Here is a 55328-nt window from a genome sequence, read left to right as displayed (position 1 = left end):
GTTGCAGATGCCAGACTTGCTCCCGGATGAACGCTACAACCTGCCCTATACCGGCCTGCTCGGCTACATCTTCGACCGTGACGGCAACCTGGTCTGGCGCTCGCGTGCCACCAGCGACCGCCATATCAACTACCGCCCGCGCTACGACGGGCGCGGCAACGAGTTTGCCCGCATCCGCCAGGACGATGGCGAAGAGTTCTTCGTCTATGACGTCGAGATCAAGCTGCTCGGTGGCCAGAGCGCGGCCTACAGTATCGTGGCGCTGCAACCGGTGAGTGAATACCGGGCCACGCTCGATGGCCTGCGCGAAAAACTCTACCTGGGCTTTGGCGCGGCCTTGCTGGTCTTGCTGGCGCTGCTCTGGGCCGGCCTGACCTGGGGGTTGCGTTCGTTGCGCCGGTTGAGTATCGAGCTGGATGAAGTGGAGTCTGGCGCACGTGATGGCCTCAGTGGTGAGCACCCACGGGAACTGCTGCGCCTGACCCGTTCGCTGAACCGCCTGCTGAGCAGCGAACGCGAGCAGCGCACCCGTTACCGCGATTCATTGGGCGATCTGGCCCACAGCCTGAAGACCCCGCTGGCGGTGTTGCAGGGGGTGGGGGAGAGCATGCAGCAGCGTGCCGGCGAGCGCGAACAGGCGCGGGTGCTGCAGAGCCAGATCGAGCGCATGAGCCAGCAGATCGATTACCAGCTGCAGCGCGCCAGCCTGCGCAAGAGCGGCCTGGTGCGCCACAACGTGCTGTTGCGGCCGGTGCTGGAGAGCTTGTGCAGCACCTTGGCCAAGGTCTATCGCGACAAGCGCGTCGAGGTCGAGCTGGATATACCGGCACAGTCGCACGTGCCGATGGAGCAGGGGGCCTTGCTGGAGCTGCTGGGCAATCTGCTGGAGAACGCCTACCGGCTCAGCCTGGGGCGCGTGCGGGTGAGCCTGCAGGAGGCACCTGGCACGCTGAGGGTGTGCATCGAGGACGATGGCCCCGGGGTGCCGGCCGACCAGCGTGAGAGGATTCTCGAGCGCGGTGAACGGCTGGACCGGCAGCACCCGGGGCAGGGTATTGGTCTGGCGGTGGTCAAGGACATCGTCGACAGCTATGGCGCCGGGCTGACCCTTGATGAGTCCGCGTTGGGCGGGGCCGTCTTCTGCATCACCTTCCACCTGGATTGATGCCACTCCGGGCGGGCGGATTCCCGCCATATCCCTTGTACATTTCCCGCCATCGGGCGGAAATCCGCCACCATTGCTCGGAAGAATCGCCCCGTCGTTGGGCATTTACAGCCCGTAAACAGTAGCGCTGCACCCAAGATGGGCATTTTGGCATCGCCCTTGCTATCTCACTTGGCAGAGGCCTGCCCAGGCAGCTCGAACACAACGACAAATCCCTCCAGGTGCAGGAGGGTTAGCGATTCAGGTGCCCGAACACCCTGGGAAGGGTGACGCCGGCACACTTGAGGAAAATGAGCCATGACGACACGTCAGCCGCTGTACAAATCCCTGTATGTCCAGGTGTTGGTCGCCATCACCATCGGCATCCTGCTCGGCCACTTCTACCCTGAAACCGGCGTCGCCCTGAAGCCTTTGGGCGATGGTTTCGTCAAACTGATCAAGATGGTCATCGCGCCCATCATCTTCTGTACCGTGGTCAGCGGCATCGCCGGCATGCAGAGCATGAAGTCGGTCGGCAAGACCGGCGGCTACGCGCTGTTGTACTTCGAGATCGTCTCCACCATCGCCCTGATCATCGGCCTCGTGGTCGTCAACGTGGTCCAGCCGGGCGCTGGCATGCACATCGACGTCAGCACCCTGAACGCCAGCAGTGTGGCCGCCTACGCCGCCGCCGGCGCGCAGCAGACCACCGTCGGCTTCCTGCTCAACATCATCCCCAGCACCGTGGTGGGCGCCTTCGCCAACGGCGACATCCTGCAGGTGTTGATGTTCTCGGTGATCTTCGGCTTCGCCCTGCACCGCCTGGGCAGCTACGGCAAGCCGGTGCTGGACCTGATCGACCGCTTCGCCCACGTGATGTTCAACATCATCAACATGATCATGAAGCTGGCCCCGGTCGGTGCCTTCGGCGCCATGGCCTTCACCATCGGCCAGTACGGCGTGGGCTCGCTGGTGCAGCTGGGCTATCTGATGGCGTGCTTCTACATCACCTGCCTGCTGTTCGTGCTGCTGGTGCTGGGCGCTATCTGCCGCGCCCACGGCTTCAGCGTCCTCAAGCTGATCCGCTACATCCGTGAAGAGCTGATGATCGTGCTGGGTACTTCCTCCTCGGAGTCGGCCCTGCCACGCATGCTGGCCAAGATGGAGCGCCTGGGTGCCAAGAAGTCGGTCGTCGGCCTGGTGATCCCGACCGGCTACTCGTTCAACCTCGACGGTACCTCGATCTACCTGACCATGGCTGCGGTGTTCATCGCCCAGGCCACCGACACCCACATGGACATCACTCACCAGATCACCCTGCTGCTGGTGCTGCTGGTGGCTTCCAAGGGGGCTGCCGGCGTGACCGGCTCGGGCTTCATCGTGCTGGCTGCCACCCTGTCGGCCGTTGGCCACCTGCCGGTTGCCGGCCTGGCGCTGATCCTTGGCATCGACCGCTTCATGTCCGAAGCCCGCGCACTGACCAACCTGATCGGCAACGCCGTGGCCACCGTGGTGGTGGCCAAGTGGGTGAAGGAGATGGACGACGACAAGCTGGCCTCCGAGCTGGCTTCCGGTGGCGCACCGCTGGAGTTGTCGGTGCCTACCGATGATTTGGGCGTGGCGGAAACCCCGGTACGCTGATCCTCAGGCGGTAAAAAAGAAGGCGACCCTCGGGTCGCCTTTCTTGTGTCTGGCTATTCGAGGCGGGTTTCACCGCTGTACACCAGAATCGCGCGGCAGCGCCGGCACAGGTAGCGGCGCCCCTGGCGCACCAGCTTGTGCCGCTGCGCGGTAAACGGGAAATCACTCTCCGGGCACGGGCAGCGGTAGATGTAGCGGGTCACCACGCGCCGCTGCACTGCATAATTGTGGCAACGGTTCGGCGGCAGTTCATACACCCCACGCATGATCAGCTGCCACTCCTCGCCATGGGCCTGGATGCGGTCACCGAACAGCTGATGGGCCACCAGGTGCGCCACTTCATGGGCCACGGTCTGGCGCAGGAAGTCGTCCTGGTTCTCGCGATACAGTTGCAGGTTGAAGCGCAGCAGGTTCTCGTGCAGGTGGGCGACGCCGGCTTTCTGGCCGCGTAGCTTGAAGCTGACTTCCGGGCGCGGGAAGGGGCGTTTGAAGAAGGCTTCGGCTTGCTGGTAACAGGTTTCGACGCGTTGTTTGAGCAGCTCGGGCATGGCGGGGTGGTTCTCCTGACCGGGCATTATGCCGCATGCCAGTCGCGCTTGCCGAGCCACCGGTCAGCAAGCAGCCATCGGTACAAACACAAAGGCCGCCTTTGCGGCGGCCTCTGCTTGATGCCCTATGTTGGCTGGATCTGATCTAGTTGGTGTACACCGGCCCCACGCCCAAGCCCCAGATGATCACGGTTGCGGCCATGATCGCCACCAGCACTACGAGGCCTACGGCCAGTACTGAGCTTGAGAACAGGAAGCCTTCATCCGACGGTATGTTCATGAACGTCGGCAAGCCGACATACAGCAGGTACACGGTGTAGCAAATGGCAGCGGTCCCCACCAGCATGCCCAACCACAAGTGCGGATAGAGCGCCGCCAGGCCGCCGAGGAACAGCGGAGTGGCGGTGTACGTGGCAAAGGCGATGCAGTGCGCCATGGACGGGTTGGCGTCGTAGGTGCGGGCCATCCAGTGAATGAACGCACCCATCACCGCAACCCCGGCGAGCATCGCCACGTAGGACATGATGCTCATCCAGATCGCGCTATCCATGGTCAGCATCACCGCCGGCCGGCCACCGATCACCCAGCCCACCTGGGTTGTGCCGATAAACGCCGAAATGGCGGGAATCGCCGCCAAAATGAGGGTATGGGTCAGGTACATGTGGCTGATGCTTTCTTCTTCGCCACGAATCTCCCGCCATTCCTGGTCGGGATGGGTAAACAGCCCCACAACGTGATGAATCATGCCGGTCACTCCTCTCAATGTTGCCAATCGCCCCCCACGTGGAGCGCAAGCGGCCCGAGGCCAAGGCACCGAAGCAGAACGGTAATGTGGCCTTATGTCGCAGTATAGGAAGTCAATCCCTGCACAAACCCCGCTTTTTAGAGCAAATTGCGCTGTCGCGGCCGCTGTTGATTACCTTGAAGTCTTTATCGGAATCCCTACAGGTGCGCGTGGTTTGTGCGTAAAATAGCCGGCTTTTGTCACACCTCGCGGATCCAAGCGCTATGGGCACCCTCTCGGTCAACCAGAACAAACTGCAAAAACGCCTGCGTCGTCTCGCTGGCGAAGCCATCACCGACTACAACATGATCGAAGATGGCGACAAGGTCATGGTCTGCCTGTCTGGCGGCAAGGACAGCTACACCATGCTCGACGTTCTGTTGCACCTGCAGAAGGTGGCACCGATCAAGTTCGAGATCGTCGCGGTGAACATGGACCAGAAGCAGCCAGGCTTCCCCGAGCATGTGCTGCCGGCGTACCTCAAGGAGTTGGGCGTCGAGTACCACATCGTCGAGAAGGACACCTACTCGGTGGTCAAGGAACTGGTCCCCGAGGGCAAGACCACCTGCTCGCTGTGCTCGCGCCTGCGCCGTGGCACGCTGTATACCTTCGCCGATGAGATCGGCGCGACCAAGATGGCCTTGGGGCACCACCGCGACGACATCGTCGAAACTTTCTTCCTCAATATGTTCTTCAACGGCGCGCTCAAGGGCATGCCGCCAAAGCTGCGTGCCGACGACGGCCGTAACGTGGTGATCCGCCCGCTGGCCTACTGCAGCGAGAAGGACATCCAGGCCTACTCCGACATGAAGCAATTCCCGATCATCCCGTGCAACCTCTGCGGCTCGCAAGAGAACCTGCAGCGCCAGGTGGTCAAGGACATGCTGGTGGAGTGGGAGCGCAAGCACCCGGGCCGGACCGAGAGCATCTTCCGCGCCCTGCAGAACGTGGCGCCGTCGCAGCTGGCCGACCGCAACCTGTTCGACTTCACCAGCCTGAAGATCGACGAAAACGCCACCCCGCGTTTCCTCGACGTGGTGAACCTCTGAAGCCATGCGCGATTACCAGTGGCTGCACGAGTATTGCCTGAACCGCTTCGGCTCGGCCAAGGCGCTGGAGGCCTTTCTGCCGCAGCCGCGCACGCCTGCGCAGTTGCGCGACATCGCTGACGACCGCTACCTGTCGACCCTGGCCCTGCGTGTATTTCGCGCCGGGCTCAAGCACAGCCTGGTGGATGCCAAGTGGCCAGCGTTCGAACAGGTGTTCTTCGGCTTCGACCCGGAGAAAGTCGTGCTGATGGGAGCCGAGCACCTGGAGCGCTTGATGCACGACGAACGCATCATCCGCCACCTGGGCAAGCTCAAGAGCGTGCCACGCAATGCGCAGATGATCCTCGATGTGGCAAAGGAGAAGGGCAGCTTCGGCGCGTTCATCGCCGACTGGCCAGAGACCGACATCGTCGGGCTGTGGAAGTACCTGGCCAAGCACGGCAACCAGTTGGGCGGGTTGTCGGCGCCGCGCTTCCTGCGCATGGTCGGCAAGGACACCTTCATCCCCACCGAAGACATGGCGGCGGCGTTGATTGCACAGAAGGTGATCGACAAGCAGCCGACCAGTCAGCGTGACCTGGCCCTGGTACAGCAAGCGTTCAATCAATGGCACGCAGAGAGCGGGCGACCGCTGTGCCAGTTGTCGGTGATGCTGGCGCATACCGTCAACCACTGAGTCCTGTACTGGCTGCTGCGCGGGTAAACCCGCGAAGCAGCTAGCGCCCTTCGCCCGCCATGCGCCGCTCGTACTGAAACTTCCAGCGCACATACAACAGCCCGGCCACGAACAGCCCCAGGCTCGCCAGCACTTCCACCCAGCCAAACAGCGCACGCGCCGGATCGAACGCTGCCAGCACGCCCTTGATGAAGTAGATGTTCACCACGAAGCAGGTCCAGGCATGCGCACGGGCACTGCCCATCAGCATGCCCGGCAGCAGCAACAGCAGCGGCACCAGTTCGATCGCCAGGATCACTTCGACCCGCGCACCATGCAGGTTGGCGAACCACAGGTTGTTGACCACCAGCAGCGCGATCAGGCCAAGGAAGAAGGCCAGGCTGAGCGCCCGCGTCAGGCGCAGGCGCGGTGCCAGCCATTCGAGCGGCGGCAACACCTTGGGCTTTCTAGCCACGCGCGGCCTCCAGGGCCTTGGCGGTAGTCGCCAGGCGTTGGCCAAGGGCACGGCACAAGGCGATCTCGTGGGGGTCCAGTTCACGCTTGCCGTCGGCGCCGGCGTGGTGGCTGGCGCCATAAGGCGTGCCGCCACCACGGGTCTCCAGCAGCGCCGACTCGCTGTACGGCAGGCCCATCACCAGCATGCCGTGGTGCATCAGTGGCAGCATCATCGACAGCAAGGTGGTTTCCTGGCCGCCGTGCAGGCTGGCGGTGGAGGTGAACACGCCGGCCGGCTTGCCGACCAGCTCGCCACCCAGCCACAGGCTGCTGGTGCCGTCGAGGAAGTACTTCAGCGGTGCGGCCATGTTGCCGAAGCGGGTCGGGCTGCCCAGCACCAGGCCAGCGCAGTGGCGCAGGTCGTCGAGGGTGGCGTACAGCGCGCCGCTGGCCGGGATGTCCGGGGCTACCGCTTCGCATTCGGTGGAAATCGCCGGCACCGTGCGCAGGCGTGCTTCCATGCCGGCCAGCTCGATGCCGCGGGCGATGTGCCGGGCCATCTCACTGGTCGAGCCGTGGCGGCTGTAATACAGCACCAGAATGTACGGCGCACTCACGGCAGGATCTCCAGGACCTTCTCCGGCGGGCGGCCGATCACGGCCTTGTCACCGGCGACCAGGATCGGGCGTTCGATCAGCTTGGGGTGGTTTACCATGGCGTCGATCAGCTGCGCGTCGCTCAGCGCCGGGTTTGCCAGATCAAGGGATCTGTATTCGTCTTCACCGCTGCGCAGCAGCTGGCGGGGGGCGATGCCCAGCTTGCCGAGCAGGGCCTTGAGGGTGGCGGCATCGGGCGGGGTTTCCAGGTAGCGCACGATGGTCGGTGCCAGGCCGCGTTGTTCAAGCAGTTCCAGCGCGCCGCGGGATTTCGAGCAGCGCGGGTTATGATAGAGCGTCAAGTCAGTCATGTCGGGTCGCATCCAGCTGGGTGTGGCAGCTATTCTAACCGCAGCGACTGACCTATTTGCTTGAAACTTCGAGAAGGATTGACCCATGGCAAGGCGTCTGGCAGCAGTACTGGCCATCACCGCGAGCCTTTTGCTCGGTGGTTGCGGTGCCGATTACGGCGTGGACCAAGATGGCAAGACGGTAAAGGCGGAGCAGATCGACGGGCACTGGGTAGTGCTCAACTACTGGGCCGAATGGTGTGGCCCGTGCCGTACCGAGGTACCTGAACTGAACCAGGCGGCCAAGCAGTGGGCTGCCGATGGCATCAAGGTGGTCGGGGTGAATTTCGATGGCCTGCAAGGGCCTGAGCTGAAGCAGGCCGCCGAGGCCTTGGGCATCGGCTTCACCGTGCTGGCCCAGGACCCGGCCGAGCGTTATGACCTGCCACGCAGCGAGGCGCTGCCGGTGACCTACATCATCGATGACAAGGGCAAGGTGCGTGAACAACTGATGGGCGAGCAGACCCTGGAAGGGCTGCAGGCCAAGATCAAGGCCCTGAAGGGCGCCTGATGGAGGAGGGGCCGCCAGGCGGCCCCAACGTTTTCAGCCTTCTTCGGGCCAGAAGCGCAGGGGTTTGCCTGCTTCAGGCCAGAAGCGCAACTGCTCGATAGGCGACACATCCCAGCGCTGCACCGTTTCCAGCGCCTGCAGGAAGCGCTTTTCCTGCTCCATCAACGCCGGGGCACACAGTTTGCGGGTCTTGCCGACCTTGCCGAAGCTCAGGTGCTCACCGTCCAGCGTGTACGGCGCAAACCAGTGGTTGCAACCGGCATTGCCGTAGGCGCGGCCATCGCTGGCCAGGGTCAGGGTCAGGTGGCTGTAGTCGATCAGCGGACGTTCGCCAATCCACTCCAGCACGTAGCTGCGTTCCTGCTGCAGCTTGGAAGGTTCGGCAGCACAGCCGAGCAGGCCGGTGGCAATCAGCACGCCGGTCAGCAGATTCTTCACTCGGCGCTCTCCTGGCAACGCGGGCACAGGTGCTTGTCGCCACGGCTGGCCCAGCCCAGCTCGGCAACACGGGCGCTGGCAGCCGGCTGACGGGCCGCCTTGCCGAGTTTGGCGTCGACGGCGAACTCGAAGTCCAGCACCGCGTCGCAGCTGTCGCACTCGACCTTCCAGGTGAGGATTTCCAGCTCGTTGAACACCGGGCCGCTGGCCACGGCTACCCATTGGCCACGTGGGTTGATCAGGTGGCGCACGCTCTCGACGGTCAGGCGCATGGCCAGGTCCTTGCTGCCCTTGAGGGTCACGATCAGGACGTCGCCTTTGTGCATCGAGCCACCGTTGCCGGTCACCTGATAGCGGCCCGGAACCAGGGCGCGGCACTCGATCAGGGTGTGTTGCGGGTTGAAAAGGGTATAGCGGAAATCGTGCTCGACCATGGGTCCTCCAGAAATGCCGCGTATCCTAGCATCAACCGCTGACCAGATCCTGCGGATTACCCGCCGCCCAGCGGATGATGTTGTCCAGGGTGGTGGCGGCGATCGCGTCCAGGGCCTCGCGGGTCAGGAATGCCTGGTGCGCGGTGATGATCACGTTGGGGAAGGTCAGCAGACGTGCCAGCACATCATCCTGCAGCGGCAGGTCGGAGCGGTCCTCGAAGAACAGCTGGGCTTCTTCTTCGTAGACGTCCAGGCCCAGGTAGCCGAGCTGGCCGCTTTTCAGGGCGTCGATCAGTGCCGGTGTGTCGACCAGCGCGCCACGCCCGGTGTTGATCAGCATGGCGCCCGGCTGCAACTGGCCCAGGCTTTGTGCATTGATCAGGTGCCGGGTGTGCTCGGTCAGCGGGCAGTGCAGGCTGATGACCTGCGCCTCGCGCAGCAGGTCGGGCAATGCCATGTAGCGCGCGCCAAGGGCCAGCAGTTCCGGGTTGGGGTAGGGGTCATACGCCAGCAACTGGCAGCCGAAACCGGCCATGATACGGGCAAAGGCGCTGCCGATCTGGCCAGTGCCGACTACGCCGACGGTCTTGCCATGCAGGTCGAAGCCGGTCAGCCCGTGCAGGGTGAAGTCACCTTCGCGGGTGCGGTTGTAGGCCCGGTGCAGGCGGCGGTTGAGCGCCAGGATCAAGGCCACGGCATGCTCGGCCACGGCATGTGGCGAATAGGCCGGCACGCGCACCACGGCCAGGCCAAGGCGCTGCGCCGCTGCCAGGTCGACGTGGTTGTAGCCGGCCGAGCGCAGGGCGATCAGCCGCGTACCACCTGCGGCCAGGCGCTGCAGCACCTGGGCGTCTAGCTCGTCGTTGATGAAGGCGCAGACAACCTCGTAGCCCTGGGCCAGCGCGGCGGTGTCGAGGGTCAGGCGGGTGGGCTGGAAGTGCAGGTCAAGGGTGTTGTCACGGGCGGCCTGCATGAAGCTTTCCTGGTCGTAGTGCTGGCTGCTGAATAACAGAACGCGCATGGTGAGAGTCCTTTGCAGTGCATGCCTTGGGTGGTGTGGTGCCATGAAGATAAAGCGCCGCCCGTGCGGCGCACGATCTCACAGGCGCCGAAAATATCCGGTCAAGCGCTCAGCCGCGCCTGCGCCGCCAACCGATTGATCGCCGCGTCCAGCTCGTCCAGCGCCTGCTGGGCCTGCGGGCTGTCCTGCTTGAGCAGTGTCTCGCTGCGCTGACACGCCGCCCGCAACTGCGGCACACCGCAGTAACGCGAGGCACCATTGAGCCGGTGTACCTGCTCGATCAGCGTCGCGCTGTCAGCTGCCTCGCGAGCGGAGCGAATCGCCTGGCGGTCGGTTTCCAGCGACGCCAGCAGCATGGCCAGCATGTCCGCTGCCAGGTCTGGCTTGCCGGCAGCCAGGCGCAAGCCTTCGTCCGGGTCCAGCACAGGTAGCTCATGGCCGTCACCCAGTGGCTCGCTGGCATGCTCCGGTGGCGATGCGCCGAGGCTCAGCCCGGTCCACTTCAGCACTACCTGGGCCAACTGCCGCTCGCTGATCGGCTTGGTCAGGTAATCGTCCATGCCGCTGTGCAACAGAGCGCGTTTCTCGTTGGCCATGGCATGCGCAGTCAGGGCGACGATCGGCATCGGGTTGCCGCTCTGGGTCTTTTCCCACAGACGGATCTGCTCGGTGCAGGCGCGGCCGTCCATGCCGGGCATCTGCACGTCCATCAACACCAGGTCGAAAGGCTCAGCCTGGACCGCCTGCACGGCGGCAAGGCCGTTGTCGACCGCCAGCACTTCGGCGCCCAGGTCCTCGAGCAGCGTCTGTACCAGCAACAGATTGGCGGCATTGTCGTCGACGCACAGAATCTTCGCCCGGCGCTGGCCGCTGCCGGGCAACCCCGGTTCGGCCTGCAGCCGTCGCGGTTGTACCAGTTCCAGCAACAGGCGGCGTAACTTGCGCGTGCAGGTGGGCTTGGACAGCAGTTGGCCATGGCCGTTGGGCAGGAAGGGGTGATACAGCGCCTGCTCGGTGGTCGGGCACAGCACCACGCACTGGCAGTGCAGGCGCTCCAGTTGCTGGTTGTACTGGCCGAGCTGTTCCGGTGAAAGCGTACCGAGGTTGGCCCCGAGCACCGCGAACTCGAAGGGCATGCCGGCCTGGAAGCCGGCCTTCACGCCTTGCAGCAACTGGTCGTAGGACGCGAACAGGCTGACGCTCAGGCCGCAATCCTCGAGCTGGTGCTCCAAGGCCTGGCGCGCCAGCTCATGGCCGTCGACGATGGCCACTCGGCGACCCAGCAGCGGTTGCAGCGGCTGCTCCTCGATGTCGTCGTGTGCCTTGGGCAGGCTCAGGCTGATCCAGAACTGCGAACCTTCGCCCGGCGTGCTGTCGACACCGATTTCGCCGCCCATCTGCTCGATCAGGCGCTTGGAAATCACCAGCCCCAGGCCGGTACCGCCGGGTTGACGGGCCAGTGAATTGTCGGCCTGGCTGAAGGCCTGGAACAGCGTGCGCACGTCCTGGGGTGACAGGCCGATGCCGGTGTCCTGCACACTGATGCGCAGCTGGGCGCTGTCTTCGTGTTCGTCATCGAGCATCGCCCGGACGACAATGGTGCCTTCGCGGGTGAACTTGATCGCGTTGCTCACCAGGTTGGTGAGGATCTGTTTCAGCCGCAAGGGGTCGCCGATCAGCGAAATCGGCGTATCGCGGTAGATCAGGCTGAGCAGTTCGAGCTGCTTGGCGTGGGCGGCGGGGGCGAGGATCGTCAAGGTGTCCTGGACCAGGTCGCGCAGGTTGAACGGGATGCTGTCGAGCACCAGCTTGCCCGCTTCGATCTTGGAGAAGTCGAGGATCTCGTTGATGATCCCCAGCAGGTTGTCGGCGGACTTCTCGATGGTGTTCAGGTAGTCCAACTGCCGTGGGGTCATCTCGCTCTTCTGCAGCAGGTGGGTGAAGCCGAGGATGCCATTGAGCGGGGTGCGGATTTCGTGGCTCATGTTGGCCAGGAATTCCGATTTGATGCGGCTGGCCTCCAGGGCCTCCTTGCGCGCCATGTCCAGCTCGATGTTCTGGATCTCGATGGTTTCCAGGTTCTGGCGTACGTCCTCGGTCGCTTGGTCGATGCTGTGCTGCAGCTCTTCGTGGGCGCCGTGCAAGGTCTCGGCCATGCGGTTGATGCCGCGGGCCAGTTCATCCAGCTCATGGCTGCCCATGGCCGGCAGGCGTTCGTCGAGGTGGCCGTCCTTGAGCAGGTTGACCGTCTGCTTGATGCGTGCGATCGGGTCATTGATGGTACGGCTCATGCGCATCGCCAGCAGGCCACTGAGGGCCAGGCAGGCGAGGATCAGCAGCACACTGGTGAACAGGTTGCGATAGCCACGCAGCAGCGTGCCGTCGTGGGACAGCTCGATCTCGACCCAGCCGAGCAGGCGCTCGGCTTCGGCCGGTACGGCATCGGTGGCCAGATCGCGGTGGTGGCCGAACACCGGCATCAGGTAACGGGTGGCGTCGTTGCCGGTGCGCTGCAGCAACTGCGTGCCGGTACCGCCGCTGGGCGCCTGGTTGATCATGCTCGGCCCGGCATGGGCCAGGCGGCTGCGGTCGGGGGCTAGGAAGGCCACGGCACGCACGTCGGCCTGCTCCAGGGTCTGCGCGGCAATGCGCTCCAGCTGGGCAGGCGCCTGGCGTGCCAGGGCCGGTGCGGCCAGCGGGGCCAGTTGCTCGGCGAGCATCTTGCCGCGCTGCAGCAGCTGGGTGCGCAACTGGTCTTGCTGCAGCCAGGTGAAATAGCTGCCCAGCACCAGTGCCATCAAGCTGGCAGGCAGCAATGCCAGCAGCAGCACCCGGCTTCTGATTCCCAAACGATCGAGCACACTCGCCTCCTGTAATGTGCCTGGATGCCGACGTCGCTGCGACGGCACAAAGCGGAAAGTTACTCCGCTGGCTGCGCTATTGCACCCTTTGAATGTCATTTCGTGCCGCGCCAAGGCATGGGGCGCAGGCAGTTGCCTGAAAGGAGAGCATGCACAATAATCGCGCAATTGAGAATGTATGGCAGTTGCCAATGAATCCTGTAACTAATTGCGCCGCGCGCGTCCTGGCGATCGAGGACGATCCCGTGCTGGGGGCGTACCTGCACGAAGAGCTGCAGCGTGGCGGCTTCCACGTCACCTGGTGCCGCAATGGCCTGGATGGCCTGGAAGCAGCCGACCGCCAAGCGTTCGACGTGGTCCTGCTGGACATCCTGCTGCCCGGCCTTAATGGCCTGGACGCCCTTGTCCGGCTGCGCCAGCGCAGTGCCACGCCGGTGATCCTGATGTCGGCACTGGGCGCCGAGGCCGACCGCATCAGCGGTTTCCAGCGCGGTGCCGACGACTACTTGCCCAAGCCCTTCAGCATCGCCGAACTGCAGGTGCGGATCGAGGCGATCCTGCGCCGGGTCGCTCTTGAGCGGCGTCATCAGCCGCAGCAGGAGGTTGCCGCAAGCGAGTTGTACTTCGACGAAAGCCGATGTGATGTCAGCCTGAATGGCCAGCACGCCGGCATGACGCCGAGTGAATACCGCCTGCTCGATATCCTTCACCGCAATGTCGATGAAGTGCTGAGCAAGCCCTTCCTTTACCAGCAGGTGCTGCAGCGTGGCTACTCGCGGCATGACCGTAGCCTCGACATGCATATCAGTCAGATCCGCCGCAAACTCAAGGGTATCGATTACCACGCCTGGCAGATCCGCACGGTGTGGGGCAAGGGCTACGTGCTCAGTGCCGGCGAAGCGGAGTAAGCCATGCTTGATCGCCATTCACTGTTCTGGAAGCTGGCCATCCTGCTGGTGGGTTTCTGCCTGTTGATGATCGGCCTCAGCTACACCTGGGGCCGTCACATGGAAACCCGCAACGCCTTTCTCGATCCGCCGGCCCGCCAGGTGCTGCGCGACTATGCCAGCGACGCCGAAAGGGCCTGGCGTACCGGGGGACGCGAAGGGCTGGACCGCTGGGTGGCGGCGATGCACCAGCGTGAGCATGGCTGGATCGGTGTGCTCGATCTGAATCTGCGGCCCCTGGACAGCGCCATGCTTGGCCCCGAGATCATGCAGCGGCTGACCCGCCTGCGTGGGGTCGACTGGCCGATGAGCCGGCGCAGCGTCGACCAACCCTGGTTGCGCATTCCGTTCCCCGGTGCGCCGCAGCAGGGCATGCTGGTGATCGAGCTGCCGCAACGTTTCAACCCTGGCCAGTACCGGGTGTTCTGGCGGGTCGTCACCAACGGCATCATCCCTGGCCTGTTCACCTTGCTGCTGTGTGTCGGCCTGTACCGCATGCTGATCGTCCCGCTCAACCAGTTGCGCGAGCAGGCCAATGCCTGGCGTGCCGACCAGCTTTCGGCACGGCTGGATTCACGTACCACGGCCCGCCACGACGAACTGGGTGAGCTGGCCCGAGCCTTTGATCAGATGGCCGAGCGCCTGCAAGGTACCGTGGCGATGCAGCAGCAACTGCTGCGCGACCTGTCCCACGAAATGCGCACCCCGCTGAGCCGCCTGCGCGTCGCCTGCGATGGCGAGACTGACTTCGCGCGCCTGCGTGAGCGCCTGGGTCGCGAAGTCGACTGCATGCAGCAGTTGGTCGAGAACACGCTGCAACTGGCTTGGCAGGATGCCGAACGCGCGCCGATGAACCTTGAACCGATCCAGGTCCAGGCGCTCTGGGAGCTGCTGGCCGAGGACGCCAGCTACGAAAGCGGCTGGTCGCCGGAGCGCTTGCGCTGTGAGCTGCCGGGCAGTTGCTGGGTGCAGGGTAACCTCAACCACTTGGCCCAGGCCCTGGAGAACATGCTGCGTAATGCCATCCGCCATTCGCCGGAAAACGGCTTGGTACGGCTGGGCGGTCAGCGCGAAGGAGGCTACTGGCGTCTGTGGCTGGAAGATGAAGGCGGCGGTGTCGCCGATGAGGATCTGGAGCGCATCTTCGCGCCGTTTTCCCGGCTCGATGGTTCGCGGCCTGGGGACGGCGGTTTTGGCCTGGGGTTGAGCATTGCCCGCAGTGCCATTCAGCGCCAGGGTGGGACCTTGTGGGCCGAAAATGGCACGTCAGGGCTCAGGCTGTGCATGCGGCTGCCGTTTCATGTGCCGGGCTCTTTCGCGGGCATGCCCGCAAAGCAGGCGACGCCGTTATAGCGTGTAGCTATAGCAACCACAGATTGCGTGATATGGCCGGGAAAGGTTTGCCGGTATGATAGGCACCCCTGCGTCCGGATTGTGAAATACGCCATGACCTTGCAGTACCCAACCATCGCCGATTGCGTCGGCAATACGCCCCTGGTTCGCCTGCAGCGCATCGCTGGCGAAACCAGCAATACCCTGCTGCTCAAGCTCGAAGGTAACAATCCCGCTGGCTCGGTGAAAGACCGCCCGGCACTGTCGATGATCACCCGTGCCGAACTGCGCGGGCAGATCAAGCCAGGCGACACCCTGATCGAAGCTACCTCCGGCAATACTGGCATCGCCCTGGCGATGGCGGCGGCGATCAAGGGGTACAAGATGATCCTGATCATGCCCGACAACTCCACCGCCGAACGCAAGGCAGCCATGACCGCCTATGGCGCCGAGCTGATCCTGGTGACCAAGGAGGAGGGCATGGAAGGTGCGCGCGACCTCGCTGAGAGGTTGCAAGCCGAAGGCCGCGGCCTGGTCCTTGACCAGTTCGCCAACGGCGACAACCCGATCGCCCACTACTCCAGCACCGGCCCGGAGATCTGGCAGCAGACCCAAGGCAGCATTACCCATTTCGTCAGCTCCATGGGTACCACCGGTACCATCATGGGCTGCTCGCAGTACCTCAAGGAACAGAACCCCAAGGTGCAGATCGTCGGCCTGCAGCCGATGGAAGGCTCGGCCATTCCGGGTATCCGCCGCTGGCCCGAGGAGTACCTGCCAAAGATATTCGATGCCACCCGCGTCGACCGCGTAATGGACATGTCCCAGCAGGAGGCCGAGAACACCACTCGCCGCCTCGCGCGCGAAGAGGGCATTTTCTGCGGCGTGTCCTCCGGTGGTGCGGTGGCCGCCATGCTGCGCCTGTCCCGCGAAGTGGAAAACGCCGTGATGGTCGCGATCATCTGTGACCGCGGCGACCGTTACCTGTCCACCGGCCTGTTCGACCCGAGCTAAATGTCCAAGAAAAAAAGCAACAGCGGCCTGCGCTTCCAGCCGGCCGGCGGCAACCGCACGCCCCAGGTCCCCGTGGGCAAGAAGCAGCGCCTGGCTATCGAGCGCCTGGCCGGTGACGGCCGCGGCATCGCCTTCCTGGAAGGGCGTACCTGGTTCGTCAGCGGCGCCCTGGCCGGTGAAGCGGTCGAAGCGCGGGTGCTCAACGCCCGCGGCAAGGTCGTCGAGGCGCGCCTGGAGCGCGTGCTGCAAGCCAGCCCTGAACGCCGCCAGGCACCGTGCCGCCACTACGCGCGTTGCGGCGGCTGCAACCTGCAGCACCTGCCGCACGACGCCCAGTTGGCGCTCAAGCAGCGTACCCTGGCTGAACAGCTACAACGGGTGGCCGGCGTGCAGCCCGAAGAATGGGCCGCACCCCTGAGCGGGCCGGAATTCGGCTACCGGCGCCGGGCGCGCGTAGCCGTGCGCTGGGACGTGAAGGCCAAGCACCTGGAGGTCGGTTTCCGCGCCGAGGCCAGCCAGGACATTGTCGCCATCGGTGATTGCGCCGTGCTGGTACAGCCCTTGCAGTCTATTCTTCGCCACTTGCCGACCGTGCTGCGCTCGCTGGGCAAGCCCCAGGTGATCGGCCATGTGGAGTTGTTCAGCGGTACTGCCGAAGCCGTGCTGGTGCGTCATGTGGCGCCGTTGCCTGCGGACGACCAGGCTCGCCTGCAGGCATTCTGCGACGAGGCCAAGGCGCAGCTGTGGTTGCAGGGTGAAGGGGAGCCGGCACCCGTGGAGGCCGAGGCGAAACTGGGCTTTGCCCTGGAGCCTTGGCAGCTGGAGCTGGCCTGGCGCCCGGGCGATTTCGTCCAGGTCAATGCCCAGGTCAACACGGCGATGATCGAGCAGGCCCTGGCCTGGCTCGCTCCGCGAGCTGACGAGCGGGTACTGGACCTGTTCTGCGGCCTCGGCAACTTCGCCCTGCCGCTGGCGCGCCAGGCACGTGAAGTGGTGGCAGTTGAAGGTGTACAGGCCATGGTCGATCGGGCCGCGGCCAATGCCCGGAACAACGATGTGCATAACGCCGCGTTTTTTCAGGCCGATTTATCGCAGCCTTTGGCAGGTGCCGGATGGGCCGCCGAGGGCTTTTCTGCGGTACTCTTGGATCCACCGCGCGACGGTGCATACGAGGTGGTGCAAGACATCGCCCGCCTCAGGGCCAAGCGCTTGGTATATGTATCGTGCAACCCGGCCACGCTGGCGCGAGACGCCCAGGTGCTGGTCGGCCAGGGGTACCGGTTAAAAAGGGCCGGGATTCTCGACATGTTTCCTCAGACGGCGCATGTCGAAGCCATGGCGTTATTCGAAGCGGGCTAGCGAGCTGGCCCCTTGGTGCGGCTTCCACGGAAGCGAAGCTGCACGGTGATAGCCAGTGCACCCGTGTGGTGCGCTGTATGGAAAGGTAAAACAAAGATGGTACAGGTGAGAGTGCACCAGCCGGTCAACACAGACGGCAGTATCAATCTCGAAGCATGGCTGGATCATGTGGTGAGCGTCGATTCGGCTCTGGATCGCGTGGCACTGAAAGAAGCCTGCGAGTTCGCTCAGGAAATCGAAAAGAAGGGCAACCCGGCCAAGCATTCGTGGGCCGATGGTACGTCCAGTTATCAGGCTGGCCTGGAAATCGCTGAAATCCTCGCCGACCTCAAGCTCGATCAGGATTCGTTGGTCGCGGCGGTGATCTATCGCTCGGTCCGTGAAGGCAAGGTGACCTTGGCCGAAGTCGGCCAGCGCTTTGGCCCGGTGGTGTCCAAGCTGATCGACGGCGTGCTGCGCATGGCCGCCATCAGTGCCAGCCTCAGCCCGCGCCAGTCGTTGGTGCTGGGGTCGCAGGCGCAGGTCGAGAACCTGCGCAAGATGCTCGTGGCCATGGTCGACGATGTGCGCGTGGCGCTGATCAAGCTGGCCGAGCGTACCTGTGCGATCCGTGCAGTGAAGTCCGCCGATGACGAAAAACGCCTGCGCGTGGCGCGCGAGGTGTTCGACATCTATGCGCCACTGGCCCACCGCCTGGGCATCGGCCACATCAAATGGGAGCTGGAAGACCTGTCCTTCCGCTACCTGGAGCCCGACCAGTACAAGCAGATCGCCAAGCTGTTGCACGAGCGACGGCTGGACCGGGAGCGCTTCATCAGCGATGTGATGAACCAGCTGCAGAACGAGCTGCTGGCCACCGGGGTCAAGGCTGACATCAGCGGCCGGGCAAAACACATCTATTCGATCTGGCGCAAGATGCAGCGCAAGGGCCTCGAGTTCAGCCAGATCTACGACGTGCGTGCGGTCCGCGTGCTGGTGCCGGAGGTGCGCGACTGCTATACCGCGCTGGGCATCGTGCACACCCTGTGGCGGCATATTCCCAAGGAATTCGACGACTACATCGCCAACCCCAAGGAAAACGGCTATCGCTCGCTGCACACTGCGGTGATCGGCCCCGAGGGCAAGGTGCTGGAAGTGCAGATCCGTACCCACGGCATGCACGAAGAAGCCGAACTCGGCGTCTGCGCCCACTGGCGCTACAAGGGTACCGACGTCAAGCCGAGCTCCAACCACTACGAAGAGAAGATTTCCTGGCTGCGCCAGGTGCTCGAATGGCATGAAGAGCTGGGCGATATCGGTGGCCTGGCCGAGCAGCTGCGGGTCGATATCGAGCCTGACCGGGTCTACGTGTTCACCCCGGATGGCCACGCCATCGACCTGCCGAAGGGGGCCACGCCGCTGGACTTCGCCTACCGGGTGCACACCGAGATCGGTCACAACTGCCGTGGCGCCAAGATCAACGGGCGCATCGTGCCGCTCAACTACAGCCTGCAGACCGGCGAACAGGTGGAGATCATCACCAGCAAGCACGGCAACCCGAGCCGCGACTGGCTGAACTCCAACCTGGGCTACGTCACCACCTCGCGGGCGCGGGCCAAGATCGTCCACTGGTTCAAGCTGCAGGCGCGTGACCAGAACGTCGCTGCCGGCAAGACCTTGCTCGAACGCGAGCTCAGCCGCCTGGGCCTGCCGCAGGTGGACTTCGAGCGCCTGGCCGAGAAGACCAACGTCAAGACCGCCGAAGACATGTTCGCCTCGCTGGGTGCCGGTGACCTGCGCCTGGCGCATCTGGTCAACGCCGCCCAGCAATTGCTCGAGCCCGAGCGCATCGAGCAGATCGAGCTGGTGCCGCGCAAGCCCACCGGGCCGCGTACCGGCAAGCGTGGCGATATCCAGATCCAGGGCGTCGGCAACTTGCTCACGCAGATGGCCGGCTGCTGCCAGCCGCTACCGGGCGACGCCATCGTCGGTTATATCACCCAGGGCCGCGGCGTCAGCATTCACCGCCAGGACTGCGCCTCGGCGCTGCAACTGGCCGGGCGCGAGCCGGAGCGGATGATCCAGGTAAGCTGGGGGCCGATCCCGGTGCAGACCTATCCGGTCGACATCGTCATCCGCGCCTATGACCGCCCAGGCTTGTTGCGCGACGTGTCGCAGGTACTGCTGAACGAGAAGATCAATGTGCTGGCGGTCAACACCCGCTCGAACAAGGAAGACAACACCGCGCTGATGTCGCTGACCATCGAGATTCCGGGCCTGGATGCGCTGGGGCGCTTGCTGGGGCGGATTTCGCAGTTGCCGAACATCATCGAGACGCGGCGTAATCGTACCCCTTGAGACCGCGGCGCCTGCATCGCGGATGAATCCGCTCCTACAGGAATGGTGCAATGCCTGTAGGAGCGGGTTTATCCGCGATGCAGCCACCACCGAAGGACCTGCTCAAATGACCTACACCCTCGAAGACCTGCTGCACCTCATGGCCCGCCTGCGCGACCCGCAGTACGGCTGCCCATGGGACCTGAAGCAGAACTACGCGAGCATCGTGCAGCACACCATCGAAGAGGCCTACGAAGTCGCCGACACCATCGAGCGCGGCGATTTCGAACACCTGCAGGGCGAGCTCGGCGACTTGTTGTTCCAGGTGGTGTACTACAGCCAGCTGGCCCGCGAGGAGGGGCGTTTCGAGTTCGATGGCGTGGTCGACAGCATCACCCGCAAGCTGATCCGTCGCCACCCGCACGTCTTCCCGACCGGCGAACTGTACGCACCGCTCGACACCCCCAGCCTGGACGAGGCCCAGGTCAAGTCACGCTGGGAAGAGATCAAGGCCGAGGAACGCGCCGAGAAAAGCACCCCTGAACAACTGTCGCTGCTCGATGACGTACCAACGGCATTGCCGGCGCTGTCGCGGGCGGCCAAACTGCAGAAACGCGCGGCCACTGTCGGTTTCGACTGGCCAGCGGCATTGCCGGTGCTGGACAAGGTGCGCGAGGAACTCGACGAAGTGTTGCAGGCCATGGCCGACAACGACGCCGATGCCCTCGAGGATGAGGTCGGCGACCTGCTGTTTGCCGCCGTGAACCTGGCCCGGCACCTCAAGCAAGACCCGGAAAACGCCCTGCGCCGCGCCAACCGCAAGTTCGAGCGGCGTTTCCGCTTTATCGAACAGGCATTGCGCGACAGCGGTCGGCCGATTGAACATTGTAACCTTGACGAGCTGGACGCCCTTTGGGGTGAAGCCAAACGTCAGGAAAAGAACCTGCCCAGCTGCGGCTGAGCTGTTGCATAAGTGAGTGAACATTCATGAGCCTTTCCCTTCGCGACCAATTGCTCAAAGCCGGTCTGGTCAACCAGAAACAGGTCGCACAGACCAACAAAGCCGAAAAGAAACAGAAGCGCATGGAGCACAAAGGCCAGGTCGAAGTCGACGACAGCCAGCAGCGCATGGCCAAGGAAGCCATGGCCGAGAAGGCCAGGCGTGACCAGGAGCTCAATCGCCAGCAACAGGAAAAGGCCGAGCAGAAGGCCCGTGCGGCGCAGATCAAGCAGTTGATCGAAGCCACCCGCCTGCCCAAGCTGACCACCGAGGACTACTACAACTTCGTCGACGACAAGAAGGTCAAGCGCATTGCCGTCAATGCCCTGATGCGCACCCGCCTGAGTAACGGTGCCCTGGCCATCGTGTCGCATGCCGGTGGCTATGAAGTGATCCCGCGCGAGGCGGCGGTGAAGATTCAGGAGCGCGACGCGAGCCGCATCCTGCTGCTCAATACCCATGTCGAGGAGGCGGACGAAGACGATCCGTACGCGGCCTACAAGATCCCGGATGATCTGATGTGGTGATGCGAAAAACCCCGCCGCGGCGGGGTTTTTCATTGGGAGACTGGGTCATTGCGTGGTGCGCTGGTTTTCCAGGGCTTCGAGCTCTGCCCGATACTGGTGAGCTTCATGTTCCTGGTGGAACATGCCTACCAGCTGGCCTTGCTGGTGCACATCCCAGATCCGCACGCCAGCGGCCAGGCCTTCGTGGGACATTTTCGATTCGTCGCGTTCGGTTACTTGGACTGTCATCGGTAAACTCCACTGCTTGAGTTGGCTGCGACACTGTGTCGCACAACCCCTTTATAGAGTTTGTTAGCAGGCTAAGTAAATAAAACAGGCATGAAACAAGTTTCATGAAAGCCAGGCCAAAAGAAGCCCCGCACAAGGCGGGGCTCCGGATACTGCGGGCTGTAGCGGATCAGTTACCCTTCACCGTCTTGCCATCGACCGTGCCATCCTGCAGCACGATCACGTACTCCTTGCCATCGGTCTCGACCTGGCGCAGTTGTACCAGCAGGTAATCCCAATCCTTGGCGAACCACAGCTCGGTGATGCGCTTGCTCTGGCTGGGGTCGCGCACGCGCTCGACTTTCACCGCCTCGACCTGGCCAGTCTTGGTGGTGACCTTCTCGGTGCCGAGTACACGGAAGTCATAGGCGTCGATCTCGTCGCCATCGACCACCTGGTAGGTCATGCTCTTCTTGCCGGCAGCCACATCGTGCTGCAGGGCCAGTTGATAGGACGACTTGTCCAGCACGCCGCGGTTGAGCGGCAGGTTGATGGCGTCCTTGCGGTCGGTGCCGGTGATTTTCTTGGCATTCCAGTCGAAGGTCAGGTCGACGGTCTTGGCCTTGCCCAGGCCGCCGCGCTCGAAGTGGTACTTTTGCGGCAGCAGGGTGTCGTTGTCCAGGCGCAGGGTGCTTTGCTCGGTCAGGCTGGCGATCATCATGGAGGCCTTGAAATCAAGGTTCCAGCTGCCGTCCTTGTTCTTGACCAGGCTGCGCTCGGCGGTGCCGCTCATGGGCAGTTGCTTCCAGTCGGCGGTGTAGCTTGCCGAGAACGGCTTCAGGTCAGCTGCCTGGAGGGGCAGGGCGAGCACGGCGAGAGCCAATAGCAGGGCGCGACGCATAAATTCTCCTAGGGTCGGATCAAGTGACCACTGGCCGGCAGCGGTTGGTCATCCAGTAAGGCACCCTGTTCACCCAGGCGCAAGCGCCCTTGGGCAAACCAGTGCACCGCCAGCGGGTAGATCTGGTGTTCCTGATGGTGAACCCTTTGGGCCAGGCTTTCCACCGTGTCATCAGGCAGCACCGGTACTACAGCCTGTACGACCAGAGGCCCGCCATCGAGTTCCTCGGTGACGAAGTGTACGCTGCAGCCATGTTCGGCGTCGCCTGCCTCCAGTGCCCGTCGGTGAGTATGCAGGCCCTTGTAGCGGGGCAGCAGCGACGGGTGGATGTTGAGCAGGCGACCCTGGTAGTGGCGCACGAAGCCGCCGCTGAGGATGCGCATGAAGCCAGCCAGCACCACCAGGTCCGGGGTGAAACCGTCGATGTGCGCCATCAGCGCGGCATCGAAGGCTTCACGGCCGTCGAACTGGGTGTGGTCGAGCACCACGGTGTCGATACCGACTGCCTGGGCCCGCTGCAAACCATAGGCATCGGCACGGTTGGAGACCACCGCGGCGATGCGTACCTGGCTGTCCTGGGTGCGGCAGCTGTCGATCAAGGCTTGCAGGTTGCTGCCGGAACCCGACAGCAGTACCACTACATTGCAGGGCTTGCTCGGCATCAGTGTGCCTTGAGGTTCTGCAATTCGACCTGGGCGGCGCCTTCGGCGGCTTCGGCGATGTGGCCGATGACCCAAGGCTGTTCACCGGCGGCGCGCAGTTCGTTCAGGGCTGCGTCGACCTGATCCTGGGCCACGCAGATGACCATGCCGACGCCGCAGTTCAGGACGCGGTGCATTTCGTGCTCGTCGACGTTGCCTTTTTCCTGCAGGAAGTCGAACACCGCCGGGCGCTGCCAGCTGGCCACGTCAACCACGGCCTGGGCGTTCTTCGGCAGTACACGCGGGATGTTGTCGAGCAGGCCGCCACCGGTGATGTGGGCCATTGCCTTGACTGCGCCAGTGTTCTTGATCAGTTGCAGCAGTGGCTTGACATAGATGCGGGTCGGCGCCATCAGCAGGTCGGTCAGCGGCTTGCCGTCGAGCTGGGTGTTTTCGATGTCGGTGCCGGACACTTCGAGGATCTTGCGGATCAACGAGTAGCCGTTGGAGTGTGGGCCGGAGGACGGCAGGGCGATCAGCGCGTCGCCGGTGGCAACCTTGGAGCCGTCGATGATCTCGGCCTTTTCCACCACGCCGACACAGAAGCCTGCCAGGTCGTAGTCTTCGCCTTCGTACATGCCCGGCATTTCGGCGGTTTCGCCGCCGACCAGGGAGCAGCCAGCCAGTTCACAGCCGTCGCCGATGCCGGTGACCACGGTGGCAGCCACGTCGACGTTCAGCTTGCCGGTGGCGTAGTAGTCGAGGAAGAACAGCGGCTCGGCGCCACAGACCACCAGGTCGTTGACGCACATGGCGACCAGGTCCTGGCCGATGCTGTCGTGCTTGTTCAGGTTCAGTGCCAGGCGCAGCTTGGTGCCGACGCCGTCGGTGCCGGAGACCAGCACCGGCTGCTTGTAGCCGGCCGGGATCTCGCAGAGGGCGCCGAAGCCGCCCAGGCCACCCATGACTTCAGGGCGTGCGGTGCGTTTTGCCACGCCCTTGATGCGTTCGACCAGTGCTTCGCCGGCGTCGATGTCTACACCGGCGTCCTTGTAGCTCAGGGAGGGTTGCTTGCTCATTGATCCAGGCCTTTAAGAGGGAGGGATTCGTAGAAACGACCATGACGGCCAAGGCCGGCTGGGAAGCGGCGGCTGCCTGAAACGTCAGTGGTCTGTGAAGGCGCGCGATTTTATCAGGGTTGCCGGGCAGCGGCCATCCTCAGGCCGACGGGCAGGGCGGTAAATTGCTGAAAAAGGTCTGCGGGTGGTTGATGAGCCACCTTCTGTATAAGCTGCAAGCCACAAGCTTCAAGCGCAATCGGACAGGAATCCCCCATGCGACTCTTCAATTATCTGGCAGCAGGGTGCTTTGCACTGGCCTGCATCACTGCGCAGGCTGAAACCGTCTCCGGGCTCTATCAGGTGCGCGAGCCGCTCGAAGGGCAGGGCGCCGAAGCGCGCACCGCCGCCACTGCCAAGGCCTTCGATACCTTGGTGCTGCGCCTGACCGGCGACGCCAAGGCGGTGCAGAGCCCAGCGCTGGCCGCGTTGCGCAAAGACCCGCAACAGATCATCAACCAGGTCGGTACCGAGGCCGGGCCGCCAGAATCGGTGTTGGTCGAGTTCGACCCCGGCAGCACCGAACGGGCCCTGCGCAAGGCCGGGCTGGCGCTGTGGGGCAGTAACCGGCCCTCCATCCTCGGCTGGTGGCTCAATGATAGTGCCGAAGGCAGCAACCTGGTCGGCGACGGCCAGGCCAGTGCCCAGCCGCTGCGCCGGGCAGCCCAGCACCGCGGCCTGCCGCTGCGGCTGCCGCTGGCCGATCTGCAAGAGCAGCTGGTGGCCAATGCCCAGCAGCTCGAAGGCACTGACCCGGCCCCGCTGCGACAAGCTTCCGAGCGCTACGGCGCCGATGCCATGTTGGCGGTGCATGCCCACGAGGCCGATGGCAAATGGCAAGGTAAATGGCAGCTGTGGCAGGGCGACCAGCGTGAGCAGGGCAATGTCGAGGGCGCTGACCAGGCGGCCCTGGCGGACGCTGTCATGCTGGCGGTCAGCAGCCGCCTGGCGCCGCGCTATGTGGTCAGGCCCGGCGCCAGCAGCCAGTTGCAGCTGCAGGTGCAAGGCATGAACCTGCAGCGCTATGCCGAGCTGAGCCGTATCCTCGAGCCCTATGGCCCGCGCCTGCAGCTGGCCGAAGGCGGTACCTTGACCTATGCGGTCAGTGGTAACCGTGAGCAGCTGCGTGCCCAGCTGGGCCTGGCCAGGTTGCAGGAGGTGCCACCCGAGCAGGCACCGCCGGCCCCGGCCACACCGGCGCCGACTCCGGGCGCTGCACCTGGCCAGCCCGGCACGCCCGCGGCCGTCGCCGCCAAGCCGTTCGACGGCCTGCGATTCCGTTGGTAAGGGGCGCTATCGATGACTGACGTGCGTCGCTGGATCGGTTGGGGTGCTGCACTACTGATCGCCGTGCTTCTATATAGTCTGCACAACATCCTCACTCCGTTCCTGGTGGGAATCTTGCTGGCCTACCTGGCCGACCCTCTGGTCGACCGCCTGGAGCGCGTGGGCCTGTCGCGTACCTGGGGTGTGGTGGTGGTGTTCGGCCTCTTCACCTTGCTGCTGATGGCCTTGCTGCTGGTGCTGGTGCCGCTGCTGGCCAAACAGCTGCTGCGCCTGTACGAGCTGGCGCCGCAGATGCTCGATTGGCTCGAACATGTGGCGCTGCCCTGGGTACAGGGCCGCCTGGGCCTGGCCGACGGGTTCTGGAAGTTCGACAAGATCAAGGCCGCCATCGGCGCGCACATGGGCCAGACCACCGATATCGTCGGTATGCTGCTGTCCCATGCCACCGCGTCGAGCCTGGCGCTGATCGCCTGGTTGGCCAACATGGTGCTGATCCCGGTGGTGGGCTTCTACCTGTTGCGCGACTGGGACTTGATGATGGCCAAGCTGCGCGGCCTGCTGCCGCGTCAACGCGAGCCGCAGGTGGTCAGCCTGGCCGGTGAATGCCATGAGGTACTGGGTGCCTTCGTTCGTGGGCAGTTGATGGTGATGCTCGCGCTTGGCGTCATCTACTCGGCCGGCCTGATGCTGGTCGGGCTGGAACTGGGCCTGCTGATCGGCATGCTCGCGGGGCTGGCGGCCATCGTGCCATACATGGGCTTCATCATTGGCATCGGCGCAGCGTTGGTGGCCGGTGTCTTCCAGTTTGGCGGTGACCTGTATCCGATGCTTGGCATCGTCGCCGTGTTCATGGTCGGGCAAGCCCTCGAAGGCATGGTACTCACGCCGCTGCTGGTCGGTGACCGTATCGGCCTGCACCCGGTGGCGGTGATCTTCGCCATCCTTGCCGGTGGCGAACTGTTCGGTTTCACCGGCGTGTTGCTGGCATTGCCGGTGGCGGCGGTGATCATGGTCCTGCTCCGCCATGTGCACGACTTGTACAAGGAATCTGACATGTACGCCGGCGATGTCGACCCGGATCTATGACCGTCAGCCTTGGTTGCGTCGCCCCAAAGTGGCGCAACTCGTTGATTTTGCTTGTGCAATCCGCCTGCATGATTGTGCGCCCTGCAATGCGGGTATAGACTTTGCACATTGTTCACCAAAGGCCCCCTGCGGTCCTGCCGACCGCCCGCGAGCATGAAACCACCGATCCAGTTGCCCCTGGGTGTGCGCCTGCGCGATGACGCCACCTTCATCAACTACTATCCGGGCGCCAATGCTGCGGCGTTAGGCTATGTCGAGCGGCTGTGCGAAGCCGACGCCGGCTGGACCGAGAGCCTCATCTACCTGTGGGGCAAGCAGGGCGTCGGGCGCAGCCACCTGTTGCAGGCGGCCACCCATCGCTTCCAGCAACGCGGCGAACCGGCCGTATACCTGCCACTGGCGCAATTGCTCGATCGCGGCGTTGAACTGCTCGATTACCTGGCCCAATACGAACTGGTGTGCATCGACGACCTGCATGTGATCGCCGGCAAGGCGGACTGGGAAGAAGCGATGTTCCACCTGTTCAACCGTCTGCGCGACAGCGGCCGCCGCCTGCTGCTGGCGGCCTCGGCCTCGCCCCGTGAACTGCCGATCAAGCTGCCAGACCTCAAGTCTCGCCTGACCCTCGCGCTGGTCTTCCAGATGCGTGGCCTGTCCGATGAAGACAAACTGCGCGCCCTGCAATTGCGTGCCTCGCGCCGTGGTCTGCACCTGACCGACGAGGTCGGCCATTTCATCCTCACTCGCGGTACGCGCAGCATGAGCGCGCTGTTCGACCTGCTCGAACGTCTCGACCAGGCCTCCCTGCAGGCCCAGCGCAAGCTGACCATCCCTTTCCTGAAGGAAACCCTCGGCTGGTAACGCCCGTAAACACTGGGCTCCGAGGCGCAAAACGAAAAAGTCACATCTTTTTCGATAAAATTTGCAAATGGCCATGATAGAGGGCATAGTTTCACCCTTCTAAAGGATTACAGACACGGTCGTGCCCATGCTCAAGCGCTTCGCACCCCTCGTGCCACTCGCACTCGTGACCCTGTTGTTTGGCTGCGCGGCCCACGGTCCGGCTTCCCAGCCCCAGGATCACACCCCGATTGCCTCGCAATCGGTCAACAAGGCCAAAGCTTCGCCTTCGTCCGTTTTCGGCGAAGAAGAGCAGGCCACTGAAGATGACCTGGAGGCCTTCTCCAGCAGCAAGCCCTATCAGCTCCCGGTGCTGGCCGACAGCATCCTCGAGCGCGGCATGTCGCTGATTGGCACCCGCTACCGTTTCGGCGGTACCTCGGAAGCCTCCGGTTTCGACTGCAGCGGCTTCATCGGCTACCTGTTCCGCGAAGAGGCCGGCATGAACCTGCCGCGCTCGACCCGCGAAATGATCAACGTCGATGCGCCAAAGGTGGCTCGCAACAAGCTCAAGCCAGGCGACCTGCTGTTCTTCAGCACCAATGGCCGTGGCCGTGTCAGCCATGCCGGCATCTACCTGGGTGACAACCAGTTCATCCACTCCAGCAGCCGCCGCAGCGGTGGTGTGCGCATCGACAGCCTCGGTGATCGTTACTGGAGCAAGACCTTCATCGAAGCCAAGCGTGCCTTGGCCATGGCGCCGACCACCAATATCGCGCGCAACTGATATCAAAATGATATATCCTGCCACGGCGGCGTAGCTGAAAAAGCTCGCCGCCGTGCGCATTTACAGAAAGCGTCTAATCTAATTTCTCAACTCTTTTCGGCTGCGGCCGTTCGGTTTCAGACAGGAAGTTCTGGCCATGGCGATGATGGCGCGCTTCGCACTCCTTTCCCTGGTGGCACTGCTGGCCGCCTGCTCCAGCCGTGCCCCGGCACCGGCCCCTGTGGTGCAGCCACAGATCACCTACAACCAGCCCGAAGGCTCGCCGCTCGCCGATGACGTGTTGATGCGTGCGATCGGCCTGGTGGGTACACCGTATCGGTGGGGCGGCAACACACCGGATTCCGGGTTCGACTGCAGCGGCCTGATCGGTTATGTGTACCGCGATGCGGCGGGCATCAGCCTGCCCCGTTCGACGCGCGAAATGATCGTTATGCGCGCGCCCACTGTGGACATCAACTCGCTGCAGTCGGGTGACCTGGTGTTCTTCGCCACAGGTGGCGGTTCACAGGTCAGTCATGCCGGGATCTATGTGGGCGAGGGGCGCTTCGTGCATGCGCCCCGCACAGGCGGTACGGTGCGCCTGGATTACCTGTCCAACAGCTACTGGTCCAAAGCCTACCTGCAGGCCAAGCGGGTCATCCCGCAAGGGAGCCTCGCGCAGAACCGCTGATTTCCCGCTTTCCGCTCCCGCGGCATACATCTACCACTCCACGTTGCCCCAAGGTCGCCAGTATGCGCCTCCGATAGCAACGCTTTGGAGTGGGCCGTGAATACCCCCAATGAACGAATGAACCGCAGCCTGGATACCCTGGATGAGGCGCGCCCTCTTGTGCGCCTGGTGGACCAGATCCTCGCGGACTTCCCTGACCTGTATGAACTGGCACATCACCATGCCGCGCAGATCCTGCACAAGCACACCGGCAAACGGATAGAGCCACGGCTGGTCTGGTGGCACCAGTTCAACAACGAACACAGCAGTGCACGCAGCTTCACCGGTTGGCAGCACAGCGGTCCACCGCAGAAATCGATGCTGATGACCGAGTTGGTGCTCGAACGCTTCGACCTGTACTACCAGGATGCAGCCGATGAGCTCGACCAGCGCGGCGGCTTCTACCTGCAGGGGCCCCACGCCTCTATCTACAATGAGCGCAATGAAGTGCCGATGTTGGGCAGTGATGTGCAGAGGGACCTGTGGGCGCTGGATCTGGCGGTGCTGTATCGCGAAGCAGTCGAGCGCTTCTGGTCGAGCAACGCCGGGCATTTCCGCGTATTGGCCAAGATCAACCTGTTGGGGCAGGTAGCCACTGCCTTGCTCGACAAGCGTATCACGGCCCAGGACGCTCACCGTCTGCGTAGGCTGGTGTCGGCGGAGCTGGCCAACATTGCCATGCCTTCGCTCGCCATGCTCCAGCGCCAATCCACCGACAATAGCCTGGTCGTGAGCCGTTATGCCTTCGGTGAGGGCGACAGGGGCTGCCTGCTGACGATGCAGTCGGCTGATGGACGAGTAGTCGCCTATTTGCCGTGGGCCGACGAGCCGTTGCGGGGGTTCGATTCGGAGCAGGCGCTGGCGTCCTGGCTACGTGCGCAGTTGCAGGTCAAGGCAACGCTGGAAGCGTTCGTCATGGCGGCCCACAACAACCCTCGGGACAGGTCGGTCAACCAGCTGATCAGCGTGCATTTGCAGGGCATCGCCAACAGCCGTGACGATGAGGCCGGATTGATCGCACTGTCACTGTTCAAACGCTCGCTCGGCACCGATCTTTTTGCTTGGCTGAGCGACCAGGCTCGCGCAGAGATGCACCGCAACGGCCAGCTTCTGCAAGATAACGCGGGCTTGCGCAAGGCCATGTGCACGGGCTACCTCTCGGCGTTCCTCAACGTCTTTGGCAGCCTTGCGCCGCTGGGGTGGCCGATGTCGCTCATGCTGCTAGGGGCCACGGTCGCCAAGGTCGGGCTGGATGTGGATGCGGCGCTGCACGCCACCGATGAGCAAGATCGCAAGCAGGCGTTGCGTTCGGCGATGATCGAAAGCATCTATGCGACTTTCAACCTGGTGGACATCGGCTTCGCATCGATGCATGCCTCGTTGGCTTACGAAACCCCGCCTCACGAGCACAACCTCAGTCTTGATAACTGGCAACCGGTGCCGTCAGCCAGCCTGGCTGTAGAGGGGCAGGAGAGCAATGCCGTGCTTGACGGCGAGCTGACGCAAAGCGGACGTTTGCGTGGCATACGTGTCGATCAGGGCGGCAGGTGCTGGATCACGCTCAATGGCCTGAGCTATCGCGTGCGTTACAGCCACGAACTGGCCGCCTGGCTGGTGGTGCCGGCAGACAATCCGTTCGCTTTCGTTGCGTTGCAGCCGGTGCGCTTGAACGAGGCTGGCGAGTGGGAGCTACTGGCACCGCCAAGCTTGCAGGGCGGAATGGCACCGGAGGAGGAAGGCGTCCTGCCCGTTACCCGATCATCCTTCTGGGACATCTACACGGTCAGCGATGGCGAACAGCTTAAGCGACTGGCGGCCACGGCATTGCGCCGGCAAAAAAAACTGCTGGAACGTTGGCCGGTGGCTGAGTTGGCGCGTGGCCGGGCCCCCGACAACGATGCGCTGGGCCTGGACTGCGTGATAATCGGTGGCAGGCGTTACTATTCCTACCGCTATGGCAACGAGTACTTCAATACCCTGATCGAGTACTACACCAGCGATGAATCGCAAGTGAATGATGTTTTCCGTCGGGGGGCTTACAAGTACGGTGATGAAGACATGTACATCGCCGACCTGGCGGACAGTCTGGGATTGCTGCCCAAGAATAACCAGGTGACGCTGTACCGAGGTGGCAACAACTTCCGCGGCACCGGTGGCGAGTCCTACAGGGCTGGACAGTTGCGAGTCGGCGATGTGCTGGTCAATACCGACCTTACATCGTTCACCGAAAACCCTTTCAAGGTTGCCGAGTTCGCCTCGGTGCCGTCCCTGAATATGCCAGGCGGCCTACCAGGACGCTTCGATGACAGTTCGGTGGTGTTCGAGCTGCCGGCCGGGCAATACCGTGATGCCACACCGGTCAGTGCGTTTTCCCTGTATTGGGATGAGGCCGAGAGTTTGTTCCTGCCAGGGCATTATTTCCGCATCGAGGGCCTGGAGGAGGTCAGGGGCGAGCACTACCGGTTCATCAAGGTGACCCTGAAGCAAACCGACAAACCTGCAGGCGGGGCGGTGTACGATTTGCGTTCCGGGTTGCTGTTCAACGAAGCGCAATACCGCATGCGTTTTCGTACACCCGCCCTGGTCGAGCGATTCTTCCCGGGCTGATTGCGATCGGGTCGACCCTCCCGATCCATGGGCGAAGTCATCGATGCTATGCCGGCGCTGATCCGTCGTAGAGCTCAGGCCTGCTTCATCAGCAGTGCCACCCCCGGAAAATACTGGCCCAGTTCGTTGTGCAGCTTGCGATAGGCATAAGGGAAGTACCAGGCGATGGCGCAGGCGGTATGTTTTTGCAGGTCATCGACCAGGTCCTGCAGTTCTTCCGGGCTGGCATGCTGGCCCGCCTTCCACGGGGTGACGAACAGCGCCCCGGCTTTCAGCTGGCTGGGGTAGGCCACCTGGCGGGCGAGGGTGGCGGTTTGCTGCAGGGCCGCGTCCATGTCCAGCCGGGCAATTCGTGGCCAGCGCTGGCTCACGCTCAGGTAGAGCGCCTCGTCGGCGCTGCAGATCGACAGGTCGCAGCGCCCCTCCTGGTCACCTTCGTCACGCTGTTTCTTGCTGGCAAACTGCGGCAGTGCCGCCAGCTCGGCCTGCCAGGCGGCAGCTGCGAGCATGCCGATGTTGGCGGCGCTGCCGTGCCAGTAGGGGGCTTCGGCATCACCATTGAACCGGTTGAAGCGGTCGATGCAATCGACCCAGCGCTCCAGTACCGGTTGCAGAAACTCCAGGTGAGGGTTGTTGATGATCTGGCCTTGCATGCTGCGCACTCCTGTTATCGTTGTGATCGTGTTCAGTGCAAAATGATGGCTATGTGATATCACTCTGCTCAGTGTGGCACAACCCGGTGGATCGGCCATTGATCCAGGCCAGTTCTGCCGAAGTAAAAGGTCCTGTTCGATTGACGCTCCCAGTGCAACCCTCTAACCTTCGCGGCGTGTTTCAGGTGCCCTGCCAGCCTCGACTGGGCAGGGTGAAACTGGGAAGCCGGTGGTCGCCAGCAGGGCGCGATTCCGGCGCTGCCCCCGCAACGGTAGGTGAGTAGCGGCCGCGCAGGGCCACTGGGTACGAACCCGGGAAGGCGCGCAGGCCAGGGCCGATTGCCCGCTCACGAGCCCGGAGACCGGCCTGAAACTGCCAACGGCATCACGGAGGGTGATGCGCGGTGCACCGTGGCTGCGGCCATGGCCCCTGCGCGTTCTCCGTTTGCCCGCCTATTACCTGTCGTCGCTTTGCTGCGGCGACAGCCTGCGGAGAACCCTTCATGAGCGAATCCACCGAACGCGACGAACGCCACCTGGCGCGCATGCAGCGCAAGAAGGCGGTCATCGACGAGCGCATTGCCAATTCCCCTAATGAATGCGGCCTGCTGCTGGTGCTCACCGGCAACGGCAAGGGCAAGAGCAGCTCGGCCTTCGGCATGCTCGCGCGCGCGCTGGGCCATGGCATGCAGTGCGGCGTGGTGCAGTTCATCAAGGGCCGCAACAGCACCGGTGAGGAACTGTTCTTCCGCCGCTTCCCCGAGCAGGTGCGTTACCACGTGATGGGCGAGGGCTTCACCTGGGAGACCCAGGACCGCCAGCGCGACATCGCCGCTGCCGAAGCCGCGTGGGCGGTTTCGCGTCAACTGCTGCAAGACCCGGGTGTGCAGTTCGTGGTGCTCGATGAGCTGAACATCGCCCTCAAGCACGGCTACCTCGACCTCGACCAGGTGCTGAGTGACATTCAGGCTCGGCCGCCGATGCAGCATGTGATTGTCACCGGCCGTGCGGCCAAGCCCGAAATGATCGAACTGGCCGATACGGTTACCGAGATGGGCATGCTCAAGCATGCGTTCCAGGCCGGTATTCGCGCGCAGAAGGGCGTCGAACTGTGAGTGCAACGCGCAGCTGCCCGGCGGTGCTGATCGCAGCACCTGCCTCCGGCCAGGGCAAGACCACCGTGACGGCAGCCCTGGCCCGCCTGCACCGCAACCTTGGGCGAAAGGTCAGAGTGTTCAAGTGCGGCCCGGATTTCCTCGACCCGATGATCCTGGAGCGGGCCAGTGGCGCGCCGGTGTACCAGCTCGACCTGTGGATGATCGGTGCCGAAGAAAGCCGTCGCCTGCTGTGGCAAGCCGCAGAAGAGGCCGACCTGATTCTGATCGAAGGGGTGATGGGCCTGTTCGACGGCACGCCGTCGAGTGCCGATCTGGCTCGCCACTTCGGCGTGCCGGTACTGGCGGTGATCGACGGCACGGCCATGGCCCAGACGTTTGGCGCCCTGGCGCTGGGCCTGGCACGTTATCAGGCCGACCTGCCGTTCGCCGGTGTGCTGGCCAACCGGGTCGGTAGCTTGCGCCATGCGCAATTGCTCGAAGGCAGCCTGACCGAGGGCCTGCGCTGGTATGGCGGCCTGTCGCGGGAGCGCGGCATCGAGCTGCCCAGCCGCCACTTGGGACTGGTCCAGGCCAGCGAACTGAACGATCTGGATGCCCGCCTGGATGCGGCTGCCGAAGCGCTAGGCGCCAGCTGCGATGCTGCTTTACCGCCGCCCGTGGTGTTTGCCGCGCCTGTGTCGCAGCCGTGCGCCGGGTCGCTGAGCGGCGTGCGCATCGGCGTGGCGCGTGACGAAGCATTCGCCTTCACCTATGGCGCCAACCTCGATCTGTTGCGCGACCTGGGCGCGCAGCTGTCGTTTTTCTCGCCCTTGCACGATCGTGAACTGCCGGCAGTGGACAGCCTGTACCTGCCGGGGGGTTATCCGGAGCTGCATCACCACGCACTGGCCGCCAATGCGCCGATGTGCGAGGCGATCCGTGCCCATCACGCCCAAGGCAAACCCTTGCTGGCCGAGTGTGGCGGCATGCTGTATCTGCTCGAGGCGCTGACCGATGTCGCTGGCGAACGTGCCGAGCTGCTCGGCCTGCTGCCTGGCGAGGCGACCATGCAGAAGCGCTTGGCGGCCCTGGCCCTGCAGGCCGTGGAACTGCCGGAAGGTACCCTGCGCGGGCACACCTATCACCACTCGTTGACCAGCACCGGGCTTGAGCCTATCGCCCGCGGCCTGAGCCCCAACGGCGGGCGCGGCAACGAAGCGGTGTATCGGCTGGGCCGCCTGACCGCCTCCTACGTGCACTTCTACTTCCCGTCCAACCCTGATGCGGCGGCGGCGCTGTTGCGACCATGACTGATCACGCCTACAGCGCCGCCGAGCGCGCCGCGATCTACCGGGCGATCGGTGAACGCCGCGACATGCGCCACTTTGCCGGCGGCTCGGTCGCGCCTGAGCTGCTCGGCCGTCTGCTGGCCGCTGCGCACCAGGCGCCCAGTGTCGGCCTGATGCAACCTTGGCGGTTCATCCGCATCAGCCAACGCGAGCTGCGCGGGCGCATTCAGGGCCTGGTCGAAGAGGAGCGGGTGCGTACTGCCGAAGCGTTGGGCCAACGCTCCGATGATTTCATGAAGCTCAAGGTCGAGGGCATCAGCGACTGTGCCGAAGTGCTGGTGGCGGCCTTGATGGATAACCGTGAGCCGCACATTTTCGGCCGCCGGACCCTGCCGGAAATGGACCTGGCCTCACTGGCCTGCGCGATCCAGAACCTGTGGCTGGCCGCCCGCGCCGAGGGCCTGGGGTTGGGTTGGGTGTCCCTGTTCGACCCGCAAGCCCTGGCCGCACTGCTGGGCATGCCTGCGGGCGCCAAGCCGGTGGCCGTGTTGTGCCTGGGGCCGGTCAGCGAATTCTACGCACAGCCCATGTTGGTCCAGGAAAACTGGGCCGAGGAACGCCCTTTGAGTGAAATGCTGTTCGAGAACCAATGGGGAGAACGCCCATGAGCGTGGCCTTGCTGACGGTGGCCGGCGTGGCCCTCGATGCACTGCTGGGCGAGCCCAGGCGCCGGCACCCACTGGTGGGCTTCGGCAACCTGGCGTCGAGCCTGGAACGCCGGCTGAATGCCGGTGGACGCGGCTGGCGCAGCCACGGCGTGAGCGCCTGGTTCCTGGCCGTGGTGCCCTTGACCCTGGTGGCGCTGATCCTGTCCTGGCTGCCCTGTGTCGGCTGGCTGGTGGACGTGCTGGCGCTGTATTGCGCCCTCGGCTTGCGCAGCCTCGGCGAGCATGTGCTGCCGGTGGCCAATGCCTTGCGCCAAGGTGATCTGGAAGAGGCGCGGCGTCGTGTCGGCTATCTGGTCAGCCGGGAAACCCGCGAGCTGGATGAGCCCGCCGTGGCGCGGGCGGCCACCGAGTCGGTGCTGGAAAACGGCAGCGATGCGGTGTTCGCCGCGCTGTTCTGGTTCGTCGTGGCCGGTGCGCCGGGGGTGGTGCTGTACCGCTTGAGCAATACCCTGGATGCGATGTGGGGGTACCGCAATGAACGCTTCGAGCGTTTCGGCTGGTGCGCCGCGCGCATCGACGATGTGCTGAACTACATTCCCGCCAGGTTGGTGGCGCTGACCTACGCACTGCTGGGCAGGACGCGCCTGGCCCTGGCCTGCTGGCGCAAGCAGGCGCCGCTGTGGGACAGCCCCAATGCCGGGCCGGTGATGGCCTCGGGTGCCGGTGCGCTGGGTGTCGAACTGGGTGGCCCGGCGGTGTACCACGGCGAACTGCACGAGCGCCCGCGCCTGGGTGAAGGGCCGATGGCCGATGCCGATGCCATCGAGCGCGGCTGGAGCCTGGTGCAGCGTGGCGTCTGGTTGTGGGTACTGCTGATCTGCCTGGGAGCCTATCTGAATGCTTGAACACGGTGGCCGCCTGCTGCGGGCAGTGCGGCAATACGGGATTGCCCGCGAGGACTGGCTCGACCTGTCCAGCGGCATTGCCCCTTGGCCTTACCCGATTCCCCCCATTGCGCCAGAAGCCTGGGCACGCCTGCCGGAGACCGACGACGGTCTGGAGGACGCTGCGCGGCACTACTACGGTGTGCGGCACCTGCTGCCGGTGGCAGGCTCCCAGGCGGCTATCCAGGCCTTGCCCCCGCTGCGCCCGCTGGGGCGCGTTGGTGTGCTGGCGCCGTGCTACGCCGAGCACCCGCATGCCTGGCAGCGAGCGGGGCATCAGCTGATCGAGCTGGCGGAAAGCCAGGTCGAGGCGCAACTCGATCAGCTCGACGTGCTGGTGCTGGTCAACCCGAACAACCCGACCGGGCGGCTCGTGCCGCGCGAACGGCTGCTGGCCTGGCATGCGCGTCTTGCCGAGCGCGGTGGCTGGCTGCTGGTGGACGAAGCGTTCATGGACAACTCACCGCCACACAGCGTGGCGGATTGCGCCGAGCGCCCGGGCCTGATCGTGCTGCGTTCGTTCGGCAAGTTCTTCGGCCTGGCCGGTGTGCGGCTGGGCTGTGTAGTGGCTGAACCCTCCTTGTTGCGGCGCCTTGACGAATGGCTCGGGCCGTGGACCGTCAGCGGCCCGACCCGGGTGCTGGCGCAAGTCTGCTTTGCCGACCATGCGGCGCATCGGGCCCAGCTTGAACGCTGTGCCCTGGCCAGCCAGCGCCTGGCTGCGCTGCTGCAGGGCTGCGGCCTGGCGCCCAGCGGCGGCTGCGACCTGTTTCAGTACGTGCGCAGCACCCAGGCAGCCCGGTTGCATGACTTTCTCGCCCGCCGCGGCATCCTGGTGCGCCTGTTCGAGCAGCCCGCTGCCGTACGCCTTGGCCTGCCGGCGACTGCTGCTGACGAGCAGCGCCTGGCCCAGGCCCTGACTGATTACCAGAAGGAAACGGCATGACCACCCTCATGGTGCAAGGCACCACTTCCGATGCCGGCAAGAGCACGCTGGTTACCGCCTTGTGCCGTTGGCTGTTGCGCCAGGGCGTCGGCGTGGTGCCGTTCAAGCCGCAGAACATGGCGCTCAACAGCGCGGTGACCGCCGACGGCGGCGAAATCGGCCGCGCCCAGGCGGTGCAGGCCCAGGCCTGCCGACTGGCACCGCACACCGACATGAACCCGGTGCTGCTCAAGCCCAACAGCGACACGGGCGCCCAGGTGATCATCCACGGGCGCGCAGTTACCAGCATGAATGCGGTGGCCTATCACGACTATAAAGCCATTGCCATGCAGGCGGTGCTGGCTTCGCATCGGCGCCTCAGTGACGCCTACCCGGTGGTGATGGTCGAGGGGGCTGGGTCGCCGGCCGAGATCAACCTGCGTGCCGGCGACATCGCCAACATGGGCTTCGCCGAAGCGGTCGACTGCCCGGTGATCCTGGTGGCCGACATCAACCGTGGCGGGGTGTTCGCCCACCTGGTCGGCACCCTCGAACTGCTGTCACCGAGCGAGCAGGCGCGGGTCAAGGGCTTTGTCATCAACCGCTTCCGTGGCGACATCGCGCTGCTGCAGCCGGGCCTGGACTGGCTGGAGCAACGCACCGGCAAACCGGTGCTGGGCGTGCTGCCCTACGTCACCGACCTGCACCTGGAAGCCGAGGATGGCATCGACATCCGTCAGGGCGCCAAGCAGGCGCGCGTACTCAAGGTAATCGTCCCGGTGTTGCCGCGCATCAGCAACCACACCGACTTCGACCCGCTGCGCCTGCACCCGCAGGTCGACCTGCAGTTCATCGGCCCGGGCCAGCCGATCCCGGCCGCCGACCTGATCATCCTGCCCGGCTCGAAGAGCGTACGTGGCGACTTGGCGCAACTGCGCGAGCGTGGTTGGGACAAGGCCATCGAGCGCCACCTGCGCTATGGCGGCAAGCTGATCGGGATCTGTGGCGGCCTGCAGATGCTTGGCCGCGAGGTACAGGACCCGCTCGGCCTTGAGGGCGCCGCCGGTTCGAGCCCCGGGCTCGGCCTGTTCGACTACGTGACGGTGCTCGAAGCCGACAAGCAACTGCGTAACGTTGCCGGGACCCTGAGCCTTGAAGATGCGCCGGTCGCCGGCTATGAAATTCATGCCGGGGTCACTGCCGGGCCTGCCTTGGAGCAGCCGGCGGTGCAGCTCGCCGATGGCCGTTGTGACGGTGCTGTGAGTGCCGATGGCCAGATCCTCGCCACCTACCTGCATGGCCTGTTCGAGGGCAGCCAGTCGTGTGCCGCGCTGCTGCGCTGGGCGGGGCTGGAGCATGCGCAGACCATCGATTACGAGGCCCTGCGCGAACGTGACATCGAGCGCCTGGCCGATCTGGTTGAACAGCACCTGGATACCGCTCACCTGCGAACGCTTTGTGGAGTCGCCTGACATGCGCAACCTGATTCTCGGCGGCGCCCGCTCGGGCAAGAGCCGCCTGGCCGAGCAACTGGCCAGCAACTGCGGCCTGCCGGTTACCTACATCGCCACCAGCGAGCCGCTGGATGGCGAAATGAACGAGCGCGTGCGCCTGCACCGCCAGCGCCGGCCTGATGACTGGGGGCTGATCGAAGAACCCTTGGCCCTGGCTGCCGTGCTGCGCGCAGAAGCCGCCGCAGGCCGATGCCTGCTGGTGGACTGCCTGACCTTGTGGCTGACCAACCTGCTGATGCTCGAAGATCCGCAGCGGCTGGCCGCGGAGCGCGATGCGCTGCTCGACTGCCTGGAGCAGTTGCCCGGCACAATCATCCTGGTCAGCAACGAAACCGGCCTGGGCGTGGTGCCCATGGGCGAGCTGACCCGCCGTTACGTCGACCTGGCCGGCTGGCTGCACCAGGCCGTTGCCGAACGCTGCCAACGGGTGGTGCTGACCGTGGCCGGCCTACCTCTCATGCTCAAAGGACCCGCTCTATGAACCAAGCCTGGTGGCGTGATGCCTGCCAACCTCTCGACAATGCCGCCATGGACCAGGCCCGCGCCCGTCAGCAGCAGCTGACCAAACCTGCCGGCTCGCTCGGCCAGCTGGAGGGCCTGGCCGTGCAATTGGCTGGCCTGCAAGGCTGCGAGCGGCCTGTCCTGGATCAGGTCGCCATCAGCCTCTTTGCGGGCGACCACGGCGTGGTCGAAGAGGGCATTTCGGCCTATCCACAGGCAGTCACCGGGCAGATGCTGCGCAACTTCGTCGGGGGTGGCGCGGCGATCAGCGTGCTGGCCCGCCAGCTGCAGGCCAGCCTTGACCTGGTCGACCTGGGCACGATCGATCCTGAGCTGGAACTGCCAGGGGTGCTGCACCTGCGCCTGGGCGCCGGCACCGCCAACTTCGCCCGCCAGCCGGCGATGACCGATGCCCAGCTGCAGGCTGCTTTGCAGGCGGGGCGTGACAGCGCCTTGCGTGCAGCGGCCAAGGGCGCTCAGCTGTTCATCGGCGGCGAGATGGGCATCGGCAACACCTCTGCCGCAGCCGCCCTGGCCAGCACCTTGCTGGCCTGCCCGGCACATGAGTTGAGCGGGCCGGGTACCGGCCTGGACAGCGCTGGTGTTCGCCATAAGGCCGACGTGATCGAGCGCGCCTTGGCGCTGCACGGTCTGCGCGCCGACGAGCCGCTGCGGGCGCTGGCCTGTGTCGGTGGCTTCGAGATCGCTGCGCTGACCGGTGCCTACCTGGCCTGCGCCCAGCAAGGTATCGCCGTGCTGGTGGATGGCTTCATCTGCAGCGTCGCGGCATTGCTGGCGGTGCGCCTCAATCCGCAGAGCCGTGACTGGTTGCTGTTCGCGCACCAAGGTGCCGAACCTGGGCACCAGGCCGTGCTCGCGGCGCTGCAGGCCCAGCCATTGCTGGCGCTGGGCCTGCGCCTGGGCGAGGGCAGTGGCGCCGCCCTGGCAGTGCCACTGATGCGCCTGGCCTGCGCCCTGCACGGGCAGATGGCGACCTTCGCCGAAGCGGCGGTGGCGGACCGCCCGGCATGATCCTCGACCTGCTGCGCCACGGTGAAACCGAGCAGGGCGGCGGCCTGCGCGGCAGCCTGGACGATGCCTTGACCGACAAAGGCTGGGGCCAGATGCGCGAAGCGCTGGCAGGCGCTGGCCCCTGGGATGTGCTGGTCAGTTCGCCATTGCAGCGCTGTGCGCGCTTTGCCGAGCAACTGGGCATGCCGGTTCAGCTCGAAGCCGATTTGCAAGAGCTGCATTTCGGCGAGTGGGAAGGGCGCAGTGCTTTGCAGATCATGCAAACGCAGGCTGACGAGCTTGGCCGTTTCTGGGCCGACCCGTACAGCTACACGCCGCCCGCAGGCGAGCCTGTCGCGGCTTTTGCCGAGCGTGTGCTGGCTGCCGTCGAGCGCCTGCGCCAGCAGCATGCCGGCAAGCGCGTGCTGCTGGTCACCCATGGCGGCGTCATGCGGCTGCTGCTGGCGCGGGCCCGCGGGCTGCCCAGGGAGCAGTTGCTGCAGGTCGAGGTTGGCCATGGCGCCCTGATGCGCCTGGCGGTGGACGCAGATGGCGTGATGCTCGAGGTGCTTTGACATGCTGCCGTTCTGGATTGCCCTGCAGTTTCTGAGCAGTCTGCCGGTGCGTTTGCCGGGGATGCCCGAACCGCGGGAAATGGGCCGTTCGTTGTTGTATTACCCGCTGGTAGGGTTGCTGTTCGGCCTGTTGCTGTGGCTGGCCAGCCATCTGCTGCAAGGTGCTGCGGCGCCGTTGCACGCGGCGCTGTTGCTGACGCTGTGGGTGTCGCTCAGTGGCGCGTTGCACCTGGATGGCCTGGCCGACAGTGCCGATGCCTGGCTTGGTGGCTTCGGGGATCGGGAGCGCACCTTGCAGATCATGAAAGATCCACGCAGCGGGCCGATAGCCGTGGTCACGCTGGTGCTGGTATTGCTGCTGAAATTCTGTGCCCTGTGGGTACTGGTGGAGCAGGGCGCTGGCATGGCATTGCTGCTGGCGCCGATTGTAGGGCGGGCGGCGATGCTCGGATTGTTCCTCGGCACACCTTATATGCGTCGCGGGGGCCTGGGTCAGGCACTCGCCGAGCACTTGCCGCGGCGTACGGCCGTGTGGGTCCTGCTGGCCAGTCTGCTGATGTGTTTGCTGGTGGGGGGGACGCGTGTGATCTTGCCGATGCTGGCGGCGATCGCAGTATTCATCGCATTGCGCCGGTTGATGTGCAGGCGACTGGGTGGGACCACGGGTGATACCGCAGGCGCCCTGTTGGAGGTTGTTGAATTGGCTGTGCTGCTGGGCTTGGCAATTTGAGAACAGTCCTGCACAACTTAGGGAGATTTCTTACGGATAAAACGTGCCGTCATTTTTCGGAAAACTGCTGAAAAAATTCAGGAAATGACGCTTTTTCTGCGGCTGTCTATCCTCGCGGTTTCTCTTCCACTGCGAAGGCATGGACAATGCGACGATTCCTGCTGGCCTTGTTGCTGGTCACCGCTAGCGCCCCTGTCAAGGCGGCCGACCTGATCGACTTCTGGAATACCCCGCGCCACGGCGGCAACAGCTTCAATCGCTTGCCACCGGATCAGGCCTATTTCGATGCACTGCGTGCTTACGGCGCGAGCTGGGTACGGCTGTCCTACGACAAGTGGAAGCCGGCGCAGCGTGACTTCCTCCTGGGCAATGCGGACCGGTACGAGCAGCTGCCTGCCGCCGATCTCAAGCAACTTCGCGATACCCTGGATCGCGCGCACAGGGCGGGGCTCAAGGTGGTCATTGCACCGCTGTCGCTGCCTGGAATGCGCTGGTCACAGAATAACCAGGGGCAGTTCGATGACCGTCTTTGGCAAGGCAACGGTTACGCCCGGCAAGCGGTCAGTTTCTGGCGAGACCTGGCCCGGGCCCTTAAAGACCATCCTGCCATCGCCGCCTACAACCTGATCAACGAACCTGCCCCCGAGAAGCTTGGCGGCCTGGCCGAGCATGCATCGCCTGAGCGCATGCAGCAGTGGTACGCACGGCAGAGGGGTGGGGAGCGTGACCTGCCTGCGCTGTACGCTCAACTGGTTGCGGCGATACGCGAAGTGGATGCCAGGACCCCAATCATGGTCGACGCTGGCTGGTACGCCAGTGCCGACGCTTTCGGTTATTGGCAAGCGCCCTTGCAGGATGATCGCGTGCTCTACAGCGTGCACATGTATGAACCCTATTCGGCTACCAGTGCGCCAAACCTGTTGCGCAAGCCCCCGATCAGTTATCCCGGCCCAGCGCCGTTCGCCGGTGACATTCAGCAATGGGACGCCGAACGGGTTCGTCAGTATCTGGACCTGCCGTTGGCCTGGATGGAGCGCATGAAGCTGCCGCGCTCCCGGCTGGTCGTAGGCGAGTTTGGATGCATGCGGCGGCTGCCCGGTTGCAGTGAGTATCTCGAAGATGTCCTCTCGGTCATGGACCGGCATCGGTTGCACTGGGCGTTCTACAGCTTCCGCGAAGATAGCTGGGATGGCATGGACTACGAGCTGGGATCGGCAAAGGTGCCATGGCGATATTGGCAAGCGATCGAGCACGGTACGCCCGACCCCTTGGCACGCAAGGCCACGGCAGAATTCGAGCCGATCCGGCGACGCTTGGCAGACTGAAATTTCTTGCAACCACCCAGATGCGGGTATATACACGTATCCATGTTGACCAGTGAATGCATCTGTACCCATCTGCGTCGCGCCGCCCGCGGGGTGAGCCGGCATTACGACGAGGCCCTTGCCGGCTTCGGCATCAATGTCGCCCAGTTTTCCCTGCTGCGTCACCTGCAACGGCTCGATCGCCCGAGTATCACCACGCTGGCCGAGGCAATGGGCCTGGAGCGTAGTACCTTGGGTCGCAACCTGCGCGTGCTGGAGGCTGAAGGCCTGGTAGCCCTCGCCGATGGCGATGACCAGCGCAACCGCGTGGTATTGCTGACCGAGGCGGGTGCGGCACGCCTGATTGCGGCCCATCCTGCCTGGGAGCAGGCGCAGTTGAAGTTGGTCGGGCAGTTGGGCGAAGGGCAACGTGACGAGCTGATACGTTTGCTGGAGCGGCTTGCCTGAGTCATCACGATTAGAAGCGGGTATAGACCCGTACAACCTTGCGATGTGCTGGAGATAACGACAATGACTTCGGTGTGGCGAACCAGCGGGTGGGTACTTGCGGGGGCGGCCTTTATCCTGGCGCTGTCCCTGGGTGTGCGGCACGGTTTTGGCCTGTTCCTGGCGCCGATGAGCGGCGAGTTTGGCTGGGGCCGCGGGGTGTTCGCCTTTGCCATTGCCCTGCAGAACCTGGTCTGGGGCCTGGCGCAGCCGTTCGCCGGTGCGCTGGCCGACCGCCTGGGTGCGGCGCGGGTCGTTATCATAGGGGGCGTTCTCTATGCCGCTGGCCTGTTGTTGATGAGTACCGCCGATTCGGCCTGGTCGCTGTCGCTCAGCGCGGGCCTGCTGATCGGTATCGGTCTGTCCGGCACCTCTTTCTCGGTGATCCTCGGTGTGGTCGGCCGCGCCGTTCCAGCGGAAAAACGCAGCATGGCCATGGGCATTGCCAGTGCTGCCGGTTCCTTTGGCCAGTTCGCCATGCTTCCCGGTACCCTTGGCCTCATCGAATGGCTGGGTTGGTCGTCGGCGCTGCTGGTGCTTGGCTTGCTGGTGGCGCTGATCGTGCCTTTTGTCGGCCTGCTGCGTGATCGCCCGCTGGCCAGTCAGGGGGCGGAGCAGACATTGAACGAGGCACTGCGCGAGGCGTGTTCGCACTCAGGCTTCTGGCTGCTTGCGCTGGGCTTCTTCGTCTGTGGCTTCCAGGTGGTCTTCATTGGCGTGCACCTGCCGGCCTACCTGGTCGACCAGCACCTGCCGGCGACCACCGGCACCACGGTGCTGGCACTGGTCGGGTTGTTCAACATCGTGGGGACCTACACCGCTGGCTGGCTGGGCGGGCGCATGTCCAAGCCACGCTTGCTGACGGCGTTGTATCTGCTGCGTGCCGTGGTGATTGCGCTGTTCCTGTGGGTGCCGGTGACTCAGTTCAGCGCCTACCTGTTCGGTATCGCCATGGGGCTGCTCTGGCTGTCCACGGTGCCGTTGACCAATGGCACCGTGGCCACCGTATTCGGCGTGCGCAACCTGTCGATGCTTGGCGGCATCGTCTTCCTGTTCCACCAGTTGGGTGCTTTCCTCGGTGGCTGGCTGGGGGGCGTCGTCTACGACCAGACCGGCAACTATGACGTGGTGTGGCAGATTTCGATTCTGCTCAGTGTGCTGGCTGCCGCGCTCAACTGGCCGGTGCGAGAGCGGCCGGTCGCCCGCCTGCAGGCGCAGGCGGTATGAACCGTTACCTGGCCTGCGGACTGTCGCTGGCGGCTGCTGCGCTGTTGCTGGCGCTGGTGTGGTGGGGCTGGCAGCGGGGTGGAATGGCGTTGATGCAGTTGGGCATGAGCGTTTGTTAAGCGCTACCCTGCAAGTTCAAGGATTGTCTTGGAGGAATGAATCATGCGTGCCCGATGGTTGACGATGCCGCTGCTGGCTTTGCTGGCCGCCAGTTCCAGCTGGGCTGCCGATTGCCCGGCGCTGTTGCAGGGCAGTTTGCCTGAGTTGCGTGGCAAGGGGCAGGTCGACCTGTGCCAGCGCTTCGGCGGCAAGCCGCTGGTGGTGGTCAATACGGCCAGCTACTGCGGGTTTGCGCCGCAGTTCGAAGGGCTGGAGGCGACCTACAAGGCGTACCACGAGCAGGGGCTGGAAATGCTCGGGGTGCCGTCCAACGACTTCAAGCAGGAAGATGCCGACAGCGAGAAGACTGCCAAGGTCTGTTACGCCAATTATGGGGTGACCTTCACCATGACCAAGACCCAGGCGGTGCGCGGCAAGGATGCGATACCGCTGTTTGCCGAGCTGGCGAGCCAGAGCAGCGCGCCGAAGTGGAATTTCTATAAGTACGTGGTGGATCGTCAGGGCAAGGTGATCGGCAACTTCTCGAGCCTGACCAAACCCGATGATCCCGCCTTCAGGGCTGCGATAGAGAAGGCGATAGCCTCGCATCCGTAGGGGTGCAAAGGTGTTTGCGTAGAGGCTGACAGGTGCTCGACGACGGTTATGCAGCGCCTATGAGATCGAGCGCCGCGCGGGCGGCGCTCGGGTTCAAGGGCGCTGCAAGATTATCGGCGAACACAGGTCAATGCGGATGCACCGTAATCGCCACCAGCTTCAACACCACCGGTCTCACCATCAGCACGCACACGAACGCCACTGGCATCGCCAGCTGATAGGCCTTCAGCACGTTGCTCAGATACTCCGGATTGACCCCGGCATTCGCCGCCGTGATCACGAAGCACATCAGCAGCGCCATGATCGAAGACATGTAGAACGCGAACACGTACGGCGTCGCACTGGGGCGCAGTTTGCGCGGGCTGCGGGTATGGGGCAGATTGCTCATGCGATCTCCTGAGGGTTGGCTGAGGGCCGCAGGTTAGCAAGGCCTCTGACAGCGGCTGTAGACCTGTTGGATTGAGTTCTTTATAAAGAGATTCTTACGAATCGAAGAGCTTGCCATGGATCTGCTCAATGCCATCCGCAGCTTTATCAAGGTGGTCGAAGCCGGCAGCATCGCCGCGGGCGCCCGCAACCTAGGCCTCAGCCCGGCGGCAGTCAGCCAGAACCTGGCGCGCCTGGAACGCCATCTGCAAGTGCGCCTGCTCAGCCGCACCACCCGCAGCATGGCGCTGACACCTGCCGGTAGCCAGTATTACGAGCGGGTCAGGCACATCGAGCGCGACCTCGCCCTTGCCGAACAAGCGATCACCACCCCCGACAGCGAGCCCCAAGGGCGGCTGTGCATCGCTTCGACCTCTGCCTTTGGCCGACACGTGCTGGCGCCGCTGATACCAGCCTTCAGTGCCCGCTACCCACTGCTTTCGATAGAGTTGATAACGACTGATCGCAAGGTCAACCACACCCACGAAGACGTGGACGTCAGCCTGCGCATCACTGCGCAACTCGAAGACCAGTTGCTGGCGCGGCATATCGCCCGTATCCCGTTCATCTGCTGCGCCTCGCCCGGTTACCTCGCCAGCGCCGGTTTACCGGCCAGCCCGGAGGTGTTGCAGGATCATCGCTGCCTGGTGTTCCGTTATCCGGTGGACGGCCGCTTCCTGCGTTGGGGCTTCGTGCGTGACGGCATGCGTTTCGAGGCGGAGTTCGGCAGCGTATTGATCAGCGACGACATCGATGCCCTGACCCAGATGGCCCTCAACGATGGCGGTATCACCCGATTGGCCGAGTTCATCGTATGGCCGCATCTGGCCTCCGGGGCGCTGGTACCGCTGTTCGAATACAGCGATAGCGGCCAGGCCTATGCCCAGACTGAGCCAATGGATATCTACCTGTGCGTAGCTGATCGCTTCGCCATGACCGCAAAAGTGCGTGCCTTCATGGACTACCTGCGTGAGTCCTTGGGCGACAGCTGGCAGGTGCAGGCATGAATAAACCGCCACGAGGGCGGTTTATTCATGTTGCGGTACGAATCAGAAGCGGTAGGTGAGCGAGGCACCGATACCGTGTGCGCTGTTCTCGTACTTGGCCTGGTAGCGGCCCTTGGTTGGGCTTGCCAGGTTGACCTTGGTGTCCTCTTCCCACAGGTAGGAGTAGGCCACGTCGATGGTCATGTCGTCGCTTGGGCTCCAGCCAGCACCAATACTGATGGCCTTGCGGTCACCCGTAGGGATGCGCGGCGAGCGGTCGGTGTTGTTGGTTGGCGACTGGTCGACAGAGAAGCCGGTGCGCAGCACCCACTCCTTGTTCACCTTGTAGGAGGCGCCAATGGCGTGAGCCCAGGTATCGTGCCAGTTCTGCTCTTCGGTGATGGTGCCGAACTGGGCCCTCAGCGGTGCCGGGACGTCGTTGTTGACGGTGATGTTTTCCAGGCGGCTCCAGCGGGTCCAGGTGCTGCCGGCATACAGGGTCCACTGGTCGTCCAGTTCATGGGTGACCGAGAAGTCCACAGACTCAGGTGTCTTGATCTTCAGCGTGGCGTCGAACTTGCTGCCGCTGAAAGGCCCGATCAGGGCGTTGTTGATCTTGGTGTCGCCTTCGAGTTTGTAGTCGACCATGGAGTGGTAGGTCAGGCCGACGCGGGTGCGGTCGGTGGCTTGCACCAGGATCCCGATGTTGTAACCGACGGCAGTGTCGTCACCCTTGATCTTCACTTCGCCATCGTTCACGCCTGGGGAGCGCGGGTTGATGGTGTTCGAGCCCAGCTCACCCTTTATGCGGTTGATGGTCGGGCCGAAACCGATCGACACCTTGTCGTTGAAGGCGTAGCTGACGGTAGGTTGGAAGGTGATGACCTCGACGTGGCTCTTCTTGCCCCAATAGCGAGCGGCGTCGCCACTGCCATAATCGGTAACCAGGCCGAATGGCACGTAAACGCCAAAGCCGACGCTCCAGTGCTCATCGATCGGTTTCACGTAGTAGCCCATTGGAACGCCAACGGTAGGCACCATGTCACCGTCGGTTTCGCCTGGCAGTGGGCGGCTGCCCGGGCCGGAAATGTCAGTCTTGGCAATTACAGCGGCTCCGCCCACGGTGACTTCCTGGCGTTTGAGGCGCGACATGCCTGCAGGGTTACCGTACACCGTGCTGGCGTCCTCGGCAGAAGAAGAACGACCTGCAAAGCCGGTACCCATGCCGCTGATGCTTTGTTCGTTAAGTGCGAAGCCGGCAGCGAACAATTGGCTGGATGCCAGGGCAACGGCTACGCCGAGGGAGGTTTTGAGCATTGCTTTTTTCATTATTAGAAACTCCTTGTGATCTCCGGGGCGAAAAGCTACCAACAAATGACGCGCCGCGCTATAGCCTGAATTACAGGAGATCGCGCCGTTTTGTAGGACAATCCGACCAAAATTCCATTTTTTCTATCAAACGTGTAGGACGCTTCTTAAGATGCCTGTGGCAACTTCTGCTCAACGCACAAGTGCCAAGCTTGGGTAAAGTCGCGCAGGCGACCTTGCGGATGGAAAATCTGCCGCCAGATTCGAGCCAGGCCGAGCAAATCATCGGCCGCTGGCAGCGGCGTCGACTGCTCTTCGATGAGCATCCAGGCAATGGCAGTGGAGTAGCGCAGGTTGACCGTGAGTTCCAGGTGCGGCCCGCCGAGAAAGGCGTGCTGACTGGCCAGGCCGCGAACCAGGCTGGCCAACTCCGGGTCACGGGCGAGGAAATGATCCCAGATGGCTTGGTGACGGCTTTCGCCAATGCGGTAGAGGCCGTGGCCACGGCGATCGTACAAGGCTGAACCGAGTGCCGACTGGCTGGCCGCGATACCGAGCAGAAGGGCCTCGGCGCTGGCGCAGTGGCGATTCAGATAGACCAGGGTAGGTCGGATCACATACTGACACAATTCATTCGCCGCGATACCCATGATGCCCTCGAGCAGTAAAGGGCCGACGGGCGCTGGAGCTTGGCAGCTGGTGATTGGTCAGGCCCGCCGGAAGCGGTAGGGACCGCTCGAGTTGAAGTGTAGTGTGATAATCGTGGTGTAAAGGGCTGTTTTTAAATCGATTGCTGCCTGCCGCACGCTGCCATATGCCTGGCGGCAATTAGCACCAGAACGATCAGGCAGCTTGCGACAGGCGCCATTCAGCTTGTGAATACCCCGACATTCGCCACTCACGCGGTGAGCGACTGACGGGTGCGGGCGATTACCGCCTGTAGGGGTTCCGAGTGGCTGTACTGTTCAGGGTACAGGCGTTCGGTGTGGCAGGCGATGCCGTGCTCGTCCACCAGGGTGAAGCTGAAGCTGCCCTTGCGTGGGGCAACGATAAGGCACTTCAACGGCGAGAAGGCTTGGGAGAGGGTGCCAATGGCAGCCTGAATTTGATGATGAGTTTGCATGTTATTGGAGGTTCCTGCTTTAAACACGGGGTTTATGATCCGTGCATGATAGAAACGTTCCAGTGACGCCTTTAATAAGGGACGAACGAACCTGACTGGAACAGGGCAGCCAGAGAGAGCGCAATCAAAGTGTGGGCGCTTGGGCTGACTGGTAGGTACTTCAGAAGGCAGGCAGCACGCCGGGGCCAAGGTTCTAGGCCGTCGGGGTGGAATCCTGATCAATCTTCCGGTTGATTCGTGCTTGAACAGCGCTGGGCTGGCGAGTGAATCATCGAGGGGGCCGGTCCTGGTTTCAGCAGCGATCGTTCGGGAGAGCGATGGGCTGCAAGGACGCTTCTGGCCAGAATTGACTTTCAGCTTGGGTACTAACGGGGCGCACCTTAGCGCAAATATACGGCTTTTGCAAGCATTGCGTGTTTCTTCAGGCGAGCCGCGCAGTATGGCGTGTGTTTCGCCTCATGGGAAGGGGGCAACCGGCGTCCAACTGGCCCCGATGTGCCAATTTCGTGCATCCAAACGCAGGCTTTCAGTGCACTTGTACACATTCGAGGCATGACTTGTAACACGCTGGCAACAGCCTTTCTCATGCTCGCCAATGACTTGACTGGCACCTTAAGTCAATGAAAAAAAACACTAATTTTTGCTGGTGAAAAAATCGTCAGTTTGACCGTAAGCCCCAATTTTCGGGGGTTCGCGGCCTCATTGGCGGGGTTGTCCACCGAGTTATCCACAGGAACTGTGGATTGTCCCAAGCGCTTGCTCTAGGACGGGCGTGCCAGCACCTCAGAGAACTGTCCGACAATCGATGGGCACCTGCCGACCCTCCAGTCATCCACTCGGAAACGTCAAGAAAAAATCATCGAAAAAAAATTGGAATCCGCCGGAAATCGCCAGGTCATGCACAAAAAAAAGGAGTACAGTTGCGCGCCCTTCGAGTTGCCATTCCTGTCGGTCATGAAGTTTCGCGGTAAACCCCTCGCCAGTCCCGTTGTTGCCTCATCAGCCCCTGCGCCCAGACGCTTTTCCCTGAAAGTGGCCCTCTGGCTGCTCGATAGCCCGAGCCTGGGTGACAAGCCACAGATCAAACATATTGCCGGGCACCTGCTCAAGCAGCCCGCACGCGAAGGTGTGGTGGTGGCGCAGAGCCGGTTGGGGCAAATGCTCTGCCGTGATTGCGGCAATGCCCGGGACCGTCGCATCGGCCATGAACTGCTGCGTCAGGCGGCACGGGCCGGGGACCAGCGGGCGCAGCTGGAGTATGCGCGGCTGTTCGAGACCGATGCGGCGAAGCAGGCGCCCGACCGGGCAGACTGGTAAGCTGCACACAACTCGCAATGGTGTGATCGGGGTACGCATGGCAGTGGATCTGGCCAGCATTCTGCTGGGCTTGGTGGCAGGGGCTTTGCCTTGCCTTGGGTGGGTCATGCACGTGCAGCGCCGTCAGGCTGCGCGCCACGGCGAGCAGGCCTTGCTCGAAGAGCGCCTGAACAGTGCGCAGTTGGCCCAGGCTGGCCTGCAGGCGCAACTGGAGGCCAGCCGCGACGAAGTCAGCGACCTCAGCGAAGCCAACGCCGTCAAGCAGGCCCAGCTGGCCGCCCAGGGCCGTGAGCTGGAACTGCTGCAGATCGACCGCGATAACGCCCGTGATGCGGCCCACGCCTGGCACATCGAACGCGCCACTCGCGAAGCTGAATTGCGTCGTCTTGAGGCTCAGACCGCGCGCCTGGAGGCCGAGCTGCGCGAGCAGCAGGACAGCCACCAGCAGCGCCTGGAAGACCTGCAGGAGGCCCGTGACACCCTGCGTGCCCAGTTTGCCGACCTGGCCACGAAAATCTTCGACGAGCGCGAGCAGCGCTTCGCCCAGACCAGCCAGCAGCACCTGGGCCAGTTGCTCGACCCGCTCAAGGAGCGCATCCAGGCGTTCGAAAAACGTGTCGAGGAAAGCTACCAGCAGGAGGCCCGCGAGCGCTTCTCGCTGGGCAAGGAGCTGGAGCGTCTGCAACAACTCAACCTGCGGCTGTCAGACGAAGCCACCAACCTCACACAGGCCCTCAAGGGCCAGAAGACCCAGGGTAACTGGGGTGAGCTCATTCTTGAACGGGTGCTGGAACATGCCGGCCTGGAAAAAGGCCGCGAATACCAGACCCAGGTCAGCCTGAAGAGTGCCGATGGCGAGCGCTTTCAGCCTGACGTGCTGATCATGCTGCCCGGTGACAAGCAGGTGGTGGTCGACGCCAAGGTCAGCCTTACCGCCTACCAGCAATTTGTCGGCAGCAACGACGAGGCTGCCCTCAAGCAGCACGTGCAGTCGCTGCGTAACCACGTCAAAGGCCTGTCGGGCAAGGACTACAATCGCCTCGAAGGCCTGCACAGTCTGGACTTCGTGCTGTTGTTCGTGCCGATCGAGGCCGCTTTCTCGGCAGCGCTGCAGGCCGAACCCAACCTGTTCCAGGAAGCGTTCGACCGGCAGATCGTGATCGTCAGCCCGACCACTTTGCTGGCCACCCTGCGGGTCATCGACAGCCTGTGGAAACAGGAGCGCCAGGGCCAGAACGCCCGAGAGATCGCCGAGCGCGCCGGTTGGCTGTATGACAAGTTCGTGCTGTTCATCCAGGACCTGGACGAGCTGGGCAACCGCCTGCAGCAGGTCGACAAGGCCTACGCCGCCGCTCGCAACAAACTGTGTGAAGGGCGCGGCAACCTGGTCAGCCGCAGCGAACAGCTCAAGCTGCTCGGTGCACGCGCCAGCAAGAGCCTGCCGGCCGATCTGCTCGAACGGGCCCTGTCAGACGAAGCGCTGGCCGACGAGGCGGTTATTGAACCAGGCTCAGATGGCGATTGAGCAGGGCGCGCAAGGCCGCCGGCTTCACCGGTTTGGCCAGATAGTCCAGGCCTGCGGCATGCACGGTGGCCAAGGTTTCCTTGCTGCCGTCGGCGCTGATCACCACGCCGGGCACCGGCTCGCCCAGGCGCGCACGTAACCAGCCCATCAGCCCGGTGCCGGTTTCGCCGTCATCCAGGTGAAAGTCCACCAACGCCAGGTGCGGGCGCATGCCCTTGGCCAGCAACGCTTCGCACTCGGCGCGGTTGCGCGCAGTCCATACCTGGCAACCCCAGCGGCTGAGCAGGCTGTTCATGCCGATCAGGATGCTGTCTTCGTTGTCCACGCACAGCACCTGCAAGCCGGCCAGCGGCTGGCTCGCGGTTTCTACCGGGGCGCTCGGCGCCGCTGCGGCCTGATGGGCAATCGGTACATGGACGCGGAACACCGTGCCCTTGCCGGGCCAGGAGCGCACCTCCAGCGTGTGGCCAAGCACCCGGCACAGGCCGTCGGCGATCGCCAGGCCGAGGCCGAGGCCTTTTTCGGCGCGGGTCTGGTGGCTGTCCAGGCGCTTGAATTCCTGGAAAATCACCTGCAGCTTGTCGTCGGCGATACCTGGGCCACGGTCCCAGACCTCCAGCCACAGGTGCTCGCCCTGGCGGCGTGCACCCAGCAGGATCGGGCTCTTGCCGTAGCGCAAGGCATTGGTGAGGAAGTTCTGCAGCACCCGGCGCAGCAGTTTCATGTCGCTGTTGACCCGCAGACGGCTGCCGCGCAAGCGGAATTCCAGGCCTTTCTCGGCGGCCAGCACCTTGAACTCGGCGCCAAGGGTGTCGAACAGTTCATTGAGGGCGAAGGGTTTGGCGTCGGGGGTGATCTTGCCGTTTTCCAGGCGCGAGATGTCCAGCAGGTCGCTGATCAGCTCTTCGGCCGAGCGCAGCGAGCTGTCCATGTGCTGCACCAGCTGCTGGGCCTCTTCGTTCATGCCTTCGGCCTGCTGCGACAGGGCGGCGGAGAACAGTCGCGCAGCGTTCAGCGGCTGCATCAGGTCATGGCTGACTGCAGCGAGGAAGCGGGTCTTGGACTTGCTCACCGCTTCGGCCTGGCTCTTGGCTTCTGACAGTGCCTGGTTGAGTTGCGACAGCTCGTGAGTACGTTCGGCCACGCGCTGCTCCAGGCGTTCGTTGGCGTCGCGCAACGCCTGTTCGGCTTCGCGGAATGGCGTGATGTCGGTGAAACTCATGACAAAGCCACCACCGGGCATCGGGTTGCCGATCAGCTCGATGACCCGGCCATTGGGAAACAACCGCTCGGAAGAGTGGGCGCGGCCTTGGCGCATCCAGTGCAGGCGCCGTGCCACATGGACTTGTGCCTCGCCCGGGCCGCACAGTCCGCGCTCGGCGTTGTAGCGGATGATGTCGGCGATCGGCCGGCCGACGCTGATCAGCCCCTCGGGATAGTTGAAGAGCTCCAGGTAACGGCGGTTCCATGCCACCAGATGCAGGTTCTGGTCGACCACGCTGATGCCCTGGTTGATGTTTTCGATGGCACCCTGCAGCAACGCGCGGTTGAACTGCAGCACTTCGCTGGCTTCGTCGGCGATGCGCACCACGTCTTCAAGCTGCATGTCGCGGCCTTCGATGGCGGCCTTGACCACGGCACGGGTCGAGGAGGTGCCGAGCACACCGGCTAGCAGGCGTTCGGTGTGTTCGATCCAGTCGCCATCGGCGTTCTGGTTGGGGTTGAAACCCTTGCCCTGGCGGTAGGCGAAGCGGATGAAGCTTTGCCGCGCGCGCTCCTCGCCGACGAAGCGCGAGGCGAGGGTGAGGAGGTCTTCGATCTGCACGGCCAGCAACGGTTTGCTGCTGGGCCGGGCGCTGGTCTGCTGGCCGATGAAGCGCCCTGCCTGCCAGTGTTCAGACACGCGGGTGCGCGACAACATCGACACCCAGACAAACAGCGTGAAGTTACCCGCCAGCGACAGCACTACCCCCTGGGTCAAGGGGCTGATCGGCAGGTCAAGCGGGTTGCCATGCAGCCAGGCCAGGCCCGGGAACAGCCCCAGCGACAGGCCCAGGCTATGGGCGATGATCGGCAGCACCAGGGTGTAGAACCACAGGAAGATGCCCGCTGCCAGGCCGGCGAACACGCCACGGCGGTTGGCCTGCTTCCAGTACAGCGCGCCGAGCATGGCCGGGGTCAGCTGGGTGACGGCGGCGAAGGCGATCTGGCCGATGGTCGCCAGGCTCGCAGTGGAGCCGAGCAGGCGGTAGCTGACATAGGCCAGCAGCAGGATCACCACGATGGTCACCCGGCGTACCGACAGCATCCAGTGGCGGAACGCTTCGAACGGCCGCTCGGCATTGTTGCGGCGCAGCAGCCAGGGCAGCAGCATGTCGTTGGAGACCATGGTCGACAGCGCTACCGCCTCGACGATGACCATGCCGGTAGCGGCCGAAGCACCGCCGATGAAAGCCAGCAGGGCCAGGCTGGGGTGGGCTTCGGCCAGCGGCAGGCTGATGACGAAGGAGTCGGATATCACCGTGCCCGGCAGCAGCATCTGCCCGGCCAGGGCGATCGGCACCACGAACAGCGCGGCCAGGGCCAGGTACAGCGGGAAGACCCAGCGCGCCAGGCGCATGTCCTGGGGTTCGATGTTCTCCACCACGGTGACATGGAACTGCCGTGGCAGGCAGATGATCGCCATCATCGCCACGGCGGTTTGCACCACCATCGACGGCCAGTTGATGGTTTCCTGCCAATAGCTGTCCAGTTGCACCGACTGGCGCGCCTGGCTGAGCAGGTCGTCGAAACCGTCATACAGGTTGAACACCACGAAGACGCCCACCGCGAGGAATGCCAGCAGCTTGATCAGCGACTCGAAGGCGATCGCCAGGACCATGCCGCGGTGGTGCTCGGTGACGTCCAGGCTGCGGGTGCCGAAAACGATGGCGAACAGCGCCAGCACCAGCGACACCACCAACGCGGTGTCCTGCACCCGGGTGCCGGTGGCGTCGGCGTTGGCGCCGATCAGCAGGTTGACGCCGAGGACGATGCCCTTGAGCTGCAGGGCGATGTAAGGCAGCACGCCAACCAGGCAAATCAGCGCCACCACCACGGCCAGGGACTGCGACTTGCCATAGCGGGCGGCGATGAAGTCAGCGATCGAGGTGATGTTCTGCTGCTTGCTGATCAGCACCATCTTCTGCAGCACCCACGGCGCGAAAATCAGCAGCAGGATCGGCCCGAGGTAGATCGGCAGGAACGCCCACAGCTGTTCGGCGGCCTGGCCGACCGCGCCGAAGAACGTCCAGCTGGTGCAGTACACCGCCAGCGACAGGCTGTACACCCAGGCACGCAGGCGCGGCGGCAAGGGCGTGCTGCGGCGGTCGCCGTAGAAGGCGATGGCGAACATGACGGCCATATAGGCCAGGGCGACCACGGCGATCAGCCCGCTGGACAACGACATGAAAACTCCGGAGCAAGAAAGGTAACGCGGTCCCGATCAATCAGTCTGGCACGCGGCCGGCGGTTCGTCAGCGCCGACGATGGTCGCAGCGGCGAGTCGTCGCAGGTTCGTCTTTTGCCTGCGGGTACTGCAACGGTGCCGAAAGCGACGCGGCACCCTCTAGGAGCGGGTTTACCCGCGAAGCGGCCGGAGCAGGCAACATCAACCCCGACGGGTACCTAGCCAGTAGAAGACTCCCGCCAGTATCACCGACATCACCAGCAGGTAGAAGATCACCCCCGGCCACCACCGCCCCAGGGCGACCCCCACC

Annotated in this window: 55 protein-coding genes and 1 riboswitch (1 of these 56 running past the window's edge); of the genes, 36 read left to right on the top strand and 19 right to left on the bottom strand. The window is 63.8% G+C overall.

The window, feature by feature from the left end; all coding sequences use genetic code 11:
- On the top strand, window positions 1-1165 hold the 3' portion of the coding sequence (locus L6D64_RS25920) for an ATP-binding protein (RefSeq protein ID WP_176509480.1). It extends 182 nt beyond the left edge of the window; the window shows 1165 of its 1347 coding nt (coding positions 183-1347); its start codon lies beyond the left edge, outside the window; it ends in the stop codon at window positions 1163-1165.
- A gap of 297 nt (window positions 1166-1462) precedes the next feature.
- Entirely contained in the window at window positions 1463-2785 is a 1323-nt protein-coding gene (locus tag L6D64_RS25915; protein WP_176509479.1) for a dicarboxylate/amino acid:cation symporter, read from the top strand.
- Window positions 2786-2838: 53 nt separating this feature from the next.
- On the opposite strand, the gene L6D64_RS25910 is transcribed toward L6D64_RS25915, so the two are convergent.
- Window positions 2839-3333 (bottom strand): SprT family zinc-dependent metalloprotease, encoded by a 495-nt coding sequence (locus tag L6D64_RS25910; protein WP_176509478.1) that lies wholly within the window; start codon window positions 3331-3333, stop codon window positions 2839-2841.
- A 145-nt stretch (window positions 3334-3478) separates the two neighbouring features.
- The gene (locus tag L6D64_RS25905; protein ID WP_176509477.1) at window positions 3479-4078 is read right to left on the bottom strand and encodes a Yip1 family protein; all 600 of its coding nucleotides are present in this window, start codon (window positions 4076-4078) and stop codon (window positions 3479-3481) included.
- 263 nt (window positions 4079-4341) lie between these two features.
- Here L6D64_RS25905 and ttcA point away from each other — a divergent pair, with 263 nt between their 5' ends.
- Both ttcA and L6D64_RS25895 read left to right on the top strand, forming a co-directional pair.
- Window positions 4342-5166: a tRNA 2-thiocytidine(32) synthetase TtcA gene (gene ttcA, locus L6D64_RS25900; protein ID WP_176509476.1), complete on the top strand. Its 825-nt coding sequence runs from the start codon at window positions 4342-4344 to the stop codon at window positions 5164-5166.
- Window positions 5167-5170: 4 nt separating this feature from the next.
- On the top strand, window positions 5171-5842 hold the full coding sequence (locus L6D64_RS25895; RefSeq protein WP_176509475.1) for a DNA-3-methyladenine glycosylase I: 672 nt from the start codon (window positions 5171-5173) through the stop codon (window positions 5840-5842).
- A 40-nt stretch (window positions 5843-5882) separates the two neighbouring features.
- On the opposite strand, the gene L6D64_RS25890 is transcribed toward L6D64_RS25895, so the two are convergent.
- From L6D64_RS25890 to arsC, 3 genes are read right to left on the bottom strand one after another with little or no spacing between them, the layout of a single operon-like run.
- Window positions 5883-6296: a DUF2069 domain-containing protein gene (locus L6D64_RS25890; RefSeq protein WP_176509474.1), complete on the bottom strand. Its 414-nt coding sequence runs from the start codon at window positions 6294-6296 to the stop codon at window positions 5883-5885.
- On the bottom strand, window positions 6289-6894 hold the full coding sequence (gene wrbA, locus L6D64_RS25885; RefSeq protein WP_054885569.1) for an NAD(P)H:quinone oxidoreductase: 606 nt from the start codon (window positions 6892-6894) through the stop codon (window positions 6289-6291). The genes L6D64_RS25890 and wrbA overlap by 8 nt, the downstream gene beginning before the upstream one ends.
- Complete coding sequence (arsC, locus tag L6D64_RS25880; RefSeq protein WP_176509473.1) at window positions 6891-7244, bottom strand: arsenate reductase (glutaredoxin); 354 nt, start codon at window positions 7242-7244, stop codon at window positions 6891-6893. The genes wrbA and arsC overlap by 4 nt, the downstream gene beginning before the upstream one ends.
- Window positions 7245-7329: 85 nt before the next feature.
- On the opposite strand from arsC, the gene L6D64_RS25875 reads away from it, so the two are divergent.
- Window positions 7330-7794 carry a TlpA disulfide reductase family protein gene (locus L6D64_RS25875; protein WP_054885567.1) on the top strand — a complete coding sequence of 155 codons (465 nt, stop codon included), beginning with the start codon at window positions 7330-7332 and terminating at the stop codon, window positions 7792-7794.
- Between the two features lie 33 nt (window positions 7795-7827).
- Here L6D64_RS25875 and L6D64_RS25870 read toward each other — a convergent pair whose 3' ends face one another.
- The 4 genes from L6D64_RS25870 to L6D64_RS25855 form a co-directional block, all read right to left on the bottom strand.
- Window positions 7828-8232, bottom strand: a complete 405-nt coding sequence (locus L6D64_RS25870; RefSeq protein ID WP_176509472.1) for an META domain-containing protein — start codon at window positions 8230-8232, stop codon at window positions 7828-7830.
- Window positions 8229-8666 (bottom strand): hypothetical protein, encoded by a 438-nt coding sequence (locus L6D64_RS25865; RefSeq protein WP_054885565.1) that lies wholly within the window; start codon window positions 8664-8666, stop codon window positions 8229-8231. The genes L6D64_RS25870 and L6D64_RS25865 overlap by 4 nt, the downstream gene beginning before the upstream one ends.
- Window positions 8667-8697: 31 nt before the next feature.
- On the bottom strand, window positions 8698-9687 hold the full coding sequence (locus L6D64_RS25860) for a 2-hydroxyacid dehydrogenase (protein ID WP_176509471.1): 990 nt from the start codon (window positions 9685-9687) through the stop codon (window positions 8698-8700).
- Window positions 9688-9788: 101 nt separating this feature from the next.
- The gene (locus L6D64_RS25855; RefSeq protein ID WP_176509470.1) at window positions 9789-12548 is read right to left on the bottom strand and encodes a response regulator; all 2760 of its coding nucleotides are present in this window, start codon (window positions 12546-12548) and stop codon (window positions 9789-9791) included.
- A 191-nt stretch (window positions 12549-12739) separates the two neighbouring features.
- On the opposite strand from L6D64_RS25855, the gene L6D64_RS25850 reads away from it, so the two are divergent.
- From L6D64_RS25850 to L6D64_RS25820, 7 genes are all read left to right on the top strand, one after another.
- The gene (locus tag L6D64_RS25850; RefSeq protein WP_176509469.1) at window positions 12740-13456 is read left to right on the top strand and encodes a response regulator transcription factor; all 717 of its coding nucleotides are present in this window, start codon (window positions 12740-12742) and stop codon (window positions 13454-13456) included.
- Window positions 13457-13459: 3 nt separating this feature from the next.
- Complete coding sequence (locus tag L6D64_RS25845; protein ID WP_176509468.1) at window positions 13460-14848, top strand: sensor histidine kinase; 1389 nt, start codon at window positions 13460-13462, stop codon at window positions 14846-14848.
- A gap of 93 nt (window positions 14849-14941) precedes the next feature.
- Window positions 14942-15841, top strand: a complete 900-nt coding sequence (gene cysM, locus L6D64_RS25840) for a cysteine synthase CysM (protein ID WP_176509467.1) — start codon at window positions 14942-14944, stop codon at window positions 15839-15841.
- Window positions 15842-17200: a 23S rRNA (uracil(1939)-C(5))-methyltransferase RlmD gene (gene rlmD, locus L6D64_RS25835; RefSeq protein WP_176509466.1), complete on the top strand. Its 1359-nt coding sequence runs from the start codon at window positions 15842-15844 to the stop codon at window positions 17198-17200.
- 96 nt (window positions 17201-17296) lie between these two features.
- The gene (gene relA / locus L6D64_RS25830) at window positions 17297-19537 is read left to right on the top strand and encodes a GTP diphosphokinase (RefSeq protein ID WP_054885558.1); all 2241 of its coding nucleotides are present in this window, start codon (window positions 17297-17299) and stop codon (window positions 19535-19537) included.
- 106 nt (window positions 19538-19643) lie between these two features.
- Window positions 19644-20477, top strand: a complete 834-nt coding sequence (gene mazG, locus L6D64_RS25825; protein ID WP_054885557.1) for a nucleoside triphosphate pyrophosphohydrolase — start codon at window positions 19644-19646, stop codon at window positions 20475-20477.
- Between the two features lie 26 nt (window positions 20478-20503).
- The gene (locus L6D64_RS25820) at window positions 20504-21043 is read left to right on the top strand and encodes a DUF2058 domain-containing protein (RefSeq protein WP_176509465.1); all 540 of its coding nucleotides are present in this window, start codon (window positions 20504-20506) and stop codon (window positions 21041-21043) included.
- A gap of 45 nt (window positions 21044-21088) precedes the next feature.
- On the opposite strand, the gene L6D64_RS25815 is transcribed toward L6D64_RS25820, so the two are convergent.
- From L6D64_RS25815 to purM, 4 genes are all read right to left on the bottom strand, one after another.
- Complete coding sequence (locus tag L6D64_RS25815) at window positions 21089-21271, bottom strand: hypothetical protein (RefSeq protein ID WP_054885555.1); 183 nt, start codon at window positions 21269-21271, stop codon at window positions 21089-21091.
- A 169-nt stretch (window positions 21272-21440) separates the two neighbouring features.
- The gene (locus tag L6D64_RS25810) at window positions 21441-22151 is read right to left on the bottom strand and encodes a DUF3108 domain-containing protein (RefSeq protein ID WP_176509897.1); all 711 of its coding nucleotides are present in this window, start codon (window positions 22149-22151) and stop codon (window positions 21441-21443) included.
- Between the two features lie 8 nt (window positions 22152-22159).
- Window positions 22160-22813, bottom strand: coding sequence for a phosphoribosylglycinamide formyltransferase (purN, locus tag L6D64_RS25805; protein ID WP_176509896.1), 654 nt, complete (start codon window positions 22811-22813; stop codon window positions 22160-22162).
- Window positions 22813-23871, bottom strand: coding sequence for a phosphoribosylformylglycinamidine cyclo-ligase (gene purM / locus L6D64_RS25800; RefSeq protein WP_176509895.1), 1059 nt, complete (start codon window positions 23869-23871; stop codon window positions 22813-22815). Before purM ends, purN begins: the two co-directional genes overlap by 1 nt.
- 255 nt (window positions 23872-24126) lie before the next feature.
- Between purM and L6D64_RS25795 the strand changes: the two genes are divergently transcribed.
- The 6 genes from L6D64_RS25795 to L6D64_RS25770 all read left to right on the top strand — a co-directional run bounded on the left by L6D64_RS25795 (window position 24127) and on the right by L6D64_RS25770 (window position 31226).
- Window positions 24127-25197: a DUF2066 domain-containing protein gene (locus L6D64_RS25795; protein WP_176509894.1), complete on the top strand. Its 1071-nt coding sequence runs from the start codon at window positions 24127-24129 to the stop codon at window positions 25195-25197.
- Between the two features lie 12 nt (window positions 25198-25209).
- Window positions 25210-26283, top strand: a complete 1074-nt coding sequence (locus L6D64_RS25790; RefSeq protein WP_054885550.1) for an AI-2E family transporter — start codon at window positions 25210-25212, stop codon at window positions 26281-26283.
- A 153-nt stretch (window positions 26284-26436) separates the two neighbouring features.
- On the top strand, window positions 26437-27144 hold the full coding sequence (hda, locus tag L6D64_RS25785) for a DnaA regulatory inactivator Hda (protein WP_008092169.1): 708 nt from the start codon (window positions 26437-26439) through the stop codon (window positions 27142-27144).
- 127 nt (window positions 27145-27271) lie between these two features.
- Window positions 27272-27910: a C40 family peptidase gene (locus L6D64_RS25780; RefSeq protein WP_176509893.1), complete on the top strand. Its 639-nt coding sequence runs from the start codon at window positions 27272-27274 to the stop codon at window positions 27908-27910.
- Between the two features lie 136 nt (window positions 27911-28046).
- On the top strand, window positions 28047-28580 hold the full coding sequence (locus tag L6D64_RS25775) for a C40 family peptidase (protein ID WP_176509892.1): 534 nt from the start codon (window positions 28047-28049) through the stop codon (window positions 28578-28580).
- A gap of 96 nt (window positions 28581-28676) precedes the next feature.
- Window positions 28677-31226 carry a dermonecrotic toxin domain-containing protein gene (locus L6D64_RS25770; protein WP_176509891.1) on the top strand — a complete coding sequence of 850 codons (2550 nt, stop codon included), beginning with the start codon at window positions 28677-28679 and terminating at the stop codon, window positions 31224-31226.
- Window positions 31227-31300: 74 nt separating this feature from the next.
- Here L6D64_RS25770 and L6D64_RS25765 read toward each other — a convergent pair whose 3' ends face one another.
- Window positions 31301-31879, bottom strand: coding sequence for a hypothetical protein (locus L6D64_RS25765; RefSeq protein ID WP_176509890.1), 579 nt, complete (start codon window positions 31877-31879; stop codon window positions 31301-31303).
- 166 nt (window positions 31880-32045) lie between these two features.
- Window positions 32046-32264: riboswitch (cobalamin riboswitch) on the top strand.
- Window positions 32265-32382: 118 nt separating this feature from the next.
- On the opposite strand from L6D64_RS25765, the gene cobO reads away from it, so the two are divergent.
- The 15 genes from cobO (at window position 32383) to L6D64_RS25695 (ending at window position 44885) form a co-directional block, all read left to right on the top strand.
- Window positions 32383-32994 (top strand): cob(I)yrinic acid a,c-diamide adenosyltransferase, encoded by a 612-nt coding sequence (gene cobO, locus L6D64_RS25760; protein WP_054885546.1) that lies wholly within the window; start codon window positions 32383-32385, stop codon window positions 32992-32994.
- Window positions 32991-34286 (top strand): cobyrinic acid a,c-diamide synthase CobB, encoded by a 1296-nt coding sequence (locus tag L6D64_RS25755; protein WP_176509889.1) that lies wholly within the window; start codon window positions 32991-32993, stop codon window positions 34284-34286. The genes cobO and L6D64_RS25755 overlap by 4 nt, the downstream gene beginning before the upstream one ends.
- On the top strand, window positions 34283-34933 hold the full coding sequence (gene bluB, locus L6D64_RS25750) for a 5,6-dimethylbenzimidazole synthase (RefSeq protein ID WP_176509888.1): 651 nt from the start codon (window positions 34283-34285) through the stop codon (window positions 34931-34933). Before L6D64_RS25755 ends, bluB begins: the two co-directional genes overlap by 4 nt.
- Window positions 34930-35838 (top strand): adenosylcobinamide-phosphate synthase CbiB, encoded by a 909-nt coding sequence (cbiB, locus tag L6D64_RS25745; RefSeq protein WP_176509887.1) that lies wholly within the window; start codon window positions 34930-34932, stop codon window positions 35836-35838. Before bluB ends, cbiB begins: the two co-directional genes overlap by 4 nt.
- The gene (cobD, locus tag L6D64_RS25740) at window positions 35831-36823 is read left to right on the top strand and encodes a threonine-phosphate decarboxylase CobD (protein WP_176509886.1); all 993 of its coding nucleotides are present in this window, start codon (window positions 35831-35833) and stop codon (window positions 36821-36823) included. The genes cbiB and cobD overlap by 8 nt, the downstream gene beginning before the upstream one ends.
- On the top strand, window positions 36820-38274 hold the full coding sequence (locus L6D64_RS25735) for a cobyric acid synthase (RefSeq protein ID WP_176509885.1): 1455 nt from the start codon (window positions 36820-36822) through the stop codon (window positions 38272-38274). The genes cobD and L6D64_RS25735 overlap by 4 nt, the downstream gene beginning before the upstream one ends.
- A gap of 1 nt (window position 38275) precedes the next feature.
- Complete coding sequence (cobU, locus tag L6D64_RS25730) at window positions 38276-38797, top strand: bifunctional adenosylcobinamide kinase/adenosylcobinamide-phosphate guanylyltransferase (protein WP_054885540.1); 522 nt, start codon at window positions 38276-38278, stop codon at window positions 38795-38797.
- The gene (gene cobT, locus L6D64_RS25725; RefSeq protein WP_176509884.1) at window positions 38794-39849 is read left to right on the top strand and encodes a nicotinate-nucleotide--dimethylbenzimidazole phosphoribosyltransferase; all 1056 of its coding nucleotides are present in this window, start codon (window positions 38794-38796) and stop codon (window positions 39847-39849) included. Before cobU ends, cobT begins: the two co-directional genes overlap by 4 nt.
- Window positions 39846-40403 carry a histidine phosphatase family protein gene (locus tag L6D64_RS25720; RefSeq protein WP_176509883.1) on the top strand — a complete coding sequence of 186 codons (558 nt, stop codon included), beginning with the start codon at window positions 39846-39848 and terminating at the stop codon, window positions 40401-40403. The genes cobT and L6D64_RS25720 overlap by 4 nt, the downstream gene beginning before the upstream one ends.
- A 1-nt stretch (window position 40404) precedes the next feature.
- Window positions 40405-41133: an adenosylcobinamide-GDP ribazoletransferase gene (locus tag L6D64_RS25715; RefSeq protein ID WP_176509882.1), complete on the top strand. Its 729-nt coding sequence runs from the start codon at window positions 40405-40407 to the stop codon at window positions 41131-41133.
- Window positions 41134-41345: 212 nt separating this feature from the next.
- Window positions 41346-42458, top strand: a complete 1113-nt coding sequence (locus tag L6D64_RS25710; RefSeq protein ID WP_308809885.1) for a glycoside hydrolase family 5 protein — start codon at window positions 41346-41348, stop codon at window positions 42456-42458.
- Window positions 42459-42500: 42 nt separating this feature from the next.
- Window positions 42501-42905 carry a MarR family winged helix-turn-helix transcriptional regulator gene (locus L6D64_RS25705; protein ID WP_176509880.1) on the top strand — a complete coding sequence of 135 codons (405 nt, stop codon included), beginning with the start codon at window positions 42501-42503 and terminating at the stop codon, window positions 42903-42905.
- 63 nt (window positions 42906-42968) lie between these two features.
- Window positions 42969-44171: an MFS transporter gene (locus L6D64_RS25700; RefSeq protein WP_176509879.1), complete on the top strand. Its 1203-nt coding sequence runs from the start codon at window positions 42969-42971 to the stop codon at window positions 44169-44171.
- Window positions 44168-44290 (top strand): hypothetical protein, encoded by a 123-nt coding sequence (locus tag L6D64_RS28320; RefSeq protein ID WP_276575180.1) that lies wholly within the window; start codon window positions 44168-44170, stop codon window positions 44288-44290. The genes L6D64_RS25700 and L6D64_RS28320 overlap by 4 nt, the downstream gene beginning before the upstream one ends.
- 43 nt (window positions 44291-44333) lie before the next feature.
- A complete protein-coding gene (locus tag L6D64_RS25695) occupies window positions 44334-44885 on the top strand; it encodes a glutathione peroxidase (RefSeq protein ID WP_176509878.1) in 552 nt (183 codons plus the stop codon).
- A gap of 127 nt (window positions 44886-45012) precedes the next feature.
- Here L6D64_RS25695 and L6D64_RS25690 read toward each other — a convergent pair whose 3' ends face one another.
- Complete coding sequence (locus L6D64_RS25690) at window positions 45013-45273, bottom strand: DUF2798 domain-containing protein (RefSeq protein WP_176509877.1); 261 nt, start codon at window positions 45271-45273, stop codon at window positions 45013-45015.
- Between the two features lie 115 nt (window positions 45274-45388).
- Between L6D64_RS25690 and L6D64_RS25685 the strand changes: the two genes are divergently transcribed.
- Window positions 45389-46318: a LysR family transcriptional regulator gene (locus L6D64_RS25685; RefSeq protein ID WP_176509876.1), complete on the top strand. Its 930-nt coding sequence runs from the start codon at window positions 45389-45391 to the stop codon at window positions 46316-46318.
- A gap of 42 nt (window positions 46319-46360) precedes the next feature.
- Here L6D64_RS25685 and L6D64_RS25680 read toward each other — a convergent pair whose 3' ends face one another.
- The 3 genes from L6D64_RS25680 to L6D64_RS25670 all read right to left on the bottom strand — a co-directional run bounded on the left by L6D64_RS25680 (window position 46361) and on the right by L6D64_RS25670 (window position 48728).
- A complete protein-coding gene (locus tag L6D64_RS25680) occupies window positions 46361-47626 on the bottom strand; it encodes an OmpP1/FadL family transporter (protein ID WP_176509875.1) in 1266 nt (421 codons plus the stop codon).
- Between the two features lie 146 nt (window positions 47627-47772).
- Window positions 47773-48255 (bottom strand): hypothetical protein, encoded by a 483-nt coding sequence (locus L6D64_RS25675; protein ID WP_176509874.1) that lies wholly within the window; start codon window positions 48253-48255, stop codon window positions 47773-47775.
- 248 nt (window positions 48256-48503) lie between these two features.
- On the bottom strand, window positions 48504-48728 hold the full coding sequence (locus tag L6D64_RS25670; protein WP_054887044.1) for a hypothetical protein: 225 nt from the start codon (window positions 48726-48728) through the stop codon (window positions 48504-48506).
- A 954-nt stretch (window positions 48729-49682) separates the two neighbouring features.
- Between L6D64_RS25670 and L6D64_RS25665 the strand changes: the two genes are divergently transcribed.
- Together L6D64_RS25665 and L6D64_RS25660 are read left to right on the top strand one after the other, a co-directional pair.
- Window positions 49683-50045, top strand: a complete 363-nt coding sequence (locus L6D64_RS25665; protein ID WP_176509899.1) for a sel1 repeat family protein — start codon at window positions 49683-49685, stop codon at window positions 50043-50045.
- A gap of 151 nt (window positions 50046-50196) precedes the next feature.
- On the top strand, window positions 50197-51570 hold the full coding sequence (locus L6D64_RS25660) for a DNA recombination protein RmuC (protein ID WP_176509898.1): 1374 nt from the start codon (window positions 50197-50199) through the stop codon (window positions 51568-51570).
- Here the strand turns inward: L6D64_RS25660 and L6D64_RS25655 are convergent.
- Window positions 51542-55018, bottom strand: a complete 3477-nt coding sequence (locus tag L6D64_RS25655) for a hybrid sensor histidine kinase/response regulator (protein WP_176509873.1) — start codon at window positions 55016-55018, stop codon at window positions 51542-51544. The genes L6D64_RS25660 and L6D64_RS25655 overlap by 29 nt on opposite strands.
- Window positions 55019-55328 lie beyond the last annotated feature (310 nt).

The organism is Pseudomonas urethralis, assembly GCF_021602465.1.
Taxonomy (GTDB): domain Bacteria; phylum Pseudomonadota; class Gammaproteobacteria; order Pseudomonadales; family Pseudomonadaceae; genus Aquipseudomonas; species Aquipseudomonas vlassakiae.
Note: the sequence above shows the minus strand (reverse complement) of the source record. Positions and strands in the feature narration are given on the sequence as shown.

What these genes read in the sequence shown, in the direction of transcription:
- L6D64_RS25685 (WP_176509876.1), top strand. Translation starts at nt 45,389, where the DNA reads ATGGATCTGCTCAATGCCATCCGCAGCTTTATCAAGGTGGTCGAAGCC.
- relA (WP_054885558.1), top strand. Translation starts at nt 17,297, where the DNA reads ATGGTACAGGTGAGAGTGCACCAGCCGGTCAACACAGACGGCAGTATC.
- hda (WP_008092169.1), top strand. Translation starts at nt 26,437, where the DNA reads ATGAAACCACCGATCCAGTTGCCCCTGGGTGTGCGCCTGCGCGATGAC.
- L6D64_RS25865 (WP_054885565.1), bottom strand. Translation starts at nt 8,666, where the DNA reads ATGGTCGAGCACGATTTCCGCTATACCCTTTTCAACCCGCAACACACC.
- cobU (WP_054885540.1), top strand. Translation starts at nt 38,276, where the DNA reads ATGCGCAACCTGATTCTCGGCGGCGCCCGCTCGGGCAAGAGCCGCCTG.
- L6D64_RS25905 (WP_176509477.1), bottom strand. Translation starts at nt 4,078, where the DNA reads ATGATTCATCACGTTGTGGGGCTGTTTACCCATCCCGACCAGGAATGG.
- L6D64_RS25915 (WP_176509479.1), top strand. Translation starts at nt 1,463, where the DNA reads ATGACGACACGTCAGCCGCTGTACAAATCCCTGTATGTCCAGGTGTTG.
- L6D64_RS25695 (WP_176509878.1), top strand. Translation starts at nt 44,334, where the DNA reads ATGCGTGCCCGATGGTTGACGATGCCGCTGCTGGCTTTGCTGGCCGCC.
- L6D64_RS25675 (WP_176509874.1), bottom strand. Translation starts at nt 48,255, where the DNA reads ATGGGTATCGCGGCGAATGAATTGTGTCAGTATGTGATCCGACCTACC.
- L6D64_RS25715 (WP_176509882.1), top strand. Translation starts at nt 40,405, where the DNA reads ATGCTGCCGTTCTGGATTGCCCTGCAGTTTCTGAGCAGTCTGCCGGTG.
- L6D64_RS25875 (WP_054885567.1), top strand. Translation starts at nt 7,330, where the DNA reads ATGGCAAGGCGTCTGGCAGCAGTACTGGCCATCACCGCGAGCCTTTTG.
- L6D64_RS25780 (WP_176509893.1), top strand. Translation starts at nt 27,272, where the DNA reads ATGCTCAAGCGCTTCGCACCCCTCGTGCCACTCGCACTCGTGACCCTG.
- bluB (WP_176509888.1), top strand. Translation starts at nt 34,283, where the DNA reads ATGACTGATCACGCCTACAGCGCCGCCGAGCGCGCCGCGATCTACCGG.
- cysM (WP_176509467.1), top strand. Translation starts at nt 14,942, where the DNA reads ATGACCTTGCAGTACCCAACCATCGCCGATTGCGTCGGCAATACGCCC.
- L6D64_RS25820 (WP_176509465.1), top strand. Translation starts at nt 20,504, where the DNA reads ATGAGCCTTTCCCTTCGCGACCAATTGCTCAAAGCCGGTCTGGTCAAC.
- cobT (WP_176509884.1), top strand. Translation starts at nt 38,794, where the DNA reads ATGAACCAAGCCTGGTGGCGTGATGCCTGCCAACCTCTCGACAATGCC.
- L6D64_RS25665 (WP_176509899.1), top strand. Translation starts at nt 49,683, where the DNA reads ATGAAGTTTCGCGGTAAACCCCTCGCCAGTCCCGTTGTTGCCTCATCA.
- mazG (WP_054885557.1), top strand. Translation starts at nt 19,644, where the DNA reads ATGACCTACACCCTCGAAGACCTGCTGCACCTCATGGCCCGCCTGCGC.
- L6D64_RS25910 (WP_176509478.1), bottom strand. Translation starts at nt 3,333, where the DNA reads ATGCCCGAGCTGCTCAAACAACGCGTCGAAACCTGTTACCAGCAAGCC.
- L6D64_RS25895 (WP_176509475.1), top strand. Translation starts at nt 5,171, where the DNA reads ATGCGCGATTACCAGTGGCTGCACGAGTATTGCCTGAACCGCTTCGGC.
- L6D64_RS25810 (WP_176509897.1), bottom strand. Translation starts at nt 22,151, where the DNA reads ATGCGTCGCGCCCTGCTATTGGCTCTCGCCGTGCTCGCCCTGCCCCTC.
- L6D64_RS25790 (WP_054885550.1), top strand. Translation starts at nt 25,210, where the DNA reads ATGACTGACGTGCGTCGCTGGATCGGTTGGGGTGCTGCACTACTGATC.
- L6D64_RS25815 (WP_054885555.1), bottom strand. Translation starts at nt 21,271, where the DNA reads ATGACAGTCCAAGTAACCGAACGCGACGAATCGAAAATGTCCCACGAA.
- L6D64_RS25690 (WP_176509877.1), bottom strand. Translation starts at nt 45,273, where the DNA reads ATGAGCAATCTGCCCCATACCCGCAGCCCGCGCAAACTGCGCCCCAGT.
- L6D64_RS25860 (WP_176509471.1), bottom strand. Translation starts at nt 9,687, where the DNA reads ATGCGCGTTCTGTTATTCAGCAGCCAGCACTACGACCAGGAAAGCTTC.
- rlmD (WP_176509466.1), top strand. Translation starts at nt 15,842, where the DNA reads ATGTCCAAGAAAAAAAGCAACAGCGGCCTGCGCTTCCAGCCGGCCGGC.
- L6D64_RS25850 (WP_176509469.1), top strand. Translation starts at nt 12,740, where the DNA reads ATGAATCCTGTAACTAATTGCGCCGCGCGCGTCCTGGCGATCGAGGAC.
- L6D64_RS25655 (WP_176509873.1), bottom strand. Translation starts at nt 55,018, where the DNA reads ATGTCGTTGTCCAGCGGGCTGATCGCCGTGGTCGCCCTGGCCTATATG.
- L6D64_RS25765 (WP_176509890.1), bottom strand. Translation starts at nt 31,879, where the DNA reads ATGCAAGGCCAGATCATCAACAACCCTCACCTGGAGTTTCTGCAACCG.
- L6D64_RS25680 (WP_176509875.1), bottom strand. Translation starts at nt 47,626, where the DNA reads ATGAAAAAAGCAATGCTCAAAACCTCCCTCGGCGTAGCCGTTGCCCTG.
- purM (WP_176509895.1), bottom strand. Translation starts at nt 23,871, where the DNA reads ATGAGCAAGCAACCCTCCCTGAGCTACAAGGACGCCGGTGTAGACATC.
- L6D64_RS25670 (WP_054887044.1), bottom strand. Translation starts at nt 48,728, where the DNA reads ATGCAAACTCATCATCAAATTCAGGCTGCCATTGGCACCCTCTCCCAA.
- L6D64_RS25705 (WP_176509880.1), top strand. Translation starts at nt 42,501, where the DNA reads ATGTTGACCAGTGAATGCATCTGTACCCATCTGCGTCGCGCCGCCCGC.
- L6D64_RS28320 (WP_276575180.1), top strand. Translation starts at nt 44,168, where the DNA reads ATGAACCGTTACCTGGCCTGCGGACTGTCGCTGGCGGCTGCTGCGCTG.
- ttcA (WP_176509476.1), top strand. Translation starts at nt 4,342, where the DNA reads ATGGGCACCCTCTCGGTCAACCAGAACAAACTGCAAAAACGCCTGCGT.
- L6D64_RS25795 (WP_176509894.1), top strand. Translation starts at nt 24,127, where the DNA reads ATGCGACTCTTCAATTATCTGGCAGCAGGGTGCTTTGCACTGGCCTGC.
- L6D64_RS25775 (WP_176509892.1), top strand. Translation starts at nt 28,047, where the DNA reads ATGGCGATGATGGCGCGCTTCGCACTCCTTTCCCTGGTGGCACTGCTG.
- L6D64_RS25845 (WP_176509468.1), top strand. Translation starts at nt 13,460, where the DNA reads ATGCTTGATCGCCATTCACTGTTCTGGAAGCTGGCCATCCTGCTGGTG.
- L6D64_RS25735 (WP_176509885.1), top strand. Translation starts at nt 36,820, where the DNA reads ATGACCACCCTCATGGTGCAAGGCACCACTTCCGATGCCGGCAAGAGC.
- purN (WP_176509896.1), bottom strand. Translation starts at nt 22,813, where the DNA reads ATGCCGAGCAAGCCCTGCAATGTAGTGGTACTGCTGTCGGGTTCCGGC.
- arsC (WP_176509473.1), bottom strand. Translation starts at nt 7,244, where the DNA reads ATGACTGACTTGACGCTCTATCATAACCCGCGCTGCTCGAAATCCCGC.
- cobD (WP_176509886.1), top strand. Translation starts at nt 35,831, where the DNA reads ATGCTTGAACACGGTGGCCGCCTGCTGCGGGCAGTGCGGCAATACGGG.
- L6D64_RS25720 (WP_176509883.1), top strand. Translation starts at nt 39,846, where the DNA reads ATGATCCTCGACCTGCTGCGCCACGGTGAAACCGAGCAGGGCGGCGGC.
- cobO (WP_054885546.1), top strand. Translation starts at nt 32,383, where the DNA reads ATGAGCGAATCCACCGAACGCGACGAACGCCACCTGGCGCGCATGCAG.
- L6D64_RS25700 (WP_176509879.1), top strand. Translation starts at nt 42,969, where the DNA reads ATGACTTCGGTGTGGCGAACCAGCGGGTGGGTACTTGCGGGGGCGGCC.
- cbiB (WP_176509887.1), top strand. Translation starts at nt 34,930, where the DNA reads ATGAGCGTGGCCTTGCTGACGGTGGCCGGCGTGGCCCTCGATGCACTG.